The 57,671-nt window shown below is 74.9% G+C and carries 29 protein-coding genes (2 of these 29 cut by a window edge); 5 read left to right on the top strand and 24 right to left on the bottom strand.

All coding sequences use genetic code 11. The features are described 5' to 3' along the window. From O7633_RS02200 to O7633_RS02175, 6 genes are all read right to left on the bottom strand, one after another. Positions 1 to 360, bottom strand: partial view of an ABC transporter permease gene (locus O7633_RS02200; protein WP_282325692.1) — the start only. Its footprint begins 834 nt before the window's first position; the window shows 360 of its 1,194 coding nt (coding positions 1-360); it begins with the start codon at positions 358 to 360; the stop codon falls past the left edge of the window. After that, positions 357 to 1,097: an ABC transporter ATP-binding protein gene (locus O7633_RS02195; RefSeq protein ID WP_043963511.1), complete on the bottom strand. Its 741-nt coding sequence runs from the start codon at positions 1,095 to 1,097 to the stop codon at positions 357 to 359. The genes O7633_RS02200 and O7633_RS02195 overlap by 4 nt, the downstream gene beginning before the upstream one ends. Then, a complete protein-coding gene (locus O7633_RS02190; RefSeq protein WP_282325688.1) occupies positions 1,097 to 2,329 on the bottom strand; it encodes an efflux RND transporter periplasmic adaptor subunit in 1,233 nt (410 codons plus the stop codon). Before O7633_RS02190 ends, O7633_RS02195 begins: the two co-directional genes overlap by 1 nt. Positions 2,330 to 2,375: 46 nt before the next feature. Next, complete coding sequence (locus O7633_RS02185; protein ID WP_282325686.1) at positions 2,376 to 3,995, bottom strand: HAMP domain-containing sensor histidine kinase; 1,620 nt, start codon at positions 3,993 to 3,995, stop codon at positions 2,376 to 2,378. Beyond that, a complete protein-coding gene (locus O7633_RS02180) occupies positions 3,992 to 4,756 on the bottom strand; it encodes a response regulator transcription factor (protein ID WP_282328449.1) in 765 nt (254 codons plus the stop codon). Before O7633_RS02180 ends, O7633_RS02185 begins: the two co-directional genes overlap by 4 nt. Positions 4,757 to 4,826: 70 nt before the next feature. Further along, positions 4,827 to 6,098 carry an efflux RND transporter periplasmic adaptor subunit gene (locus O7633_RS02175; protein WP_282325685.1) on the bottom strand — a complete coding sequence of 424 codons (1,272 nt, stop codon included), beginning with the start codon at positions 6,096 to 6,098 and terminating at the stop codon, positions 4,827 to 4,829. A 205-nt stretch (positions 6,099 to 6,303) separates the two neighbouring features. Here O7633_RS02175 and O7633_RS02170 point away from each other — a divergent pair, with 205 nt between their 5' ends. After that, on the top strand, positions 6,304 to 6,888 hold the full coding sequence (locus tag O7633_RS02170; RefSeq protein ID WP_278135035.1) for a hypothetical protein: 585 nt from the start codon (positions 6,304 to 6,306) through the stop codon (positions 6,886 to 6,888). A 49-nt stretch (positions 6,889 to 6,937) separates the two neighbouring features. Here O7633_RS02170 and O7633_RS02165 read toward each other — a convergent pair whose 3' ends face one another. The 6 genes from O7633_RS02165 to O7633_RS02140 form a co-directional block, all read right to left on the bottom strand. Then, positions 6,938 to 7,738, bottom strand: a complete 801-nt coding sequence (locus O7633_RS02165; protein ID WP_282325683.1) for a hypothetical protein — start codon at positions 7,736 to 7,738, stop codon at positions 6,938 to 6,940. 102 nt (positions 7,739 to 7,840) lie between these two features. Beyond that, positions 7,841 to 9,157: a PHB depolymerase family esterase gene (locus tag O7633_RS02160; RefSeq protein ID WP_282325682.1), complete on the bottom strand. Its 1,317-nt coding sequence runs from the start codon at positions 9,155 to 9,157 to the stop codon at positions 7,841 to 7,843. A gap of 159 nt (positions 9,158 to 9,316) precedes the next feature. Further along, positions 9,317 to 10,474 carry a serine hydrolase domain-containing protein gene (locus tag O7633_RS02155; RefSeq protein WP_282325681.1) on the bottom strand — a complete coding sequence of 386 codons (1,158 nt, stop codon included), beginning with the start codon at positions 10,472 to 10,474 and terminating at the stop codon, positions 9,317 to 9,319. 3 nt (positions 10,475 to 10,477) lie between these two features. Then, positions 10,478 to 11,305 carry a carbohydrate ABC transporter permease gene (locus O7633_RS02150; RefSeq protein WP_074476062.1) on the bottom strand — a complete coding sequence of 276 codons (828 nt, stop codon included), beginning with the start codon at positions 11,303 to 11,305 and terminating at the stop codon, positions 10,478 to 10,480. After that, positions 11,302 to 12,258, bottom strand: a complete 957-nt coding sequence (locus O7633_RS02145; RefSeq protein WP_282325677.1) for a sugar ABC transporter permease — start codon at positions 12,256 to 12,258, stop codon at positions 11,302 to 11,304. Before O7633_RS02145 ends, O7633_RS02150 begins: the two co-directional genes overlap by 4 nt. Then, positions 12,255 to 13,616 carry an extracellular solute-binding protein gene (locus O7633_RS02140; protein ID WP_278135023.1) on the bottom strand — a complete coding sequence of 454 codons (1,362 nt, stop codon included), beginning with the start codon at positions 13,614 to 13,616 and terminating at the stop codon, positions 12,255 to 12,257. Before O7633_RS02140 ends, O7633_RS02145 begins: the two co-directional genes overlap by 4 nt. A gap of 360 nt (positions 13,617 to 13,976) precedes the next feature. Here O7633_RS02140 and O7633_RS02135 point away from each other — a divergent pair, with 360 nt between their 5' ends. Together O7633_RS02135 and O7633_RS02130 are read left to right on the top strand one after the other, a co-directional pair. Further along, the gene (locus tag O7633_RS02135) at positions 13,977 to 15,032 is read left to right on the top strand and encodes a LacI family DNA-binding transcriptional regulator (RefSeq protein ID WP_278135021.1); all 1,056 of its coding nucleotides are present in this window, start codon (positions 13,977 to 13,979) and stop codon (positions 15,030 to 15,032) included. 66 nt (positions 15,033 to 15,098) lie between these two features. Next, on the top strand, positions 15,099 to 16,046 hold the full coding sequence (locus O7633_RS02130) for a glycoside hydrolase family 68 protein (RefSeq protein ID WP_282325676.1): 948 nt from the start codon (positions 15,099 to 15,101) through the stop codon (positions 16,044 to 16,046). A 40-nt stretch (positions 16,047 to 16,086) separates the two neighbouring features. Here the strand turns inward: O7633_RS02130 and O7633_RS02125 are convergent, their stop codons facing one another. The 11 genes from O7633_RS02125 to O7633_RS02075 form a co-directional block, all read right to left on the bottom strand. Then, positions 16,087 to 17,517, bottom strand: a complete 1,431-nt coding sequence (locus O7633_RS02125) for an MFS transporter (protein WP_278136425.1) — start codon at positions 17,515 to 17,517, stop codon at positions 16,087 to 16,089. Beyond that, a complete protein-coding gene (locus tag O7633_RS02120; protein WP_282325675.1) occupies positions 17,405 to 18,427 on the bottom strand; it encodes a thioesterase domain-containing protein in 1,023 nt (340 codons plus the stop codon). The genes O7633_RS02125 and O7633_RS02120 overlap by 113 nt, the downstream gene beginning before the upstream one ends. A gap of 8 nt (positions 18,428 to 18,435) precedes the next feature. After that, positions 18,436 to 19,533, bottom strand: a complete 1,098-nt coding sequence (locus O7633_RS02115; protein ID WP_282325674.1) for a class II histone deacetylase — start codon at positions 19,531 to 19,533, stop codon at positions 18,436 to 18,438. A gap of 100 nt (positions 19,534 to 19,633) precedes the next feature. Next, complete coding sequence (locus tag O7633_RS02110) at positions 19,634 to 19,939, bottom strand: hypothetical protein (protein ID WP_278135013.1); 306 nt, start codon at positions 19,937 to 19,939, stop codon at positions 19,634 to 19,636. Between the two features lie 97 nt (positions 19,940 to 20,036). Further along, positions 20,037 to 24,029: a bifunctional SDR family oxidoreductase/pyridoxal phosphate-dependent aminotransferase family protein gene (locus O7633_RS02105; RefSeq protein ID WP_282325672.1), complete on the bottom strand. Its 3,993-nt coding sequence runs from the start codon at positions 24,027 to 24,029 to the stop codon at positions 20,037 to 20,039. Then, the gene (locus tag O7633_RS02100; protein ID WP_282325670.1) at positions 24,026 to 25,147 is read right to left on the bottom strand and encodes a DNA alkylation repair protein; all 1,122 of its coding nucleotides are present in this window, start codon (positions 25,145 to 25,147) and stop codon (positions 24,026 to 24,028) included. The genes O7633_RS02105 and O7633_RS02100 overlap by 4 nt, the downstream gene beginning before the upstream one ends. Continuing rightward, a complete protein-coding gene (locus tag O7633_RS02095; protein WP_282325668.1) occupies positions 25,144 to 31,521 on the bottom strand; it encodes a type I polyketide synthase in 6,378 nt (2,125 codons plus the stop codon). Before O7633_RS02095 ends, O7633_RS02100 begins: the two co-directional genes overlap by 4 nt. Before the next feature lie 37 nt (positions 31,522 to 31,558). Next, positions 31,559 to 40,756, bottom strand: coding sequence for an SDR family NAD(P)-dependent oxidoreductase (locus tag O7633_RS02090; protein WP_282325666.1), 9,198 nt, complete (start codon positions 40,754 to 40,756; stop codon positions 31,559 to 31,561). A 10-nt stretch (positions 40,757 to 40,766) separates the two neighbouring features. Continuing rightward, positions 40,767 to 50,294, bottom strand: a complete 9,528-nt coding sequence (locus O7633_RS02085; protein ID WP_282325664.1) for a polyketide synthase — start codon at positions 50,292 to 50,294, stop codon at positions 40,767 to 40,769. Further along, entirely contained in the window at positions 50,291 to 51,451 is a 1,161-nt protein-coding gene (locus O7633_RS02080) for an aromatic ring-hydroxylating dioxygenase subunit alpha (protein ID WP_218107376.1), read from the bottom strand. Before O7633_RS02080 ends, O7633_RS02085 begins: the two co-directional genes overlap by 4 nt. A gap of 98 nt (positions 51,452 to 51,549) precedes the next feature. After that, complete coding sequence (locus tag O7633_RS02075; protein WP_282325660.1) at positions 51,550 to 52,785, bottom strand: NAD(P)/FAD-dependent oxidoreductase; 1,236 nt, start codon at positions 52,783 to 52,785, stop codon at positions 51,550 to 51,552. 1,779 nt (positions 52,786 to 54,564) lie between these two features. Here O7633_RS02075 and O7633_RS02070 point away from each other — a divergent pair. Beyond that, positions 54,565 to 55,800 (top strand): S8 family peptidase, encoded by a 1,236-nt coding sequence (locus tag O7633_RS02070; protein WP_282325659.1) that lies wholly within the window; start codon positions 54,565 to 54,567, stop codon positions 55,798 to 55,800. A 68-nt stretch (positions 55,801 to 55,868) separates the two neighbouring features. Beyond that, positions 55,869 to 57,083, top strand: coding sequence for a S8 family peptidase (locus O7633_RS02065; protein ID WP_278134999.1), 1,215 nt, complete (start codon positions 55,869 to 55,871; stop codon positions 57,081 to 57,083). Positions 57,084 to 57,146: 63 nt separating this feature from the next. Here O7633_RS02065 and O7633_RS02060 read toward each other — a convergent pair whose 3' ends face one another. Further along, positions 57,147 to 57,671, bottom strand: partial view of a hypothetical protein gene (locus O7633_RS02060; protein ID WP_278134998.1) — the 3' portion only. Its footprint extends 432 nt past the window's final position; the window shows 525 of its 957 coding nt (coding positions 433-957); the start codon falls outside the window, past its right edge; it ends in the stop codon at positions 57,147 to 57,149.

Below are 57,671 nucleotides of genomic sequence, written 5' to 3'. Positions count from 1 at the left end.
GGTGCCCACGAACTGGGCGACCTCGTGGTCGGCGCCCTCGTAGGTCACCGTCGTGGAGGTGGTCGCCAGCGGGGACACCGAACGGACGCCGGGGGCGAGCACCGGGTCGGCGAGCGCGTCGGCGACCTCGACGGTCAGGCCGCCCGGTCCCGAGCCGCGGTTGGTGCCGGTCACGGTGAGGGTGTTGGTGCCCAGCGCCTCGATCCGGCTGGTCACGGCCTGCGCCGACCCGTTGCCGACGGCCACCAGCAGGATCACCGCGGCGACGCCGATGAGGATGCCCAGCATGGTCAGCGCCGAGCGCAGCTTGTTGGCGGCCACGCCGCGCAGGGCGAACCGGATCGTCTCGGTGACGGTCATCGGCCGGCCACCGCCGCGTGCCGGCCCGTGCGGTCCTGGCGCTCGTCGGAACGGACCCGACCGTCGAGGAGCCGGATCAGCCGCCGGGCGCGGTCGCCGACCTCCGGCTCGTGGGTGATCAGCACGATCGTCCTGCCGGCGGCGTTGAGCTGGTCGAACACCGCCAGGATGTCCTCGGTGGAGCGGCTGTCCAGGTTGCCGGTGGGCTCGTCGGCGAGCACCAGCGCGGGCTCGGTGACCAGCGCGCGGGCCACCGCGACGCGTTGCTGCTGCCCGCCGGAGAGCTGATTGGGGTGGTGGTCGGCGCGGTCGGCCAGCCCCACCGCGTCCAGCGCGGCGAGCGCCCGTCGCCGCCGCTGCCCCGCCCGCACGCCCGCGTACGCCAGCGGCAGCTCGACGTTGGCCACCGCGCTGGTGCGGGGAATGAGGTTGAACGCCTGGAAGACGAACCCGATGAGCCGGTTGCGCACGAGGGCGAGCTGGCGGTCCGCCAGGCGACCGACGTCGACGCCGTCGAGCAGGTAGCTGCCGCCGGAGGGCGCGTCGAGGCAGCCGATGATGTTCATCAGGGTGGACTTGCCGGACCCGGAGGAGCCCATGATCGCCACGTAGTCGCCGGCGTCCACCGTCAGCGACACCCCGCGCAGCGCGTGGACGGCTGCGGGGCCCTCGCCGTACACCTTGGTCAGCGCGCGGACGTCCAGGACCGGACGGCGCGGCGTGGTCCGGGGCTCCATCAGCGGGTCCCGGTGCCGGCCCGGGGGCCGCCCTGTCCCCCGGCGGGGAAACCGCCGCCGGGGAAGCCTCCGCCGCCGGGGAAGCGGCCCCCGCCGCCGGTCAGACCGCCGCTGGTGCCGGAGGTGCCGGTCTCGGGCAGCACGACCCGCTCCCCCTCGGTGAGCCCGGAGGTGATCTCGTAGGCCCGGTCGCCGGCCAGGCCGACCTGCACCCGCCGGGTCTCCTGGCCGGTGTCGGTGAGGACGGTGACGCTCCGCCGGTCGCCGCTGCCGCTCACCGCGGCCGAGTTGACCTGCAGCACATTCTCGGCCGTGCCGGTCACGACGGCCACCCGCACGGTCTGCCCGGGCCTGGCCCCGGTGGGCAGGTCGGCGACGCCGAGGGTGACCCCGTAGGTGACCACGCCGTTGGCGGTGGTGGCCTGCGGGTCGATCGCCCGCACCTCGCCGGTGGCGGTGGCCCCGTCCAGGGCGTTCCAGGTGACGGTGGCCGGCTGGCCGGCCTTGAGCCGGGTGGCGTCGGCCTCGGCGACCGCGGCGGTGACCTGGAGCTTCGACAGGTCGGCGAGGTCGACGAAGCCGGACGAGGCGCCGGACGACCCGCCGGAGGCGGCCCCGGACGAGCCGGAGCCCGACGAGCCCGGTGACCCGGAAGCCGAGGAGCCGGAACCCGACGAGCCGCCGGACGGGCCGCCGACGGTGCCGTTGACGGCGACGACGGTGCCGGCCATCGGCGCGGTGAGCCGGGTGCCCTCCACCGCGGCCTCGGCCTCGTCGACGGCCAACTCGGCCTGGGTCACCTCGTTCTCCGCCGTGGCGGTGTCGGAGCCGGCGTCCCGCGCCCGCTCCAGCGCGTCCTCCGCCGCGTCCAGGTTCGCCTGCGCCACCTTCAGGTCGCGCCGGGCGTCGGCCGGGTCGACCTCGGCGAGCAGCTGGCCCTTGCGTACCTTCTGCCCGACGGTCACCGCGACCGAGGTGACAGTCCCGGCCGTGGCGAAGGTGGCGGTGGCGGTGGCGGCGCTCTCCAGCGAACCGTCCGCCGTGACCGTCGCGGTCACCGTGCCCCGGGAGACCTGGACCGTCCGGGTGCCGCCGGTCGTCCCGGCCCGCGCCGACGCGTCGCCGCGCACGGACAGCCAGGCCCAGGTGCCGCCGCCGACCAGCAACAGGGTCAGGACGGCGTTGACCGCCACGGTGGGCCGGCGCAGGACCGCCGGCAGGCGTGCACGCATGGAGGGGATCCTGGCGGCCCCGCCTCGGAGGATCTTCGACGTCACCTCATAGCTGGCTCGGAGTCGGCGGCGGCGCGTCGGGGACCGGCCGCGCCGGCCGGCCGCCCTCAGCCGGGGAGCCGGCGGCGGGCAGCAGTACGCGGAAGGCGGTGCCCGCCCCCGGGCCGCTGTGCAGCTCGATCCAGCCGCCGTGGGCGTGCACGATCGACGCCGCGATGGACAGGCCGAGCCCGGAGCCGCCGCCGTCGCCCCGGCCCCGGCTCGCATCGGCCCGGTAGAGCCGCTCGAAGACCCGGGTGGCGTGCTCGGCGGGGATGCCCGGACCGTCGTCGTGCACCTCCAGCACGGCCAGCCCGCCGGCGGGCGGTGCGGGCGGCGGCCCGGACCGGACCACCACGGCGCCCCGGTCCGGCGCGGGCGGCGGGCCGGCCACGGCGGCGGGCAGCCGGCCGATGCGGACGGTCACCCGCGCCCCCGGCCCGGTGTGCTGCATGGCGTTGCCGACCAGGTTCGCCGCGACCTGGCGCAGCCGGTGCTCGTCGCCGAGCACGGTCGGCGGCTCGAACGTCTCGTCGTCCTCGGTGAGCGTGGTCAGCCGGACCCGCCGCCCCGGGGCGCGGGCGTGCGCGTCGCGGATGGTGTCGGCGGCGACCTCCAACACGTCGACCGGGCGCAGCACCGGGGCGCGGTGCCGGTCCAGCCGGGCGAGCAGCAGCAGGTCCTCGACGAGCACCCCCATCCGGGCGGCCTCGGCCTCGATCCGGCCCATCGCCTCGTCCAGGGCCGGTCCGGGCGGGGCGCCGCCGCGGCGGTACAGCTCGGCGAAGCCCCGGATCGAGGTCAGCGGGGTGCGCAGCTCGTGCGAGGCGTCGGCGACGAACTGGCGCAGCCGGCGGTCGGCCGCGGCGCGGGCGGTCATCTCCGTGCCGATCCGGTCCAGCATGAGGTTCACCGCCGCGCCGAGGCGACCGGGCTCGGTGTGCGGGTCGGTGTCGTGCAGCCGGCGGGCCAGGTCGCCGCCGGTGATGCCCGCGACGACGCGTTCCATCCTGGTCAGGGGGCTCAGCCCGAGGCGGACCACGAAGGCGGCGAGCAGGCCCAGCACGATCAGGACGCTGCCGGTCACCGCGACGTCGATCAGCACGAGCCGGTCGACGGTACGCTCCGCCTCGGCCAGGGACGCGCCGAGCACCACGACCTCCCCGCCGTCGCCCACCGGGACCGCCAGCAGCCGCCACGCGTCCCCGTCGCCGGCCACGGTGTACGGGCGGCCGGTCCGGGCCCGCGCCGCCACCTCGGCCAGCGGGCCGGGATCGGGCGCGGCGGCCGACGGCGTGCTGCTGCGCTCGGGGTCCCGGGTGCCGTCGGCCCGGTAGTGGACGACCAGTTGGTCCGGCCCGAGGCGCGCGAACCGGCCGGGGTTGCGCGGCCCGCCGGTGGTCGCGCCCCCGGCCGGGAGCCCGGAGGCGGCGCGCGGGGCGTCGGTGAAGGGGCGGGCCAGCCCGGTGAGCTGCTGGTCGACCCGCTGCACCAGGTAGCCGCGCAGCAGCACCAGCCCGGCGGCGTTGGCTCCCAGCAGGGCCAGGGTGGCGAGGATTCCGACGAGGAGGACCAGCCGGGACCGCAGGGTCCAGTGCGCCCAGGGGCGGATCGGCCGCCGGCTCACTCGTCGCCGCGCGGCAGCCGCAGCGTGTACCCCACGCCGCGCACGGTGTGGATCAGCGGCGGCCCGAGCTTGTCGATCTTGCGACGCAGGTAGTAGACGTAGGACTCGACGATTCGCCCGTCCCCGCCGAAGTCGTAGTTCCAGACCCGGTCGAGGATCTGCGCCTTGCTGACCACCCGGCCGGCGTTGGTGAGCAGGTAGCGCAGCAGCCGGAACTCCGTCGGCGACAGGTCGACCGGACGACCGGCCCGGCGCACCTCGTGCGCGTCGTCGTCGAGTTCCAGGTCGGCGTAGCGCAGGACGGCCGGCGGCGGGGGCGCGGGCGGCGCGGCCGTCGGCTGCTCCGGGTGGCTGCGCCGCAGGATGGCCCGGATGCGCAGCACCACCTCCTCGAGGCTGAACGGCTTGGCCACGTAGTCGTCCGCGCCGACGACCAGCCCGGTCACCCGGTCCTCCACGGTGTCCCGCGCGGTGAGGAAGAGCACCGGCACCGGCCGGCCGGCCGCGCGCAGCCGGCGGGCGACCTCGAAACCGTCCACGTCGGGCAGCATCACGTCGAGGACCACCAGGTGCGGGTCGAACTCCTCGACCAGGGCCAGCGCCGCCCGGCCGCTGGCGGCCACCCGGGTCTCGTACGAGACGAGGCCCAGGGTGACCGCGAGCAGCGTGGAGATGTTCGGTTCGTCGTCGACCACGAGGACCCGCGCGGCGCAGGCGCCGTCGACGGCCGTGGCGGCCCGTCCGGTGGGTGGCCGGAGAATGTCGGTTCGCACCACCACTGCCTACCGGAGGCTGCTCCACGCGCCCTGTGCGGAAGCTGTGTCCCCGCTGTCACCAGGAGCGGAGCACCAGCTCACCGGCGGTGAGACCGGAGGTCACCTCGGTGAACCGGCCGCCCCGCAGCCCGACGGCGACCGTGCGCGGCGTGCCCTCGACGCCGACGCGGACGGTGCCGGTCCCGCCGGCGACGTCGTGGACGGCCGTGGACGGCACCCGCACCGCGTCCGCCACCGCCGCGGTCTCGACGGTCACCGCGGCGCTCTGCCCGACGAGCAGGTCCTGCGGCGCCTCGGTGAAGGAGAGCACGACGCCGTAGCGGACCAGGCTGCCGTCGCTGACGCCGACCGGGTCGACCTGGACGACGGTCGCCGCGAACGTGCGGTCGGGCCGGTCGGGGAGGGTGAGCGTCGCCTGCTGCCCGACCGCCAGGGCCACGGCGTCGGCCTCGGGGAACCTGGCCTCGACCTGCATCGCGAACGTGTCGGCGAGGGTGATGAAGGTGCTGCCCCGGCCGACCTCGCTGCCCACCTTGCCGGCGACGGACAGGACCGTGCCGGCGATCGGCGCGGTGATCATGGTGCCGGCCAGCGTCTCCCGCGCCTCGGCGAGGCTCGCCTCGGCCTGGTTGACCCGGCGCTGGGCCTGCAGGATCGGGTCGGCGGCGCCGGCCGCGCCGCCGCCGGCGCAGGTGCCGCCCGGCGCGGGCGCGGTCGGGCCGGACGCGGACGGGCGGGCCGACCGGCCGCCGGTGGCCGTCGGTGCGGGCGTCGACCTGGTGGCCGTCGGCCTCGGGGAGGCGGTGGCGGAGCTGGCGGAGGCACCGGGAGTCGGCGCGGTCGCGGTGGCGGTGGCGGTGGCCGAGCGCAGGACGACCGGTCGTACGCCGGCACCGGTCGGGCAGTCCGCCGCCCCGTCGGCCGTGTCCTCGCGGGCCCGGGCGAGCGCGTCCCGCGCCTCGGTCAGGTCGTCCTCGGCCTCGTCCACCGCCTCGGCGGCCGCGGCGGCGTCGTCGTCGGCGACGGCGGCCAACCGCTGTCCCGCCCGCACCACGTCGCCGGGCCGCACCGAGATGGTCTGCACCGTGCCGACGACGGAGAAGCCCAGGGCTCGGGTGGTCGCCGGCGCCACGGTGCCCGAGGTGGCCACTTCGACGGCGACGGGGCCCCGGTCGGCGGCCACGGTCGACGGGCGGGCGGGCGTCGGATCGGCGTTCGTGGCCAGCAGCCACCCGCCGCCGGCCACGATCAGGAGCAGGGCGGCGCCGCCCGCCACGACCCGACGCGCACGCCGGGTGCGCCACCGTCGGTTCTGGCCGTCTCCCATGGGCGGCCAGTCTGCCCACCACGGCTCGGCACCGGCTCGGCCTCAGCTCGGAGTTGCCTGGGAACGCCCCCGGCGGGTCGCCGCGCCGACGGGCCGTCGCCGTGGTGCGGCGCGGACTCCGAGGCAACTCCGAGCCGGGACCGAGCGGCCGGTGAGGTGGGCCCGGTTACCTGGACGGGCCCCGGAGAAGGTTGAGGAGTTTCGCATGTCGTTGTCTGGAAGAGGCCGCCTGCTCGCGACCGCGCTGACCGTCGCCGCGTTGGCGCTGTCGACCGCCTGCGCCGGCACCGACGACGCGGCGGCTCCGGCCGGCGACAACGGGCAGGGCGGCCAGAACGCCTTCGCCGCCTACCGGGACTGCCTCCAGGACAACGGCGTCACCCTGCCCTCGGGCGACGCGCGGCCGTCCGGCTTCCCGACGGCGCGACCGTCCGGCTTCCCGACGGCCCGGCCATCCGGCCTGCGCAGCGCGCGTCCCTCGGCCCGGCCGGACGCCTCGGCGGGCGCGGGACGCGGTGGACCGGGCCTGGGACGCCCCGACGGCGTCGACGAGGCCACGTGGGAGAAGGCGCAGCAGGCGTGCGCCTCGGTGCGGCCCAGTGGCGGCCCGGGCGCCCGGCCGGGGGGCTCCGGCGCGCCGGGGGGCGGGCAGGACGACGGTCGCCGCGCCGCTTACCGCACCTGCCTGAGCAACCGGGGCGTCGACCCCGCCGACATCGACTCCGGCGACCCGAAGACGACCGAGGCGCTGGCCGCGTGCGCGGCGGTCAGCCCGTCGCCGGCGTCCTGAGCCGCCGCCGCCCGCCCTCCTGGCCGCCCGGCGCGCACCCGCCGGGCGGTCAGGAGAAGCGTTCGACGGTGACGGGCAGCAGCCCCCGCATCCGCAGCGTCGTGGTCAGCTCCCGCAGCATCGGCCGGATGGTGTCGTCCCGATCGCCGGCCAGGTCGACGGTCAGGTCCAGGCACCACGGCCCGCCCGCGCCGATGCGGCGCAGGTGCCAGGTGAACGCGTCGTCACCGACCCGCCGCCGGGCGACGCCGAGCACCCGGGCCCCGGGGTCGGCCGCGTCGCCCGCGACGGTCATCCGCCACGTGGCGCGCAGGTGCGCCAGGCCGTCCGGCCCCAGGGCGTCGGCGAACAGCACCCGGTAGACCCGGGTCTCGCCGGGCCCGGCCGCAGGGTGTCCGGGCGTCAGCCGCAGCGGTGCCGTGGCCAGCGGCGCGGGGTCGTGGAAGTGGCCGCGCAGCGTCCCCTCGTCGGGCAGGTCGCCGCCGCCGAGCTCGTGGTAGGCGGCTGCGGCGTCCGGTCGGGCGACGGCCACCACCCGGCGGCGCAGGGCAGCGTCGAGGCGCATGGTCCGGCTGAAGTCCGCCGAGCTCCACCAGCCGCCGTCCTGCGGGGTCCACGCGGCGCTGTGCAGGCGCGCCGCCGAGTGGTCAGCCGCGTGCTCGAACTCCTCGACGACCAGACCCTCCGGCCGCCCGCGCGGCTCACCGCCGGCCGGGCCCGGATGGACCAGGTAGTAGTCCAGGGTGGCCGACGCGGTGACCGCATCGCGAACCGGGGCGGCCGGCGCGTGCCACCCGGCCGCCCCGCCACCGGGCCAACGGCCGGTCGCCCCGCCCTCCCCCACGCTCATCGCGCCATTGTGGACCGCACGGTCGCCCCGTCCGGGCCGACCCGCCGCCCGGCACCCGACGGGATCGGGTGCGGGCCGACGGATCGGGCCGGACGGCGTCCGCTACCTGCGCTGGGCGAGCAGCCAGCGCAGGATGCCCTGGTCGGCGTAGGTCGGCCCGAAGGCGGCGTGGTAGTCCGGCTGGGTGAAGGCGTCATTGCCGTACTCGGTGTAGCGCAGCAGGGCGTCGATCTGCTGGGGGGTCTTGCCGTCGGCCGCGTAGGCCGCCTGGAGGGCGGCGCGGGAGTTGCGGGCGAGGGAGACGTTGAGCAGGTGGTCGTTGACGCCGTGGGTGATCCAGACCGGGATCTCGGCGGCGGCGATGGCCTCCGCCTGGTCGACGCCGACCTGGAAGCCGCCGGTGATCAGGCCGGCGGCGAAGAGGTCCGGGCGCTTGGCGAACGCCTGCCAGGCCAGTTGCGAGCCGTAGGAGACGGTGGTCGCGTAGACCCGGTCGGCGTCGACGGGGTGGTCGGCGACGAACCGCTCGACCAGCTTGACGAGCAGGTCGGCCTCGGCGGCGGCCCCCACGCGCTGGTGCTGGGGGGCCAGCACGATGACGTCCTCGTCGGTGCCGGTCCATTCGCGTTGCAGCCACGCCGTCGCCGGGATGTCCGCGGCGAGCTGCACGCCGGTGTTGTCGCCGTCCCAGCCCATGCCGTGACCGGGCAGCACCACCATCAGCGGGTACCTGCGGCCCGGCTGGTAGTTCTTCGGCAGGTGGTAGTGGTAGGGCAGGACCATCCCGCCGCTGAGGTACGAGCCGTAGGTGAAGTCGTCGACCAGGAGGTCGACGGGCTCCTCGGTCATCGGGTGCGACCGGTGCGGCGCCCCCTTGGCCAGCACCGGTCCCTTGCCCCGGCCGCGACCCGGCACGCCGCGCACGTCTTCGCGCTGCACCACCCGCGTGGGCAGGTCCGGGTTCACCTTGACGGTGCACAGGAACGTGGGGCACTTCGAGACGATCACCGTCGAGCCCTTGCCGTCGGCGGGGTCGAGTTCGACGATCACGTAGCGGCCGGTGACGGCCCGGTGGTCGCCCCGGGTGGCGGGGCGGCTGTTGGTGTAGACGTGGGTGATGCTCCGGTCCGCCAGTTTCGGCAGGTCCTCGATGGGGTTGAAGCGGAAGTTGTAGACGGTGTCGGCGACGGAGAACGTGCCCGTGTCGAGGGTCCGGGGATCGACGGTCGCGCCGTACTCGACGGCGACGGCCGAGACCTGCTGGCCGTACGGGTGGACCTGGGTGATGGGGGTGATGCTCCGGATGCCCGTGGCGGTGTCGCCGCCGTGGCCGGTGCGGTCCGCGCCGTACGCCGCGCCGGCCGATGTCGACAGGATGGCGGCGGTCAGCAGCGCGACGGTCCTCAGGCGAGGGGTCATGCGGTTTCGTCCCTCCCGCGGTCTCCGGTGGCGGCGGGCGCGGCCCGCCCGCCGCCATCCATCGACGCTAAAATGATTTAGCTGGAGCTAACGCGCCCCGCCGCGCCCCTGTCAAGACACAATGGAAATCCGGTGGAAACAATCGTGGCCGTCGACGGGTCAGCTCTCCAGGCACCGACGCACGGCGGCGACCAGCCGGTCGCCCCGCTCGTCGCCCACCCCGCCCATCTGGTTGACCACGTACGCGAAGCCGACCTGGTGGGCGTCGTCGCCGAAGGCCACGTGACCGCCCGCGCCGTCGTGGCCGAAGCTGCGCGCGCCCAGCAGCGGCCGGGCCGGCGGGGAGTCCAGCAGGAAGCCGGTCCCCCAGCGCTGCCCCTCGTCCGGCGGCCCGTAGCGCTGCCGGCCCCAGACGCGGGGCGTGGTCGCGTCGTCGACCGACGCCACGGTGAGCAGCCGCCCGACGCCGTCGACGTCGGAGACGGCCGCGGCGTAGAGCCGGGCGAGGCCCTCGGCGGTGCTGACCGCGCCGGCGCCGGGGATCCCGGCGGCCTGGATGACCGGGTCGTTGAAGCTGACCAGGCCGTCGTCGTCGGCCGGGAAGGCGTAGGCCCCGTTCATGGTCAGTCCCCGCTCGGCGACCGGGTCGAGGGCGGGCAGCGCGCCGGCCGGCGGCGCCAGCATCCAGGCCACCGCCGGGCGCTCGGCCTCGGGAAGGCCGATCCAGGTATGCAGGCCGAGCGGCTCGGCGAGCGCCGCGCGGAAGAACGCGCCGGGCAGTTGCCCGGTGACCCGGCGGATCACCTCGCCGACCAGCCAGCCGTAGGTCATCGCGTGATAGCTGTGCGCGGTGCCCGGGGGCCAGAGCGGCGGCTGCGCCTCGATCGCCTCGATCACCGGCGTCCAGGCGACCACGTCCGCGCGGGTCAGCGGCCGGTCCAGGGCCGGCAGGCCGGCCTGGTGGGTGAGCAGCCAGCGCACCGGGATCCCGTCCTTGCCGTGCTGGCCGAACTCGGGCCAGTACCGGGTGACGGGGGCGTCCAGGTCGAGGCGGCCCTGTTGGACCAGCAGGTACGCGCAGACCGCCAGGATCCCCTTGGTGCAGGAGAAGACGACCGCCGGGGTGTCGGCGACCCACCGACGGCCGGAACGCGGGTCGGCGAGCCCTCCGTGCAGGTCGACGACCTTGCGGCCCCGCACGTAGAGGGCGACCGCGGCGCCCACGTCGCCGCGCGCGGTGAAGTTGTCCCGGAAGACGTCGACGACCGGGCCGAAGCCCTCGTCGGCGTCGCCGTGGACCGGTGCAGGCGTCGTCACGCGCTATCCCTTCAGCGATCCCTGGATGAGGGCCTTGATGAACTGGCGTTGGAAGATCAGGAACACGATGAGGGTGGGGGTGAGGATGAGCAGGGAGCCGGCGCACAGCAGCACCAGGTCCGTCCCCCACTGCCCCTGGAACGCCCCGAGCGCGCCGGCCATGGTGCGTTTCGTGGCGTCGTCGACGAGCACGATGGCGAGCAGGAACTGGTTCCAGGTCCACAGGAACAGCAGGATGGTCAGCGACGCGATGGCCGGCCGGGCCAGCGGCACCTGGACGCGCCAGAACAGCTGCCAGGTGTTGCTGCCGTCGACCCGCGCCGCCTCGGAGAGCTCCTTGGGCACGGTGGCGAAGTGCGCCCGCATCCAGAACACCGAGAACGGCATGTACAGGCCGATCAGCGGCAGGATGATCGCCCACCGGGTGTTGAGCAGGCCCAGGTCGCGCATCTGGTAGTACAGCGGGGTGACCACGGCCTCGAACGGCAGGGTCAGGCCGAGCAGGAGCAGGCCGAAGGCGATCCGGCCGCCGGGCACCCGCAGGTGGCCCAGCCCGAAGCCGGCCATCGTGGCGATGACCACGCCGATCGGCACGACCCCGACCACGATCAGCAGGCTGGAGCGCAGCAGCGCCCCCATGTTGGCGGCGGTGAACGCGTCGGCGAAGTTGCCCCACTGCGGGTCCGTCGGCCAGGCCAGCCCGGTGGGGACGGTGCCGCGCGGCTGCAACGCCGCCGACAGCATGCTCAGGAACGGCAGCAGGGTGACGACGACCAGCGCGATCAGGAAGATCCGGCCGGTCAGTCGCTCGCTGCGGCTGGTGAGGTTCATGCCTTGTCCTCCCGGGTCAGCCGCTGGATCGGCAGCACGCAGGCCAGCACCAGCACCATGAGCACCACCGACAGCGCCGAGGCCAGCCCGACCTGCCGCTGGGAGAAGGCGAGCCGGTAGATCTCCAGCCCGGGCACGGTGGTCTGGATGCCGGGGCCGCCGCTGGTGGAGATGTAGACGATGTCGAAGCTGGCGAGGGCGGCGATGATGGTCACGGTCAGGCAGACGCCGATCTCCTGGCGCAGGCTCGGCAGGGTGACGGCGAAGAACTCCCGTACCGGCCCGGCGCCGTCGATGCGGGCCGCCTCGTAGAGCGCCGGGTCGATCTTGCTCATGCCGGTGACGAGCAGGATCGTGCACAGGCCGAGCATGACCCAGGTGCCGATCACGCCCACCGACGGCAGCGCGGTGTCGAACTCGCCGAGCCAGGCCCGGGTGACCCCGCCCAGGCCGACCGCCCGCAGCACCTGGTTGACCAGGCCGTCGGTGGACAGCAGCCAGCTCCACGCGATGCCGGCCGCGACCAGGGGGATCACCTGCGGCAGGAACAGCACGGTACGCACGACGGTGCCGAACGCGCCGCCGCTCATCCGGCGCACGAGGCTGGCGACCAGCAGACCGAGGGCGACCGGGACGAAGCTGAAGAAGATGATCAGGACGAACGCGTTTCCGATGATCTTCAGCAGGTCGCTGTCGGTGAACACGGTCAGGTAGTTGGTCAGCCCGACCCACTCGGCCTGGCCGATGCCGTTCCAGCGGTACAGCGAGTACTGCATCGTGAGCAGCAGCGGGCGCAGCACGAAGATCGCGTACATGAGCAGGGCCGGCAGGACCCACAGCCAGCCGAGCCACCCGGCCGTGCGGCCCCACCGCCTCCGGTGGGGCCGCACGGGTGACTGCTGGTGTGCGCCGCCGGCCGGGGCACCGGCGGTGCCGCCGACGGCAGCGGTCATCGGGACAGTTCCTTCTCGTACTCGGCCTGGACCGCCTTCACGTACCCCTCGGGGGTCTGCTGCCCGGCGATCAGCTTCTGCAGCTCCGGGGTGATCGCCGCGGCGAAGATGCCGCCGGTGGCGTTCGCGGTGAAGTCGACCGCGCCGTTCTCCGCGCCGAGCTGCTGCGACGCCTTGAGCGTCTCGGCCAGCACGGTGCCCTCGGCGACGGGCGGCAGGGGCAGCTCGGCGGGGCCGCCGGGGCTGGAGCCGCCGACCTTCACGGAGATCTCCCGGGCCTTCGCGTCGGTGTGCGCCCAGTTGAGGAAGTACGCGGCGGCGTCCGGGTTCTTGGCCCGGGCACCGACGCCGAAGGTGTTCGGCGCGGACATCGCCACGTGCTTGCCGCCGGCGGCCTCGGTCGGGAACAGGAAGAAGCCCGCGTTGCCGGCCATGTTCTTGTCCAGGTTGCCCGACTCCCAGTCGCCGTTGAACATGAACAGGCCGCCGCCCTTGGCGAAGTCGCCGACCATGGTGGCGTAGTCCAGGGCGTTGGCGTCCTTGGTGAAGTAGCCCGCCTTGGCCCACCGCTGGATGGTCTCGGTGGCCTTCAGCGCGGCGGGGGTGTCGAAGGTGGCGCCGGGCTTCTGGAAGATCCAGTCCGCGATCTGGGCGGGGTCGCCGAACTGGTTCTGCAACGCCTGGTGCGGGAAGTTGATGCCCGCGGTGTTCTTGTTGAACTGCACGATCGGCTGCACGCCGGCGGCCTTGGCCTTGGCCAGCAGCTCCTCGAACTCGGCGACGGTGGCCGGCGGCTCGGTCATGCCGACCTGCTGCGCCAGCTTCTTGTTGTAGAACACCCCGGTCACGCTGTAGCCGAGGCCCAGCCCGTACAGCGAGCCCGAGCCGCGCACCTTGCCCCCGTCGGCCAGCCGGAGCTGGACGAGCTGCGAGGCGGGGAACTTGTCCCAGCCGTAGGCCGTGACGTAGGGGTCGAGGTTCTTCAGCAGGTCGTCCTTGACCAGGTCGACCATGGTGGGCAGGCGGATGATGTCGGGCGCGTTGTCCGAGGCGAGCACCCGGGGCGCGTTCTCCGTGATCACCGTGAACTGGTCCTCACGGATGTTGAACTTCACGTTCGGGTGCTGCTTGGTGAACTCGTCGGCCAGCGCCTTGACCAGCGGGAAGCCGGTCTCCGCGTACAGCTCCAGGGTGATCGGCCCGGTGCCGAGCTCGGTGCTGACGGGTGCGTCGGACCCGGTCGACGACGGCTGGTCCGATCCTGGCGCGCTACACGCGCTCATCACCAGGCCCGCGGCCAGGGCCGGCACCAGCAGTGCCAGGCCGCGCCGCGAGAACCTGGTCGAGAAATCCGGCACGTCAACCACTCCTTGATTTCACGCCGCGTCACGCCGCCCGGCGGGCCGGCGCGTACCGGCCCGACCGTGTCGTGTCCGGCCCGCGCGGCCCGACTCTGCGGGTCGCGACCGAGCCGGTCGACATGATCACGGGGAGGGTCGAGGTGCCCTTCCGCACGGCCAAACGGCGTAGCTAAAATGATTTAGCAGAGCATGCGCGCGGCGCTCCGGACCTGTCAAGGACGAGTTCGCAACGACTCGGAAACGACCGGTTCACACGTCCCGCGGCCCGTCACCCACCCGCCGGGGGTGGCCCTCGTGACTCGCGCATGATGATGTGACGGGGCGACGCGGGACGCGTCACGGTGATTCGGAGGAGTCATGGGCCGCAACAGAGCAACCCTGGCCGATGTCGCGCGGCTGGCCGGACTGTCGAAGACGGCCGCCTCGATGGTGCTCAACGGGCGGGAGGGGACCCGGCTGTCCGCGGAGGCCCACCAACGCGTCTTCGCCGCCGCCGAGGAGCTCGGCTACCGGCCCAACATGGCCGCGCGCAGCCTGCGCACCCGCAAGACCGCCACCATCGCGTTCGTCTCCGACATCGTCGCCACCACGCGGTTCGCGGGCGACCTGATCCGGGGCGCGCTGGACGCCGCCCGGGAACGGGACCACGTGCTGCTGATCACCGAGACCCAGGGCGACGCCGCGTTCGAGCGGTACGCCATCGAGGCGATGCTCGACCGCCAGGTCGACGGCGTCGTCTACGCGGCGATGGCCACCCGCCGGCTCACGGTGCCCCCCGCCATCCTCGGCGGCCCGGTGGTGCTGCTCAACGCCGTCAGCCCGGGGGAGCTGCCCTGCGTGCTGCCCGACGACGAGCAGGCGGCCGTCGCCCTCGTCGAGGCCCTGCTCGCGCACGGCCACCGCGACCGCATCGCGCTGATCGGCCGCAACCGCCTCAAGGAGGGTGACCCGGAGGTCTCCATCGCCGCGCCGGCCCGCCTGCGCGGGGTCCGCGCCGCCCTCGCCGCGGCCGACGTCGGCCTGCTCGCCGAGTGCTTCTGCACGGAGTGGCTGCCGGAGCACGGGTACGCCGCCATGCGCGCCCTGCTGTCCCGGTCGCCCCGGCCGACGGCCGTCGTCTGCATGAACGACCGGCTGGCGTTCGGGGCGTACCAGGCGCTCGGCGAGGCCGGCCTGGCCATCCCCGACGACATCTCCGTCGTCTCGTTCGACGACGACCCCATCGCCGCCTGGCTGCGCCCCGGCCTGACCACCGCCGCCCTGCCGCACGAGCGGATGGGCCGCCGCGCCGTGGAGCTCGTGCTCGACGGGGGCGACGCCGGGCCGTCGTACGTCCCCATGCCGCTGCGTCGCCGCCGGTCCGTCGCCGCGCCGGCAGTCGGCGTCCCGGCGCCGAGGCGGGCGCCGGCGTAGGCCGGTGAGCGCCGCCACCGCCGGCCGAGGTGGTTGCTAAACCGATTCACTGGTAGGTTGCCGGCCATGCTGCGATTGCCGGACCACTGGGTGTGGGACAGCTGGTACGTCCAGGACGACGACGGCCGGTGGCACGTGTTCTTCCTGCGCGCCTCCCGGGCCCTGCACGACCCCGACCGCCGCCACCACCGGGCGTCGATCGGCCACGCCGTCTCCACCGACCTGCGCTCCTGGACCCTGCTCCCCGACGCGCTCGTGCCCGCCGACGGGCCCGCCTGGGACGACCTGGCCACCTGGACCGGCTGCACCGTCCGCGGACCCGACGGGCGGTGGCGCCTGTTCTACACCGGGGTCGCTCGCGCCGAGGACGGCCTCGTCCAGCGCATCGGCCTGGCCGTCTCCGACGACCTGACCACGTGGCACCGGCACGGCGACGGCCCCCTCGTCGAGGCCGACCCGACGTGGTACGAGCTGCTCGACCGGGATGCGTGGTACGAGCAGGCCTGGCGCGACCCCTGGGTCTTCGCCGACCCCGACGGCGACGGCTGGCACATGCTCGTCACCGCCCGCGCCAACCGGGGCCCGGCGGGCGACCGGGGCGTCATCGGGCACGCCACCTCGCCCGACCTGGTCACCTGGACCGTCCGGCCGCCGCTGTCCGCGCCCGCCGGCTTCGGTCACCTCGAGGTGCCGCAGGTCGCCGTCGTCGACGGCCGGCCCCTCCTGCTGTTCTGCACCAACGCCGTCGCGGACCCGCGCCTGCCCGACCACCGGATCTGGGTGGCGGACGCGCCGGGCGTGCGCGGCCCCTGGGACGTCGCCGCCGCGCGGCCGGTCCCGCACCCCCACCTGTACGCGCCCCGCCTGGTGCCCGACGGCGACCGGGGATGGGCGCTCATCGGCTTCCTCGACCGGGTCGACGGCGTGTTCGTCGGCGAGCTCACCGACCCCGTGCCGTTCCGCCTCCCGGAGGCCGACCCGTCGCCCGCCGGGACGGCCGCCGGCGGGCGGTAGCCGTCCCGGCGGGCGGTTGACCCGCCGGGACGGCCGGGCCTCAGGAGGCCGCCCGCGCCGGCACGGCGTCGTCCGCGCCGGCCTCGGCGTCGCCGGCCGGGCGGTCGCGGACCATGGTCAGCACCGCCACCGCGAGCAGGACGGTGATCACGGTGCTGATCGCCCCGACGATGTTGAGCCCGCCGGTGAAGGCGTCCCGGGCGGCGGCCAGCAGCGCCGCGCCCGCGTCGCCGGGCAGCTCCTGCGCCGCGGCGACGGCCGCGGCGAGGGTGTCGCCCGCGCCCGAGCCCTCGGGCGCGGTGAACTGGCTGCGGTAGACGATCGCGCCGACGCTGCCCAGGATGGCGACGCCGAGCGCCATGCCCAGCTCGGTGCTGGTCTCCGACACGGCGGAGGCGGAGCCCGCCTGCTCGGGGGGCGCCGACCCGACGACGATGTCGGTGCCCAGCGCGATGAGCGGGCCGCCGCCGGCGTAGACGAGCAGGAAGCCGACGACCAGCTGGGTGAGGCCACCCTGGCTGTCGAGCAGGGCGAGCATCAGGTGCCCGACCGCCGAGACCGCCAGCCCGACGGCCACCACCCGGGCCGGCGCGATCCGCGCGGCCAGCACGGGCGACAGCATGGACGTGACGATCAACGCGAGCGCCGCCGGCAGCAGCCAGAGCCCGGCCCGCAGCGGGGAGAGCCCGACGACGAGTTGCAGGTACTGCGTCACGAACAGGTAGGTGCCGCCGGCGATGAGCATGCTGAACAGCATCGCCACCAGTGCCGTGGCCAGCGGGCGGTTGCGGAACAGCCGCAGGTCGATCAGCGGGCTGGCCAGGGCGCGCTGCCGGCGGACGAAGAACACGCCGACGACCAGGCCGGCGACGACGGCGAGCAGCGGCAGCGGGCCCGCGTCGTCCTTGGCCAGCTCCTTCAGCCCGAAGATGATCGGCAGGATCGCGGCGAGGGACAGCGCCACGCTGGCCAGGTCGAGCCGGCCGGCGTCGGCGTCCCGGTATTCCGGCAGCAGCCGCGGCCCCGCCACCAGCAGCACGGCCATGATCGGCACGTTGAGCAGGAACACCGAGCCCCACCAGAAGAACTCCAGCAGCGCGCCGCCGACGACGGGGCCGAGCGCGACGCCGACCGAGAACATGGTGACCCAGACGGCGATGGCGACGCCCCGCTGCCGCGCGTCCTGGAACATGTTGCTGATCAGCGCGAGGGTGGAGGGCATCAGGGTGGCCCCGGCGACGCCCAGCGCGGCCCGCGAGGCGATCAGCATGGCCGGCGTGTCGGCGTACGCGGCGACCACGGAGGCGACGCCGAACGCGGCGGCGCCGATCAGCAGCAGCCGCCGCCGGCCGATCCGGTCACCGAGGGTTCCCATGGTGACCAGGAACCCGGCGATCATGAAGCCGTAGATGTCGATGATCCACAGCATCTGCGGGGCGCTGGGCAGCAGGCTCTCGCTGATGTGCGGCACCGCGAGGTGCAGGACGCTCATGTCGATGGAGAGCAGGAGCGTCGGCAGCGCCAGCACTGCCAGGCCGAGCCATTCCCGGGGGCCCGCCCGGTGCTGCGGTTCGATCGTGGTGGGCAATGTGGATCCTTTCTGGATGTGCCGCCGGGCGGGGGAGGCAGTGGGTCGTCAGCTGCGTGACCACCGCCTCGGCGACGTGCGACTCGTACAGGTAGAAGTGGCCGCCGGTGAACATCCGGCGGGCGAACGGCCCCGTCGTCTCCAGCGACCACAGGTGCAGCCGGTCGGCGACGACGATCGGGTCGTCCGCCGCGCCCAACGACAGAATCGGCACGCCGGTGCCGGTGGCCGGCCGCTCGTAGGTCTCCATGGCCTCCAGGTCGGCGCGGATCGCGGCCAGCGCCGGTCGCACCAGGTCCGCCCGGTGCAGCAGGTCGGGGGCGATGCCGCCGATGTCCACCAGGTGTTCCAGCAGCTCGGCGTCGGTGCGCCGGTGCCCGTACGGCGGCTCGCTGGGGAAGCAGGGCGGCTGCCGGGCCGACACGACGAGGTGCCGCGGCGGCAGTCCCGCCCGCTCCATCGCCCGGGTCAGCTCGTAGCCGAGCACGCTGCCGAAGCTGTGCCCGACGATCACGTACGGCAGGGGCGCCCGCTCGGCGAGGGCCCCGGCGAGGCCTTCGACGAGCGGCCCGACCCGCCGCAGCGGCGGTTCGGCGGCGCGCAGGCCCCGGCCGGGCAACTGGGCGACCAGGAACTCGACCCCGGCGGGGACGACCCGCGTCCAGGACCGGAACGCCGAGGGCCAGCCGCCGGCGTGCGGCAGCGCCACCAGCCGCGCCCACGGGGCGTCCGGCCTGGCTGCGGCGGCGGCCGGTCGCGCGCCGCCGCCCACCTTCAGCAACCAGGGGTTCATCGTCGTCCTCACGCCAGCAACGGATGGTGGGCTTCGAGGTGGGCCAGCACCCGGTTCTGGTGCGGTCGCAGGCGCTGCCCCGGCAGGTGCTCCAGCGAGTGCAGGAAGGGATCCGGCGGCTCGGGCAGGCCCGCGAGCGCCGACGCGACGGCCAGCACCAGCGTCGGCTGGTACCACGCCGAGTAGCCGCCCTCGTGGGCCAGGACGATCCGCCCGCCGGTCAGCTCGTCGGCGAGGGCGCACATCCGGGCCGTCATGGCGTGGAAGGTCCGGCTGGTGCACATCATCCGGCCCATCGGGTCGTGGCCGCCCGCGTCGAGGCCCGCCGCGACGAGGATCAGCGCCGGGCCGAAGGCGCGGGCCGCCGGCTCGACCAGCCGGGTCAGCGCCGCCAGGTACGCCTCGTGCCCCGAGCCGGCCGGCAGCGGCACGTTGAGGGTGCGGCCCGCCCCGGCGCCCTCCCCAGTCTCGGTGACCAGGCCCGAGGCGGGCGGGAAGAGCCCCTCCTGGTGGATCGAGACGTAGAGGACGTCCGGGTCGGTGTAGAAGGCGCGCTGGATGCCGTTGCCGTGGTGCACGTCCCAGTCGAGCACCAGCACCCGGCGTGCGCCGTGCCGCTGGGCCGCCCGCGCGGCGATCGCCACGTTGTTGTAGAGGCAGAGGGCCATCGCCCGGTCGGGCTCGGCGTGGTGCCCGGGCGGCCGGACGAGGCAGTACGCCCGGTCGTGCCGCCCGTCGAGCACGGCGGTGGCGGCCTGCACGCAGGCGCCCACGGCCACCCGGGCGGCGTGGGCGCTGTGGTGGTTGACGTGCGCGTACACCCCGGCGTCGCCCGCGCCGAGCGCGGAGGCCGCCTCGACGCGGTCGACGTGCTCCCGGGTGTGCACGAGCAGCAGGTCGTCGTCGCCGGCCGGGTCGGGGGTGACCTGGGTGAAGTGGTCCAGCACCCCGGCCATCCGCACCAGCCCCTCGGCGCGGCGCAGGTCGGGGTCCACGGCGAACTGGCGCAGGGGCTCGATGCCCGGGCCGACCGGCAGGTAGCCCGACCCCTGGCCGGGGTCGTGCCAGAAGCAGACCTCGTGGCTGTACCAGGCGAGATTCGGCATGTGCGACGTCCTTGGCGCTCGGGTCGGAGGGGGCGGGTGGTCGCCGGCCGCGACGCCGACGGGGGGTGTCGACGCCGCGGCCCGCTCGGGGGGCGACCGGTTACGCGGCGACGGCCGCCCGGTCCCGGGCCTGCCCGGTCACCTCGGCGACGCGGCGCAGGTAGTGCTCCCGCTCCTCGGCCGGGGTGTGCTTGGTCCGGAACGTGGAGTCGAGCCAGGCGAGGACCTGGTCCACCTCGGCGGGGCCGAGCGGCCGGTCGCCCAGCTCCTTCTCGAACTCGCGGATGCGGGCCGTGGGCGCGAGCACGCCCTCGGCGTAGCCGGACTCGTCCGGGTTGTGGTTGCGGGTGCAGGCGATGGCCTTCAGGACGGCACCGAAGAAGGCCCTGCTGTCGATGTCGCTCACTGTGGTCTCCTCTCGACGGGGTTTCTTCCGCCGGCGCGCCCGCTGCGGGCGGCCGGCTACACGGGTGGTGTCGCGACCGGAACGCTCCCGGCTGCCCTCAGGCGATGAGCCCGACCCGCCGGCCGGCGTCGGCGAAGACGGCGACGGCGTGGTCGAGGTCGTCGACGGAGTGGCTGAGGTTGACGATGGTCCGCAGGCGCGGCAGCGCCTTGGGCACAGTGGGATAGACGATGGGCTGGACGAAGACGCCCGCGCGCTGGCAGAGCCGGGCCATCTCCTGGGCCTGGCCGGCGCTGGCGCAGATGATCGGCACCACCGGCGTCACGCTGCCGAGGGTGTCGAAGCCGAGGCCGCGCAGCTGCGCGCGGTACCGGTCGGTGCGCTCCCGCAGCTCGCCGGTGAGGTGCGGGGCCGCCTCCATGACCTCGACGGCCGCCCGCGCGGCGGCCACCTGCATCGGGGTGCCGGCGGCGGAGAACATCCAGCCCCGGGCGTTGTTCTTCAGGGCGAAGATCAGGTCGCTGGAGCCCGCCACGTAGCCGCCGGTGCTCGGCACCGTCTTGGACAGCGTGCCCATCTTCACCGCGATCCGGGCCGGGTCGATGCCGAAGTGCTCGGTGATGCCCCGGCCGGTGGCGCCCAGCACGCCGAGGCTGTGCGCCTCGTCGACCATCAGCGGCGCGTCGTGGCGCTCGCAGAGCTCCAGGATGCCGGGCAGGTCGGCGACGTCGCCGTCCATGCTGAACACCGCGTCGGTGACGACCAGCTTGCCGGCGTCGCCCGCCCGGCGCAGGGCCCGTTCCAGGTCGGCCAGGTCGTTGTGGGCGTACGTGATGACGGTCGCGCCGGACAGCCGGTAGCCGTCGAGGATGCTCGCGTGGTTGTAGACGTCGCCGATGACCACGTCGCCCGGCCCGACCAGCGCGCCGACCGTCGCCACGTTGGCCATGTAGCCGCTGGTGTAGACGATGGCGTCCTCGGCGCCGACGAACCGCGCGATGGCCAGCTCCAGCTCGCGGTGCAGGTGCAGGGTGCCGGCGAGCAGCCGGACGCCGTGCGCGCCGGTGCCGTGCCGCTCCAGGGCGCGCTGCGCCTGGTGGTTGATGTAGTCGTGGCCGATGAGCCCCAGGTAGCTGTAGGAGGCGAAGTTGAGGAACCACCGCCCGTCGAACTTGATCCAGGCGCCCTTGGACTCCTCGATGACCGGCTCGTAGAAGTAGTCGTCCCGCGCGATGACGAGCCGGTCGTCCACCGACAGCGCGTCGATCCGCCGGTCGAGGAACGTGCCGTCGGGGCGGTCGGCGAGCCGGCCGGGCAGGGTGCGGCGGGGAACCGACCCGCCGGGGGTTGCGGCGACACCGGGCGGGCCGGCGGGCCGGGGCGCGGCCGGCGGCGGCCCGGCCGGCGCCGGGCGGTGGCCGGCGGCGAGGGCGGGCGCGGGCCGCCCGTTCGCCGCCGCCGGTGGGTGCGCGGCGGCGGGCCGCCCGTTCGCCGCCGGGGGTCGTCCGTCGAGCGCCGCCGGCTCGGCGGCGCGCCCGGCCGGGCGGCGCACGACGGCGTCGGCGTCGGCGTCACGGAACCGGTCCCAGTCCGGGACGAACGCGTGTGCCGCCGGCCCGCCCGACCCGACGGCCGCGGGCGACGCGGCCACCACCGGGGGTACGGCGACCGGCGCGGACGGCGCGGTGGGGCCGGTCTCCGCAGGCGCGGCGGGCACGGCCGGGGCGGGCACGGGCGCGACGGGAACGGGCGACGCGGCGGGACGCGGGAGCCCCTCCAGGTGGCGCAGCAGCGCGCCGACGCCGGGGTGGTCGAAGAAGGTGGCCGGGTCGATCTCGACGCCCGCGCCGGCCAGCGCGGCGGAGACCTCGACCGCCATCATCGAGTCCAGCCCCAGGTCCAGCAGGTTGTCCTCCGGCGACACCTGGGCGACGTGCAGGGTCCGCTTCAGGATCGCCGACAGCTCCGGCCACAGCCGGCTGTCGGGATAGGTCACAGGGGTCGTCATCTCGTCGTCCTCCGGGGTGTCGACTGCGGACAGGACGTAGTTGCCGGGCGGCAGCCCGAGGGTTTGCCGCAGGAGCGCGACGCCGTCGTCGGCGGCGAGCGCCGGGATGCCACGCGCCGCCGCCGCGTCGGCGACCCGCTCCCCCATGCCGACGGCCCACAGGCCCCAGCCGAGGCTGTACCAGGCCTCCCCCTCGGCCCGGCGGCGCGCGGCGTAGCCGTCGAGATAGGCGTTGGCGCAGGCGTAGGAGCTCTGGCCGAGGTTGCCGTGCGTGGCCGAGATCGAGGAGAACAGCACCACGTAACCGGGGCGCGCCCGCGCGCCGAACGCCGCGTCGAGCGCGTGCACCCCGCCGATCTTCGGGGCGAACACCTCGTCGACGCGCTCGGGCGACAGGCTGCGCGCCAGCCCGTCGCGCAGGACGCCGGCGGCGTGGAAGACCCCGTCGAAGGGCTCCGCGTCGGCCAGCGCCTCGGGCAGGTCGCGCACGTCGGCGGCGAGGAGCCGCAGGTCGCAGGCGGCGGCGAGCTTGTCCAGCCGGTCCCGCGCCGGCCCCTGCGTCGGCACCGTCCGGCCCACCAGCGTGAGGTGGGCGCAGCCCGCGCCGGCCAGGGACTCCGCCACGTGCAGGCCGATGCCGCCCAGGCCGCCGGTGACCAGGAACCGGCCGCCGACCGCCCGGCCCGCCGGCTCGCCGGGGGCGGCGTCCACCGCCGGGTGCGCCGGGGCGTACCAGGTGCCGTCGCGCCAGGCCAGCTCCGCCTCGCCGTGGCGCACCTCGTCGAGCGTCGGCGGGGGCGCGGCACCGCCGAGGCCGAGGTCGACCAGGCGTACGCGGACCTGCGGGTGCTCGATGCGCAGGGTGCGCGCCAGCCCCCACAGCGCGGTCTGCACGGGCTCGACCGGCTCGCCGCCGGTGACCTGGTGGGCGGCGTTGGTGACGATCGTGAGCGCCGGCATCGGCGGCTGCGCGGCGAGCCGCCGGACCAGGGTGAACACGCCCTGGAGGACGGCGGCGGCCTCGTCGGCGTCGCGCACCCCGCGCGGCGCGACGTAGACCACCTCGGCCGGCGGGGTCTGCGCGCGCGCCCGGTCGACGTGCTCGTCGTGCAGGTCCGTCGGGTCGAGCAGCACGGGCCCGTCGTCGGGCGACCCGCCGGACAGCTCGCGCGACACCAGCCAGGTGTGGCCGCCCGTCGGCTCCGGCTCCGGGGTCGGGGTGACCGGCTGCCAGGTGACGGCGGTGACCGACCCGGCGGGGACCGGCCGGTGCCGGGCCGGTGCCCCCGCCGGGCGGTCGGATCCGCCGGCCCGCCCCGGCGCCTTCAGGACGATCCGGTCCAGTTCGAGCAGCACCTCGCCCTGCTGGTTGCAGACGGTGGCCCGCCCGCGCACCGACCCGCCGGACGCGCCCGGCGGGTCGGTGCGCTCGACCAGCGCCAGGACCGTGCCGGTGACCCGCCGCCGCACGCTGACCCGCCCCACGTACCAGGGCAGGCAGGGGCCGGCGGCGCCGTCGTCGAGCATCCCGAGGCACTGGAAGACGCTGTCCAGCAGCGCCGGCGGGACGAGGTGCGGGTCGGTCAGCCCGCCGGACGCGCGGAGCAGCGCCAGCATCCGGCCCGGCCCCCGGTGGGCGGCGCGGATGGCGTGGAAGGTCGGGCCGTACTCGATGCCGCTGCCCCGCCGCCAGTCGGCGACGGCGGCCAGCGGCACCTCGTCGACGCAGCCGGCGCGCAGCTCGGCCACGTCCAGGTAGTGCGGGGGCGGCAGCGCGGAGCGGGTGGCCCGGGCCCGGCTGTGCGGCGTCGGGCTGGACGCGCCCGGCGCCCACGAGCCGAGCGCGCACTCCCCGTCGTCGGTCAGCGTCGTCTCGACCCCGACGGTCGTGCCGGGCGGCACCCGCAGCGGCGCGAGGAACGCGACCTGTTCCAGGCTCCAGCTCCCGCCGGGCCGCGCCGCGTCGCAGGCGGTGAGCATGGCGTCGACCTGCGCCGCCGCGGCCAGCACGGGCGTCCCGCCGATCCGGTGGTCGCGCAGCACCGGGTCGTCGGCGGCCAGCAGGGTCCGGTGGGCGCTCACAGCCGCAGGTCGAAACTGTCGGTGGCCAGGACCTGGCCGTTGACCTGGATGTCGACGAGGTGCTCGCCGGGGTAGTAGCGCCGGGTGGAGACCTCCCGCACCGGGTGCGACTTCTCCACCGTCCGGCGCTCGCCGGGGGCCAGTTCGAGGGTGGTGAGCTTGAAGACCTTCGGGATGCTCTGGCCGTTCTTGCGCACGTGGTGCACGACGTAGTCGACGGCGACGGTGTGCCGGCGGCTGTCGGTGTTCTCGACGTCGAGGCGGATCAGGGTCGACTCGCCGAGGGTCAGCGACCGGGGCGACAGCCCCATCGACGGCACCCGGATGTGCTCGCCGCCGGTGACGCCGACGATCGCGAGGGCCTCCTGGTTGCCCTTCTTGACCAGGGTGCGCAGCGCGTGCCGGACGATCCAGGCGGTCTCCGGCGTCGGGCTCTCCTGCCGCCAGCGCAGCGCCGTGGCCAACGCGACGTCGGGGGCGTCCTTGGAGATGTCGTTGAGGTTGTTCGCCACGGACTTGCGGACGTACTCCGAGGGGTCGCTGCGCAGCGGTTCGAGGATCTCCAGGACGGGCTGCGGGTCCCTGACGAACATGGTCAGCGTCCGCGCCCAGGGCAGCCGGGGGCGGGTGCCCTCGCTGGCCATCCGGCGCACGTTGTGGCTGGGGTCGCGCGCCCAGTCGGCCATCCGCTTCATCGTCAGGTCGTAGTGCTGCTCGATGTACGGGCGGATGGCGTACTCGGCGGTGTGCCGCTTGGTGATCTCGACGAGGGCGTCGAGGGACACCTCCGGGTGGTCCAGGCCGTACTCCTCGACGAACCGGGCCACCGGCATGAGGTACCAGCTGACGTTGAACATCCCCTCCCCCTCGGCGAGCTCGTCGCCGAGGATCGACACGAGGATGCGCACGCTCTCGGGGTAGTCCTGCGGGAGCCGGCTGCGCAGCCCCTCCGCCAGGACGAGGACGCGGTCCTTCAGCTCCTTTCCGGGGATCCGCCGTTCGACCTCGACGGCGTAGTCCTCGACATCGAACTCCGGGTGGACCTCGCGGATCTTTCCACCGATGAGGCGGGCGGCGTCACCGTTGAAGTGGCGCTTGAGTCCGTATTCGCCAGTCATTGCATCCGGTCCTTCACGACAGAGATTCCCTCAGCGGGCGGGTAGAGGTGGATCTTAGGTTTGCATGTTTCCTCCCTCAAGGAAGGGGGACGGCTCGTCGCGACGATTCTCGACTCGTCCCGTCCATTGGGGACCCAGTACGTCCGGCGTTCGAACGGGTAGGTGGGAATGGTGGTCGTGCGATGCCCCTTACCGGCGTGCACCCCCGCCCAGTCCACTTCTCCGAGGCCCCGGCTGTAGAACTCCGCCACCGCCGCATGCAACTGCGCCTGATCCGAACGCTCCCGCCGCAACGTCGGCAACCACACCAACCCGGCGTCGGGCAACACCTGCTTCCCCAGACCCGCCAACACCGGATGCGCACCGATCTCCCAGAACACCCCACCACCAGCCGCACCCACCAACCCCAACGCCTCACCGAACAACACCGGCCGACGAATCCCCCCACCCCACAACCCGGCATCCGCCACCGACCCCGCGTCATGCCACCCACCCGTAATCGACGACGCGAACCCAACCCGCGGCGCCGACACCACCACCCGCGACACCACCTCCGCAAACGGCTCCACCGCACCCGCCATCGCCACCGAATGAAACGCATGACTCACCACCAACCGCTGACACCGCAACCCAGAGTTCACACAGAACGCATCCACCACATCCACCGGACCCGACACCGTCACACTCCGCGGCCCATTCCACGCCGCCACCTCCAACCCCGGAAAAGAACCCACCACCGACCCCACCACCTCGGCATCAGCGAACACCGCAGCCATCGCCCCACCCGACGGCTGCTGCTGCATCAACGCACCCCGCGCCACCGCCAACCCCAACACATCCCCCAACCCGAACACCCCCGCCGCCCACCCAGCCGACAACTCACCCACCGAATGACCGACCACAAGCCCCGGCCGAACCCCCCACGACTCCAACAACCGCACCAACCCCACCTGCACCGCCACAATCCCCACCTGCGCAAACCGCGTCTCCACCAACTCCCCACCCCGACCACCAAACAACAAATCCAACAACGGCACACCCAACGGCGACACCAACTCCGCACACTCGTCCAACGCCGACCGGAACACCGGCTCCACCCCATACAAACCCCGAGCCATCCCCGCATACTGCGAACCCTGACCCGAAAACATGAACACCGACACCGGCGTCGCATTCACCAACCGACCCACCGAACGAGACCCATCCGCCACCCCCGACAAACCCTCCACCACACCCCCGACGTCCACACCCGACACCGCCACCCGGAACCGATGCGACGCCCGACCCACATTCGCCGTAAACCCGAAATCCCCCAACCCACCCACATCCGACACCGACGACAACGCCCGCGCATAATCAGCCGCCAACCGCCGCACACCCTCCTCACCCGACGCCGACACCCGCACCACAAAAGACTCCTGCGACATCGCCTCACGCGGGGCGGCGACGGGCGGCTCCTCCAGGATCACGTGGGCGTTCACCCCGCCCATCCCGAACGCCGACACCGCACCCCGCCGCGGCACACCCACCACCCGAGGCCACGGGAGGGCCTGATCCGCCACGAAGAACGGCGACTCCTCAAACCGGATGTGATCATTCGGCCGGGTGACGTGCAACGTCGGCGGAATCAGCTCCCGCTCGAACGCCAACAACACCTTCACCACACCAGCCAAACCCGCAGCCGGCTCCAGATGACCAATGTTCGACTTCACCGAACCAATCGCACAGAACTGCGTCCGCGACGTGAACTCCCGCCACGCCCGCGTCAAACCCTCCACCTCAATCGGATCACCCAAAGACGTACCCGTCCCATGCGCCTCCACCATGCCGATCCCCTCCGGACCCACCCCCGCATCCCGCAACGCCGCCAGAATCACGTCCCGCTGTCCGGCAGGGCTCGGGGCGGAGTAGCGGGTGGTCCGGCCGCCGTGGTTGACCGCCGCGCCCTTGATCAGGCCCCGGATCCGGTCGGCGTCCCGCTCGGCGTCGGCGCGGCGGCGCAGCACGACCGCGACCGCGCCCTCCCCGGGCACGAAGCCGTCGGCGTCGACGTCGAACGCGCGGCACCGGAAGGTGGGCGAGAGCGCTCGCAGGTCCTGCATGGACCGGAAGTACTCGGGGCTGATCGCGGCGTGCACGCCACCGATGACCGCCGTGTCGATGTCGCCGGCACGCAGGTGCTGGAGTGCCGTGTGCAGGGCCACCAGCGACGACGAGCACAGCGTGTTGACCACGACGCTCGGTCCGTGCCAGTCCATCAGGTACGACAGCCGGTTCGGGATCATCGCCTCCAGGCCGAGGCCACGCCCGTCGGGCACCCCGTGCCGGGACCGCTCCTCGTGGTAGTGGTCGTGGCTGTAGGCGATCCACAGGCCGATCCGGTTCTCCCGGTCGCCCCGCCCCATCCGGCCGGCGTCCTCCAGGGCCGCCCAGATGGTCTCGTACACGATGCGGGCCTGTGGGTCGATCAGCGGCGCCTCCCGGGCGGAGATCCGGAACGGCACGGGGTCGAACTCGTCGACCCGGTCCAGGAAGGACGCCTGCGGGACCGGGCCCTCCTCGGCGCGCTGCCAGCGGCCCTCGGGCAGGGCGCGGACGGTGTCGCGCCCCTCGGCCAGCAGGGACCAGTACCCGTCGAGGTCGTCGGCGGTGGGCACCCGGATCGCGGCACCGACGACGGCGATGTCGCGCCCGGTGTCCGTACGCTCGGCGGCCCCCGGCGTACGCCCGGCGGCTGGCGCGTTGTCGACGGCCTCGGGCGCGGTGGTGACCGGCGGCGGACCGGCGGGCGGCGTCGCCGCGACCGGCTCGGGGACCTCGACCGGCCGGGTGGCCTCGGCCGGCTCGCGGACCTCGGTCGGCCCGGGGGGCGGGGCGGTGGCGGCGGCCGGGGCGACGGGTGGCTCCGGGGTCGGATCGGGGGCGCTCGCCGGACCCGCCGGGCCCGCCGGCGGTGCCGCCAGCGAGGCGACGAAGTCGGGGGCCTCGTCGACGAGGTGCTGGGCGAAGCTGCGGGGCGTCGGATACTCGAAGAAGACGGTCGGATAGAGCGACAGGCCGTGCTCCCGGGACAGCCGGTCGCTCAGCCCGACCAGGCCGACCGAGTCGAAGCCGGCCGAGAGGAACTCGGTGTCGGCGTGCTCGGCGTCCGTGCCGGACAGGGCCAGGAACCAGGCGAGCGCCCGCGCGACGGGCGACACCGACGCGACACCGCCGGGAAGCGCCGCCGGCTGCGGCACCGGGGGCGGCGCAGGGGTGACGGCCGGAGCGACCGGGGCCGCGGTGGGCTGTGCGGACTCGGTCGAGGTGGGCCGCCCGGCCGGGGCCGGGGGCACCGGAGGCCGGGCCGCCGCGACCGGGACCGGGGCGGGTGCGACGGCCGCCGGGGCCGGGCGGGGCGCGGCGGGGGCCGGCGGCTGGTCGCTGAAGGCGAGCAGGGGCACCCGCTTCGACGAGATGTCGCCGAAGGTCAGCAGGGGCACGCCCCGCGCGTCGAGGACGACCTGGGTGACCCGGCAGGCCTCCTCGTTCCAGAAGGAGACCTCCGTGCGGACGTAGGCGGCGTCGTCGAGCGGGCCGTGCACGCTCACCCGGTCCGCCGACAGCGGGATGAACGCGGACGCGTGCTCGGTGCCGAAGACGGGGTTGTCCGGGTCGATGGCGGCGATGGTGACGCTGTCCAGCAGGCCCGGGAAGAGCTGGACGTCCGGCGGGTTCAGCCCGCGCTGCCGGCCGCCCTCGATGCGGGCGAGCGTGCCCCCGCCCGCGAGGCCGGCCACCCAGGAGATGTTGCGGTAGTACCGGCCGTGGTGGTAGCCGATGCGGCGCAGCCACCGGTAGACCGTGGAGCCGGCGTGCAGCCGCGAGCAGGCGGCGAGCAGCTCCGGCAGCGGCTCGGTGGTCGGGGCCGGGTCGGGCTGCGGGGCGTACCGGCCGGTGACGAAGGGCGTGCCGTCGGCGTCGGCGACCGTGAACCGGCCCTGCCCGTCGACCCGGCACAGCACGCGGTGCGCGCCGGTGGGGATCAGCGGCCGGTGGAACAGCACGTCCCGCACCCCATGGAACGCGTCGCCGCGCAGCAGCGCGCCCTGGCGCAGGAAGTCGAACCAGGCGACGCCGGGGAGCATGATCCGGCGGTACACGGAGTGCTGGGCGATGGGCGTCTCGCCCGCCCCGAACACGCGGGAGAAGGCGTATCCGGCCGGTCCCTCGTCGGCGTCCAGGGTGGTCGGGCCGCCGGGCTCGGCGGAGCGCAGGGGTTCCCGCAGGTCCAGCGCGGGCCCGCGGGCCTGGGCGGCGGGCAACAGCCGCTTGCGCCACCCGGCCGACCCCTGGAACGCGACCCAGTCGACGTCCGCGCCGGCCTCGTGCAGCTCCGCCGCGACGGCGGCGAGCAGCGCGGCGACGTCGCGCTCGTCGGTGGCGTCGGCCAGGCGGGCGCACAGCTCCGGGCCGGCGTCGGGGTCGGCGGCCGGCTCGACGCCGGTCGCCGCCGGGCCGGTCAGGACCGCGCTCAGCGCCTGCTCCAGCGTGGTACGCCCGTGCGCGAAGTCGGCGATCGGCACCCAGCCGGGCGGCAGGTCCACCGCCTGTTCGGGGACGCCGGTGTCGCGCAGCGCCACGGCCAGCACGACCCCGGCGCAGATCCGCAGCAGCGGGCCGGCGAACGTCGTCACGGGGCTGCCGACAGCGGCCTCGAACCGGGCGACGATCTCCCGTACCGCCGGCACGGCCCCGGTGAGCGCGAGCAGCCAGGCCGGCGGGGCCGGCGCGGCGGCCGGGCGCACGGTGACGGCGGGCCGCCGCCGGGGGGTCTCGCCGAGCGGGGCGTCGGCGGCGAGCAGGCGGGCCCGCAGGGCGGCGGCGAGGCCGGCGGCGTCGGTGCCGGTGACGGCGCACCGCACAGCGCGGTGGGGCCGCCCGAGCCGGGCGGTGGCCAGCACGTCGGGCAGGTCGTCGGCGACCGTCGGGAGGAACTCCAGCCACTGCGCGGCCAGCTCGCGCAGGCCGTCCGGGCTGTCGGCGGACAGCAGCAGCACCTCGGCGGCGCGCCCGACGCCGGCCGGCGCGGCGGGCGGGCCGGCCGCCTCGGCGACGACGTGCGCGTTGGTGCCGCCGAAACCGAAGCCGCTCACCGCGGCCCGCCGGATCGACGCCGTCGGCCAGGGCGCGGCGCGCGGCGGCAGGTGGAAGGGGCTGGCGTCCAGCCGCAGGCGCGGGTTGACGGCGGGCACCGGCACACCGGGCACCGTCCCGTCCCGCAGGCAGAGGACGATCTTGGCGAGCCCGGCCAGGCCGGACGCCGAGTGCAGGTGCCCGATGCGCCGCTTCAGGGAGCCCAGCGCGACGCTGCCCCGGGCGACGCCGTGCCGACCGAAGACCTCGGTGAGCGCCCGCACCTCGATCGGGTCGCCGATGGCGGTGCCGGTGCCGTGGGTCTCGACGTACTGGACGGTCGCGGGGTCGACCCGGTCGTAGACGCGGGTGAGGAGCTCGACCTGGGCCTCCAGGTTGGGGGTGGTCACCCCCATGGTGCGGCCGTCGTTGTTGACGCCGGTGCCGGTGATCGCCCCGAGGATCACGTCGCCGTCGGCGACGGCCGCCGCCATCGGCTTGAGCACCAGGGCGACCGCGCCCTCCCCGGGGACGTACCCGTTGGCCTTCTCGTCGAAGGTCTGGCACAGCCCGTCCGGGGAGAGCGCGCCGGTGCGGGACAGCAGCACGAAGGTCAGCGGGTCGACCAGCAGGTCCACCGCGCCGACCACGGCGATCTCGCAGCTGCCGGCGGCGAGGCTCTGGCAGGCCAGCCAGACCGCCGTCAGCGACGACGAGCAGGCGGTGTCGACGACCAGGCTGGGGCCGGCGAGGTCGAGCCGGTCGGACAGCCAGGCCGCGACGAAGTTCTGCGAGCGCCCCCAGAGGGCCGCCGGGACCGGCGGGCCGGCGGCCGGGGCACCGGCCCGGCCGGCGGGGGCGACGCCGCGGCCGTGGTCGAAGCCGTAGGAGTTCATCCGCGCGCCGATGAAGACGCCCGCATCGAGCCGCCGCCGGGCGGCCAGGTATCCGGCGTCCTCCAGGGCGCGGGCCCCGACCTCCAGCATGACCCGCTGCTGCGGGTCGAGCAGGACGACGTCGGCGGCGGTGAGCCCGAACGCCTCGTGGTCGAAGGAGAACGGGTCCTGGAGGAAGGCCCCCCGGTGGTGGGTGCCCTGGTGGTCGCCGTCGCCGAGGTAGAGGTCGCGGGCCCAGCGGCTGGGCGGGACCTCGTCGACCTCGACCGAGTCGTGGGTCAGCATCCACCGCAGGTCGGTCACGTCCTCGGCGCCGGGAAGCCGTACGGCCATGCCGATCACCGCGATCCGATTGTCCGTCATGGTCGCGTCGCTCCTTCCGTCCCGCTCGGTGGGCATGTCAGTGGCCCTGCTGCTGACCGTGGACGAGCAGGGGCCGCAGCAGCGCGCCGAGGTCCGGGGCCGGCGCGGGGGCCGGTCCGTCCGCGTCGGGCGTCGGCGTGCCGGACCCGGCCGCCTCCTGCGGTGCGGCGGGCTGCGCGCCGGCTGCGCCGGGCAGCCGGGCCGCGAGGTCGGCCATGGTGCGGGCCCGCATCACCAGGGACGGGTCGACGGTGATCCCGCCGAGCCGTTCGATGGCGTTGGTGAGGTCGACGATGACCAGCGAGTCCAGGCCGAGGTCCGGCAGGGGGCAGTCGCCGGGGTCCTCGCCGAGCACGTCGACGAAGGCGTCGCGCACCAGCGTGTACGTGGGGCCGGGCGCGGCGGCCGTCGCCGGCGCGGGCTCGGCGGCGGGTCGCGCGGCCGACGCCGGGCCCGGTGCCGCCGGGCCCGGTGCTGTCGGAGCCGGTGCTGTCGGAGCCGGTGCTGTCGGGGCCGGCTGGGCGGATGCCGTCGGGGGCGCGGTCGGCGGCGCGCTGTCCGGCGCGGCGGCGCCGGGGAACACGACGCCCCCGCCCGTGCGCAGGTGCGCGGTGAATCCGGTCAGCGCCTGGTCGAGGGTGATCGAGTGCCCGGCGGCCACGGACTCGTCGGCCTCCATGCCGATGCCGACCCAGTTCGGCCAGGCGTGCGCGGTCACCGTCGTGCCGTCGTCGCCGGCGGCCTCGGCCAGCGCCAGCTGGTAGGCGTTGGCCAGGGCGTAGTCCACCAGTCCCCGGCCGGCGTGCGGCAGCGCGCCGGCGATCGAGGAGACCAGGGCGACGTAGCCCGCGCCCTGGGTGCGGGCGAGCCGCGTCACGTTGCGGGAGCCGGCGACCTTCGGCGCGGCCACCCGGGCCGCCTCCGACCAGGGCCGGCGACGCAGCGACCCGAACGGGTTGACCCCGCCGGAGCAGTGCACCACGCCGAGCAGCCGGCCCCACCGGCTGCCGAAGGACGCGGCGGCGTCGGCGAGCGCGGCGGCGTCGGCGACGTCGCACCGGAGGTAGTCGACCTCGGCGTGCGGCCGCAGCTGCGCCAGGAACGCCTCGGCGCCGGGGTCGGCCGGGGACCGGCCGACGATGCCGACGCGTCGCGCGCCGCCGTGCACCAGGTGCGCGACGAGCCGCCGGCCGATCGCGCCGAGACCGCCGGTGACGAGGTGGTACCCGTCGCCGTCCAGCGGGGTCGCCGGGCCGGGCCGGGCCGGGACCTGCTCCGGGGCGTACCGGATGCCCCGCCGGTAGGCGACGGCGGTGTTGACGCCGGGGCGCAGCGCGGCGAACTCGGCGGCGATCTGCCGGGCGCGGGTCTCGGCCGGGTCGCCGGCGTCGAGGTCGAGGGCCGCGACGGCGAACCGGTGCTCGGCGGCGGCGGCGCGGACGGTGAATGCCCGCGCAGCGGCCGCCGGGTCCAGCAGGGCCCGGTCGGCCTCGTCGACCGGGGCGGACCGGTGCTCGACCCAGACCACCCTCGCCTGCGCCGGGAGGGTCGCCGTGACCTCGCGGAGCTGCTCCCAGAAGCCGCTCAGGTCCGGTTCGGCGTCGGTGGGCGCGGCCGGGGCGGCGACCACGACGAGGGCGCGGGCGGGCGCGCCCGGGGCGGCGATGTCGGCGCCCTGGGCGGACAGCGCGGCGGAGACGACGCCCTCGGTGGCCCGGTCGGCGGCGACCACCCGGACGGTGACGCCGTAGGCCGACCCGCCGGTGCGGGGCGTGGTGGCCCGCCACCGCGTGCACAGCGCCTCGGGCGCGGTCGCTGCGGGAGCCCCGGCCGACGCCGACGCGGCGGGCTGCGGCGCGGTGGACGACGGTGCGGCCGCCGCCGTCGTCGCCACGGTCGCCGGGGCGCTGCGGGTGTGCCAGTAGTGGCCCCGGGCGAACGGGTAGGTGGGCAGCGCGACGATCCGGGAGCCCGGCGCGGACAGCGCCGCCCAGTCGATGCCGGGGTGGCCGCGCCGGGCCAGGTCGGCCAGCGCCTCGTGCCAGACGTCCGGCGGCCCGTCGGGGGTGGCCGGCGGCGCGGCGGCGGCCAGGGCGGCGTCGACGCGGGCCACCGGGAGGTGGCCGTCGGCGACGGCCCGGAGCTGCTCGGCGAGGGCCGCGCCGGTGGGGCCGGTGACCGCGCTCTGGTAGCCGAGGGGGGAGCGGCCGACGTTCGCGGTGTGGCAGAGGTCGGCGGTCCGCCGGTCGTCGTCGGAGGCGGCGAACACCTCGGCGTACGCGGCGGCGAGCCGGCGGACCGCCTCCTCGCTGGCGGCGGAGACCCGGACCAGGTGCGATCGCGGCGGCACCGGCTCGCGCGGGGCGGCGACCGGCGGCTCCTCCAGGATCACGTGGGCGTTCACCCCGCCCATCCCGAACGCCGACACCGCACCCCGCCGCGGCGAACCCGCCGTCCGGGGCCACGGGAGGGCCTGATCCGCCACGAAGAACGGCGACTCCTCAAACCGGATGTGATCATTCGGCCGGGTGACGTGCAACGTCGGCGGAATCAGCTCCCGCTCGAACGCCAACAACACCTTCACCACACCGGCCAAACCCGCAGCCGGCTCCAGATGACCGATGTTCGACTTCACCGAACCAATCGCACAGAACTGCGTCCGCGACGTGAACTCCCGCCACGCCCGCGTCAAACCCTCCACCTCAATCGGATCACCCAAACTCGTACCCGTCCCATGCGCCTCCACCATGCCGATCCCCTCCGGACCCACCCCCGCATCCCGCAACGCCGCCAGGATCACGTCCCGCTGCGCCGAACTGCTCGGCACCGTCAACCCACTCGTCCGGCCACCGTGGTTCACCGCCGTCCCCCGGATCACCCCACGGATCCGGTCCCCGTCACGCACCGCATCCGCCAGAGGCTTGACCACCACCGTCACCACACCCTCCCCCGGCACGAACCCGTCCGCCGCCGCGTCGAACGCCCGCGACGCACCCGTCGGGGACAGCGCGCGCAGGTTCCGCATCGCGGTGTAGTGCAGGGGCGACATGGCGAGGCGTACGCCGGCGACGATGGCCTGGTCGCACTCGCCGCTGCGGATGCTGCGCACCGCCGTGTGCAACGCCACCAAAGACGACGAACACAACGTGTCGATCGTCATGCTCGGACCCGACAGATCCAGGAAGTAACTCACCCGGTTCGCCAGGAAGGCGTTGTGGTTGCCGAGGCCGGCGGCGGCGTCCAGCTCCGGCGGGATGTTGTAGTCCTTGTAGTGCTGGTAGCTGGCGCCGACGAAGACGCCGGTCGAGGCGGGCGTGGACAGTGGCGCGGTCCCGGCGGACTCCAGCGCCTCCCACGCGGTGCGCAGCAGCCAGCGGACCTGCGGGTCGAGCACCTCCGCCTGCTTGGCGAAGAAGTCGAAGAACCGGGCGTCGAACTCGTCGATCTGCGCGAGGAAGCCGCCCACCGGTGTGCCGTCGGGGTCGCCGTCGGCGGGCCAGCGGAACGCGGGCGCCGGGCCGACGCCGCTGCCCCCGCCCGCCAGCAGGGACCAGAACCCCTCGGGCTCCGTCGCGCCGGGCAGCGCGCAGGCGACGCCGACGATCGCCATGTCGCGGGCGTCCCCGCCCGTCGCCGCGGCCGACCCGGTGGGGGCGGCGTCGGGGGTGGGCGGCGTGTCGGGGGCGGCGGGCTCGGCGGGCACGAGGGACGCCACCACGGCGGTGAGGGCCCGGCAGTCGCGTGCCTGGAGCACGTCGACCGGGCTGAGCGTCGCCCCGAGCCGGTCCTGCACCTCGGCGGCGACCATGGTGGCCAGCATGGAGTCGATGCCGGCGGCGGCAAGCGGGCTCGTCGCGCTGACCTGCGGGTCCCGCAGCACCGCCCGGACCAGGTCGACGACCGTCTCCTCCGTCACCCGGGGGCGGGACGGGGCCGGGACGGCACCGGCCGGCGGCTGGTCGACGGCGGGGTCGGTGGCCGGCGGGACCCGGTCGGGCGTGGGGGCGACGGCGGGCGGGGTGCCCCGGCCCGGGTCGGGCGCGCCCGCCGCGACGGGCCGGTACACGACGTCGTCGAGGAGCACCAGGGCCCGGCCGGCGGCGTCCAGGAGGGTGGCGGCGGCCCGCCGGCTGCCGTCGGCGTCCTGCCCGGCGAGGCGCAGGTGGACGTGGCGGGTGCCGGCCGGGTCGCCCCAACGCACCGCCCGGCCGATCGAGACCGGCAGGTAGGTCAGCGTGGACGCGGCCGGGTCGGCCAGGGTCAGCACCGCCATGGTCTGCAACGCCGCGTCGAGGGCGGCCACCGCCCGCACGCCCGGGTCCGCGTCGGCGAGGTCGACCTGGGTGAGTACGCCGGTGGCGCCGTACGCGACGTGCCCGATGACGCGCAGCGGGGCCCCGAAGTCGACGTGCTTGGCGGCGAACCACGCGTACAGGCCGGCGGGGTCGAGCGTGCGGGGGTAGCCGGCGCGCAGCGCGTCCAGCGCCACCGGCTCGGGGGCGGGGTCGGCGGGTTCGGCCGCGCCGACGGTGAGGTGGCCGACGGGCCGCCCGCCGTAGGAGAAGGTGGTCGTGTCGCCGGAGGCGTGGCTGGTGAGCCGGTGCCGGCCGGTGCCCCGCGCGGTGAACGCGAGCCGGCGCAGGACGGCGGCGCGGGCGAAGCCGCTGGCGACGAGGAACGCGGCCGGCAGCGTCTCCTCGCCGAAGACCCGGTGCGCGCCCAGCAGCCGGTCCAGGACGCGGTCGTCGGGCGCGGCGGGGCTGGCCGGGCGGGACGGGCCGGCGGGGCCGGCGAGGTCGCGGAAGGGGTAGGGCGGCAGCGGCACCCGGCGCTGCCCGCTGCCCGCGTGGAACCGCCGCCAGTCGACGTCGCGCCCGGCGACGTACAGGTGGGCCAGCGCGGCGAGCAGCGTGCCGTCGGGCGTGCGCAGCTCGGCGGCGATCCGCTCGGCGGTCAGCGGCACGTACCCGGCGAGCCGGCCGGCGAGGTCGGGGCCGCAGGGGACCGGGTCGCCCGCCAGGACGGTCGCGCCGCGCAGCACCGTCGCCGACGGGTCCGGCCCGAGACGCAGGGCCTGGCGCAGGCCCGCGCCCAGCTCGTCGGCGGTCGCGCCGAGCACGGCGATCCGGTGCGGCAGGTGGGCGCGCCCGACCGACGCGGAGAAGCACAGCGCCCCGGCGTCGACCGACCGGTCCCGCCCGATCAGCCGCTCCACGTCGGCGATCCGCCGGACGAGCAGCTGCGGGGTGTGCGCCGAGAGGACGAGCAGGTGTTCGCGGGCGGGCTCGTCGGGGCGGGCGGCGACGCCGGTGGGGTCCGGGACGTACTCCTCGACGACGACGTGGGCGTTGGTGCCGCCCATGCCGAAGGCGCTGATGCCGGCCCGGCGGGGGCCGGCGGAGCGCCACGGCCGGGGCTCGGTGGGGATGGCCAGCCGGCCGGCGGGCAGCGCGATGTGCGCGCCGAGCGTCTCGAACCCGGCCAGCGGCGGGATCTCGCCGTGCCGCAGGCAGAGCAGGACCTTCACCAGGCCGGCCAGGCCGCTGGCCGGCTCCAGGTGGCCGATGTTCGCCTTGACCGAGCCGACGTGCACCGGCTCGGTCCGGTCGCCGGCGAAGACCTCGGCCAGGGCGGCGATCTCGATCGGGTCGCCCAGCCGGGTCGCGGTGCCGTGGGTCTCGACCAGGGAGATGTCGGCCGGGGCGAGGCCGGCGTCGGCCAGCGCGGCCCGGATCACCGCCACCTGCGCCTCGCTGCGCGGCACCGGCAGGGCGCTGCCCCGGCCGCCGTGGTTGACCGCCGCGCCCCGGATCACCGCGTGGATCCGGTCGCCGTCGCGTTCGGCATCGTCGAGCCGCTTGAGCATGACCGCGACCGCGCCCTCGCCGGGCACGAACCCGTCGGCCCGGTCGTCGAACGGCCGGGGGCGGGTGGGCGACAGCGCGCCGAGCTGGCTGAGGCTGCGGTAGTACCAGGGGGTCAGTCCGACGTGGCAGGCGGCGACGATGGCCGCCCCGCACTGCCCGGTGCGCAGGCTCACCACCGCCTGGTGCAGGGCGACCAGGGACGACGAGCAGAGGGTGTCGACGGTCTGCGAGGGGCCGGTCAGGTCCAGCGCGTAGGAGATGCGGTTGGCCAGGACGGCGTTCATCGAGCCGAGGGCGGTGTGCGGCCCGACGGCGTCGAGGCCGGTGGCGTCGCGGTGGTGGGTGTAGGTGGCGCCGACGAAGACGCCGACGTCCCGCCGCCCGGCGCAGCCGCTGTCGTCGACGACGGACCAGGCGTGCTCCAGCAGCAGCTTCTGCTGCGGGTCCATCTCCTGTGCCTCGCGCACGGCGATGCCGAAGAACTTCGGGTCGAGGCGGTCGATCGCGGTCACGAACGCGCCGGTGCGGCAGTAGGTGCCGGTCATCTCGGGGCCGCGCCGCTGGAAGTGCTCGTCGATGTTCCACCGGTGGGCCGGGATCTCGGTGAAGGCGTCCGCGCCGGAGCGAAGCATCGGCCACAGGTCGGTCAGGTCGCGGGCGCCCGGCAGGTCGCCGGACACGGCCACCACCGCGATGTCGCCGCCGCGCGCAGCGGGCCGGGCGGCCGGCTCGGGGGCGGGCATGGACACCGGCTCGGGTGTGGACACCGGCGCGGGCGCGGGCTCCGGCTCGGGGGTGGCCGGCGTGGCGGCGGCCGGCGCGGGCGTGGCGGTGGCCGGGACGGTGGCCGGCGGCTCGGGGGCGGCGGGAGGTCCGGCCGCGTAGCGGGTGGCGAGGGCGGCGGCGAGCTCGGCGAAGTCGCCGTACTCGAGGAAGAGGGTCGCCGGGAGGGTGACCCGCCAGCGGCGGGACAGCTCCTCGGCCAGCTCGACGCTCATGATCGAGTTGATGCCGTAGTCGGTGAGCGGCGCGGTCCGGTCGAAGCCGTCGACGCCGAGCAGCTCGGCGAGGAACTCGGCGAGCCCGTCCTCGGTGCGCCCGGCGTCGACGTCACCGGCCGGGGCCGGGCCGGTCGCCGTGGCGGGCGCGGGGACCGGGGCCGCCGGTGTCGGCGGCGTGGCCGACGCCGGGCCGGTCGCCGCCTCGGCCCGGGTGCCGGCCGGGGCGTCGGGGTGGGCGATGACGACCTGCCGGACGTCGTCGCGCAGCACGGTCATCAGGGCGTCGAGCGCCTCGACGGTGCCCAGCGGCCGGACGCCACGACGGCGGAGCTGCTCGGCGACGCCGGTGCCCATGCCCACCTCGCCCCACAGTCCCCAGTCGACGCTGGTCCAGGGGGCGCCCCGCGCGTGCGCGTACGCGTCGAGGTAGGCGTTGGCGGCGGCGTACCCGCCCTGGCCGAGGTTGCCGAACGTCCCGGAGACCGAGGCGAACAGCACCGCGAAGTCCAGGTCGGTGCCGGCGACGGCGGCGGTCAGCTCGTGCAGCCCGTCGACCTTGGGGCGCAGCACCTGCGCCACGTCCTCGGCGGTGGTGCCGCGCAGCAGGCCGTCGCGGAGGGCGCCGGCGGCGTGCACCACGCCGTGCAGGTCGCCGAAGCGCTGCCGGATCTCCGCCACCACCGCCGTCAGCGCGCCGGGCGCGGCGACGTCGGCGGCGAACGAGGCGGTGCGGCAGCCGTACGACTCGATCCCGGCGAGGGCGTCGGCGTCGGCTCCGGTCCCGCCGGAGCGGCTGACCAGGGCGACGAGGCCGGCCCCGTCGCCGGCGAGGCGGTGGGCGACGGCGAGGCCCAGCCCGCCGTGCCCACCGAGGATCAGGTACCGGCCGTCGCGCCGCACGGGCGGCCGGCCGCCGTCGGACGCGCGCAGCGGGGCGCGGACCGGCACGTGCCGCCGGCCGGCGCGGTAGCCGACCTCGACCGGCCCGTCGCCGCCCAGCTCGGCCGCGAGCGCCTCGGCGGAGGCGGGGTCCAGGTCGAGGTCGACCAGGCGGGGCCGCAGCCCCGGGTACTCGATGGCGGCGGTGCGGACCAGGCCCCACAGGGCGGCGCGCGCGGGCTCGGGGGCGTCCCCGGCGGCGACCGGCTGGGCCCGTTCGGTGACGACGAGGAAGCGGCCCGTGCGCTGCCGCTGGCCGAGGGTCTTCAGGGCGGCGAGGCAGGCGTAGAGGCCGCCGCCCAGCTCGGCCTGCTCCGGTCGGGTCGGGCCGGTGTTCCACAGGTGCACGACGCCCTCGACGGGCGTGGCGAGCTCCTCCCAGAGCTGCCGGAACGCGGCCTCGTCGGGCCGGGGCACGACCCGCAGGTCGGCCCCGGCCGCCGGGGCGGGCCCCTCGGGCAGCACCTCGACGACCCGGGCGCCGTCGGCGCGCAGGGCCCGCACCGTGGCCGCGCCCACGGCGTCGGCGCCGCCGTGGTGCAGGACCACCCAGGTGCCGGTCGCCGGGCGGCGGGGCGCGGGGGCGTCGGCGGCGGTCCATTCGATGCGGGTGAGCAGCCCGGGAGCCGCGGCGGACCGGTGCGCCGGCAGCCGGCGCATGCGTACCCCGGTCAGTTCGGCGACGACCTGGCCGGCGGGGTCCAGCAGCACGGCGTCCGCGACGGACCAGGCGTCCTGCACGGCGGTGCGGCGCACCCGGACGGTCACCCCGGTGGTGAGCGCGGACAGGTTCGCGTACAGGGTGAACCGCGCGACGCCGATGGGCAGCATCGGGCCGGGCGCGTCGCCGTCGGCGAGATCCTGGAGGGCGCAGCTGACCACCTGGAAGACGCCGTCAAGGAGCAGGGGGTGGGAGTACCAGGGCACCGGCTGGGCCACCGTGGCGAGGCTCGCCTCGGCGGTGCCGTCGCCGACGGAGAGTCGGCGTACGGTGTGGAAGTCCGGCCCGTAGGTCAGGCCGGCCTCGGCCCAGCCGCGGTAGATCCGCTCGGGCGGTACCGGCACCGGGCAGGTCACCTCCCACGCGGCCGGCGGCCGGGCGTCGGCCGGCAGCGGCCCGCCGGTGCCGGTCGAGACGGCCTTGCGGCCGTCGGGGGTGACCGCGCTCAGCTCGAAGCGGGTCCGCTCGGCGAAGGTCACGTCGAGTCGGCCGGTGACCCGCTCGCCGTCGGCGACGGTGAACGGCCGGACGAAGGCGACGTCGACGAGTTCGAGCGGGGCGAAGGCCCGGCGCTGTGCGACCCCGAGCAGGGCCATCTCCAGTTGTACGGACGCGGGCAGGATGCCGAAGCCGGAGGAACGGTGCTGGGCGATGAACGGCTCGTGCCCCGCGAAGGTCTTCTCGTAGGTCTCAACCCGGTACGTCACGTTCCCTCGCTCAGTGCTCGTAGTGACGGTCGAACAGCGGATGGCCGGCGGCCTCGTCACCTGCGGTGGGTACGGAAACCTGTGCTTCGGGGCGGCGACGGTGCGCGGCGGCGGTCTCGTGGACGCGGGGCGCGCTCAGCTCGCGGCGTTCGAACGGGTAGGTGGGAATGGTGGTCGTGCGATGCCCCTTACCGGCGTGCACCCCCGCCCAGTCCACTTCTCCGAGGCCTCGGCTGTAGAACTCCGCCACCGCCGCATGCAACTGCGCCTGATCCGAACGCTCCCGCCGCAACGTCGGCAACCACACCAACCCGGCGTCGGGCAACACCTGCTTCCCCAGACCCGCCAACACCGGATGCGCACCGATCTCCCAGAACACCCCACCACCAGCCGCACCCACCAACCCCAACGCCTCACCGAACAACACCGGCCGACGAATCCCCCCACCCCACAACCCGGCATCCGCCACCGACCCCGCGTCATGCCACTGGCCGGTGATCGACGACGCGAACCCGATCCGCGGCGCCGACACCACCACCCGCGACACCACCTCCGCAAACGGCTCCACCGCACCCGCCATCGCCACCGAATGAAACGCATGACTCACCACCAACCGCTGACACCGCAACCCGGAATCCGCGCAGAACGCATCCACCACATCCGCCGGACCCGACACCGTCACACTCCGCGGCCCATTCCACGCCGCCACCTCCAATCCTGGATAGGAACCCACCGCCGACCCCACCACCTCGGCGTCAGCGAACACCGCAGCCATCGCCCCACCCGACGGCTGCTGCTGCATCAACGAGCCCCGCGCCACCGCCAACCCCAACACGTCTGCCAGCCCGAACACCCCCGCCGCCCACCCAGCCGACAACTCACCCACCGAATGACCGACCACAAGCCCCGGCCGAACCCCCCACGACTCCAACAACCGCACCAACCCCACCTGCACCGCCACAATCCCCACCTGCGCAAACCGCGTCTCCACCAACTCCCCACCCCGACCACCAAACAACAAATCCAACAACGGCACACCCAACGGCGACACCAACTCCGCACACTCGTCCAACGCCGACCGGAACACCGGCTCCACCCCATACAAACCCCGAGCCATCCCCGCATACTGCGAACCCTGACCCGAAAACATGAACACCGACACCGGCGCCGCATTCACCAACCGACCCACCGAACGAGACCCATCCGCCACCCCCGACAAACCCTCCACCACACCCCCGACGTCCACACCCGACACCGCCACCCGGAACCGATGCGACGCCCGACCCACATTCGCCGTAAACCCGAAATCCCCCAACCCACCCACATCCGACACCGACGACAACGCCCGCGCATAATCAGCCGCCAACCGCCGCACACCCTCCTCACCCGACGCCGACACCCGCACCACAAAAGACTCCTGCGACATCGGCTCACGCGGGGCGGCGACGGGCGGCTCCTCCAGGATCACGTGGGCGTTCACCCCGCCCATCCCGAACGCCGACACCGCACCCCGCCGCGGCGAACCCGCCGTCCGGGGCCACGGGAGGGCCTGATCCGCCACGAAGAACGGCGACTCCTCAAACCGGATGTGATCATTCGGCCGGGTGACGTGCAACGTCGGCGGAATCAGCTCCCGCTCGAACGCCAACAACACCTTCACCACACCGGCCAAACCCGCAGCCGGCTCCAGATGACCGATGTTCGACTTCACCGAACCAATCGCACAGAACTGCGTCCGCGACGTGAACTCCCGCCACGCCCGCGTCAAACCCTCCACCTCAATCGGATCACCCAAACTCGTACCCGTCCCATGCGCCTCCACCATGCCGATCCCCTCCGGACCCACCCCCGCATCCCGCAACGCCGCCAGGATCACGTCCCGCTGCGCCGAACTGCTCGGCACCGTCAACCCGCTCGTCCGGCCACCGTGGTTCACCGCCGTCCCCCGGATCACCCCACGGATCCGGTCCCCGTCACGCACCGCATCCGCCAGAGGCTTGACCACCACCGTCACCACACCCTCCCCCGGCACGAACCCGTCCGCCGCCGCGTCGAACGCCCGCGACGCACCCGTCGGGGAGAACGACCGCAGCCGGGAGCCGAGTTGGAAGTACTGCGGGGACATCGCGAGGTGCACGCCGGCGACGATGGCCTGGTCGCACTCGCCGCTGCGGATGCTGCGCACCGCCGTGTGCAACGCCACCAACGACGACGAACACAACGTGTCGATCGTCATGCTCGGACCCGACAGATCCAGGAAATAACTCACCCGGTTCGCCAGGATCGCGTTGTGGTTGCCGAGGCCGGCGGCGGTCTGCACCACGTCGCCGACGACCATGTCGCGGTAGTGCTGGTAGCTGGCGCCGACGAACACGCCCGTCGACCGGTCGGCGGCGCGGCCGGAGAGCCCGGCGTCCTCCAGGGCCCGCCAGGCGGACTGGATGAGGTGGCGCTGCTGGGGGTCGATCCACTGTGCCTCGGCGGGCGAGATCCGGAAGAACGCCGCGTCGAAGCCGGTCAGCTCGTCGACGAAGCCCGCGCGGCGCAGGTAGACGGTGCCGGGCTCGGCGTCCTCGGAGTAGTAGTCGTCGATGTCCCAGCGGGACTTGGGCACCTCGCGCAGGCAGTCCTCGCCCCTGGTGACGACCTCCCACAGCTCGTCCGGGCTGCCGGCGTTCGGGAAGACCCCGTCGACGCCGACGATCGCCATGTCGTGCCGGTCGGTCGCCTGCCGCGCCGCCGGGGCCACGGGGGCGGCGGGGGCGGCGGGGGCGGCCGCGACGGCGGGCGGCGGCGCGGCCGCCGGGGTGGGCGCGGGCGTCGGTGACCCGCCGGCCGGCGCTTCGGCCGGAGGCGCGGCGGTCGCCACGTCGGCCGGGGGCGCGACGGTCGGCGGCGCGGCCGGGGCGGCCTCGGCCCCGGGCACGGCGGTGACCCCGTACGTGTCGCGCAGCTCGGTGACGAGGTTCTCCACCGTCCCCACCTCGAGCAGCAGCGTCACCGGGATGTCGACGCCGAGCCGGGCGCGGATGTCCTGGGCCAGGGACACGGCGAGCATCGAGTCGAGGCCCTGGGCCTCCAGCGGGCGGTCCAGTTCGAGGGACTCGACGTCGGTCTCCAGCCCCTCGGCGATCCACCGGGCCAGCGCCGGACCGAGGGAGGCGGAGGCGGCGGAGCCGTTGGCGCGGTGGTGGCCGCTCGGCACGGCGGGGTGCGCGGGCGCGGCCGGGGCGCGGCCGTTGCCGGCGGCGGTCGTCGCGGTGGCCGCGCCGTCGTGCCGGGCCCGGTCCTGCGCGCCGGCGGAGCCGGGCTGGCCGGGCGGCGGGGCCGGGGAGATCCGTCGCCAGGTGATGCCCTCGGCCGTGAGCACGGGCCGGTCGCCGTCGAGGACGACGAGGCTGGCGGTGAGCAGGCCCGCGTCGGGCGCGCTGCCGCGGTCGCGGCGGGCGTAGACGCGCACGGCGGCGGGGAGCGGGGCGTGCACGGTCAGCCGCGCGATGGTGAACGGCACGTACAGGCCCTGGGCCCCGCAGGCGGCGAGGGCCACCTGGAAGGCGCCGTCGAGCAGCCGGGCGTCGACCGCGCCGGTGGGGTCGCCGTCGGCGCGCAGGGCGCCGAGCGCCTGGCCGTACGCCGTGGACAGCGACCGCACGCAGCGGAAGCCGGGGCCGTAGCGCAGGCCGTTGCGGTCGAAGTCGCGGTACATCTCGTCGAGGCCGACCGGGGTGAAGCCGACCGCGCTGGCCGGGGGCGTAAGCGCCGGGTCGGCGGGCGTCGGCTCGGTCAGCTCCAGGTCGGCCACGACGCCGGAGGTGTCGTCGCGGAAGGTGATCCGGTCGCCGGTGCGCTCGGCGGTGAGCGTGGCCGGGGGCTGCACGGTCGCCCGGAAGGTGAGGTCCCGCAGGGCGTACGCGGCGCGGCCGACGACCTCGGCGACCTTGCCGGGGTAGCCGGAGCCGGGCAGCGTGGGGTTGCCCAGGACGACGTGCTCGCCGGCCTCGGGGTGCTCGCTCCACGTCCAGCCACGCGGGCGTGGTGGGGCCGCCGTGAGCTGCGCGGGGGCGGGTTCGAGCCAGAGGTGCTTCTCCTCGTGGGGCGCGGTGGGGAAGCGCACGGGGGCGCGTTCGGTGGCCGGGAGGGTGTCGCCGGCGACGAAGCGGCGGGCCGCCGCGTCGAGGGCGTCGCGGTCGACGCCCGGCGGCGCGACGGTGCCGCCGGTCGCCGCCGGGTCGACGACGCCGACGTGCAGGTTGCGGGTGCCCTCGGCGCGGGCGAGGAACAGCATGAGCTTGTCGTCGAGCTGCTCGACGGTGTCGACGACGCAGGCGAGCCGGTGGGTCGCCGCGGGCCGCTGGCGGCTGGCCACGCAGAGCCAGGCCAGCGGCGGGCAGTACGGCGAGCGCAGCAGCAGGACCAGCCGGCCGGCGAGGGTCCGCAGCCCGTCGGCGGAGTCCGCCGACAGGGTGAGCAGGCCGGGGCCGGCGGCGGCGGGGGCCGGGGCGGGTTGCGGCGCCGCCGCGAGCACGGCGTGGGCGTTGACGCCGCCGAAGCCGAAGCTGCTGACCCCGGCGACCCGGGGTCCCGTCCAGGGCACGAGCCGGTCGGGGACGAACAGCGGCGAGTCCTCGAAGCGGAAGCCGCGGTTGGGGAAGGTGAGGTTGGCCGAGGGCGGGATGCGCTCGGCCTGCAACGCCAGGATCGTCTTGATCAGCCCGGCGATGCCGGCCGCCGGTTCGAGGTGGCCGATGTTCGTCTTCACCGACCCGACCGCCACGGTGGCGCGGCCGGACCCGCCGAGGGCGGCGCGCAGCGCCTCCAGCTCGATGAGGTCGCCGAGCTGGGTGCCGGTGCCGTGCGCCTCGACGTAGCCGACGCCGTCGGCGTCGACGCCGGCCCGCCGCATCGCGGTGCGGATGACCGCCTCCTGGGCGGTGCTGCTGGGCGCGGTGAGGAACCCGGCGGCGCCGGTGTGGTTGACCGCGGCGCCCCGCACGACGGCGAGGACCGGGTCGCCGTCGCGCTGGGCGTCGGCGAGCCGCTTGAGGACGAGCACCCCGGCGCCCTCGCCGCGGACGTAGCCGTCGGCGTCGTCGTCGAAGGTGCGGCAGACCCCGTTGGGCGAGAGCATGCCGTTGCGCAGGAAGGACCGGGTCTTGGTCGGGGTGAGGACCAGGTTGGCCGCGCCGACGACGGCGGCGTCGATCTCGCCGGTACGCAGGTACATGGCGGCCTGGTGCAGGGCGACCAGTGACGACGAGCAGGCCGTGTCGACGGCGAAGCTCGGCCCGGTCCAGTTGAACGCGTGCGACAGCCGGTTGGCGACCATGGACACGGCGGTGCCGGTGGCCACGTGCGGGTCGCCGGGGCCGATACTGCCGGCCACCAGCTCGGGGAAGTCGCTGGCGATGGTGCCGACGAAGACGCCGGTGGCGGTGCCGAGGGAGGCGGCGTCGTGACCGCAGCTCTCCAGCGCCTCGTCGGTGACGCTGAGCAGGATGCGCTGCAACGGGTCCAGCCGCCGGGCTTCCCGGTCGGTGAGGTGGAAGCGGGCCGCGTCGAAGTACTCGACGCGGTCGACCCAGCCGGTCGGCACCTCGTCGGCGTCGGTCCACAGGTGCGCCCAGCCCCGGTGGCCAGCCGGCGCGTCGCCGACGCTGGTGACGCCGCCGGCGAGGTTGGCCCAGAACTCGTCGGGGGTGGCCGCGCCGGGGAAGCGGCAGGCCATGCCGATGACGGCGAGGGCGTCGCCGTGGTCGGCGGGGGCATCGGCGGGAACGGCGGGGGCGTCGCCGTGACCGGCGCGGGCCGTGTCGTGGCCGGCGGGGGCCCGGCCCTGGCCGGTGCGGGTGTCGCCCGTGGCCGGGGCGGCCGGGGGCGCGGCCGGCGGCCGGGGGCGGGCCGGTTCCGGACGGTCGGCGGCCGGGGCGCCGGTCGCGGGCTGCTCCGCCGGGTCGGTCGCGGCCCCCGCCTCGGCGGCGACGACCGCCTCCGCGGCGGCGACGACCGCCTGCTCGGGGGTCTTGCCGGCGCCGCTGCGCACCGTGCCGGTCCCGGTGCGGGGCCGGTCGGCCGGGGCCGCCCCGGGCCGGAGCAGTTCGGCGAGCCGCTGCGGGGTGCCGGTGGCGAAGACGGCCGGCGGGGTCACCTCGACGCCGAACTCCTCGGTGAGGGCCGCCGCCGCGATCGTGACGTTGGCCGAGTCGCCGCCGAGGTCGAAGAAGTTGTCCGTGGCCAGGAAGACGTCGTGGCCGAGGACGGTGGCGAAGATCCGGGCGATACGCTGCGCCGGCGGCTCGGTCGACTCGGCCCTCGGCTGCTCGACGGCGGCGACGGAGGGCACGCCGGTGCGGATGATCGTGTCCCGGGACGGCTGGGGCAGCCGCGACCGGGCGATCTTGCCGTTGTCGGTCAGCGGCATGGCGTCGAGGCGCACGTAGGCGTCGGGCACCATGTACTCCGGCAGGCGCTGCCCGACGAACTCGTCGAGGTCGGCCTTGACGAGGGTGCGGTCGGCGACCAGGTACGCGGTGAGCCGCGGCTCGCCGCGGCCCTCGAACGGGACGGCGACCACGGCGGCGGCGGTGACGCCGTCGTAGCCGCCGAGGACGCGTTCGATCTCGGCCGGCTCGATCCGGTTGCCCCGGACCTTGACCTGGGAGTCGGCGCGGCCCAGCCACTCGATCGTGCCGTCGGTGTGCAGCCGCACGGTGTCGCCGGTGCGGTAGAGGCGCAGGCCGGTGGCCGGGTGGGTGAGGAAGACCTCGGCGGTGCGGTCGGGGCGGTTGGCGTAGCCCCGGGCCAGGCCGACGCCGGAGAGGTGGAGTTCGCCGGTGCCGCCGGGGGCGACCGGGTTCAGCTCGGCGTCGAGGACGTGCAGGTCGAGGTTGGGCAGCGGCTCGCCGAGCGGCAGGTACGACCCGACGGCGTCGACCCGGTGGGCGGACGCCCAGATCGTCGCCTCGGTGGGGCCGTACAGGTTCCACAGGGCGCGGGAGGTGGCGTGCAGCCGCTCGGCGACGGCCGGCGCGAGGGCCTCGCCGCCGGAGAGGACGGTGAGCCCCGGGCCGGGGGCCCAGCCGGTCTCCAGCAGCAGCCGCCACATGCTGGGGGTCGCCTGGGCGACGGTGACCTCGCCGATGAGGTCGGCCAGGCGGTGCGGGTCGCGGGCCACGGCCCGGGACGCGAGCGCGACCGTGCCGCCGACGGTCAGCGGCAGCAGCAGCTCCAGCAGGGAGATGTCGAAGGCGACGGTGGTGTGCGCGAGCATCACGTCGGCGGCGGAGGAGCCGAGCCGCCCGCCGATGCCGGTGAGGAAGTTCGCCAGCGCGGTGTGCCCGATCTCCACGCCCTTCGGCTCGCCGGTGGAGCCGCTGGTGAACAGCACGTAGGCGAGGTCCGCGCCGGTGACGGTGGGCGGCACGGCCAGCGCGGAGGCGTCCGGGCCGGGGATGGGCAGGACGGTCCCGACGGTCTCGCCGAAGGCGCGGCTGGGCGCGTCGGCCAGGATCAGGTCGCACTGGGCGACCTCCACGTAGCGGCGCAGCCGCTCCACCGGGTAGTTGGGGTCCAGCGGCAGGAACGCGGCCCCGGCGCGCAGGATGCCCAGCATCGCGGGGACGAGGTCGGGGCCGCGCTCGGTGAGCAGGCCGACGACGCTGCCGGCCTCGACGCCCTGGTCGTACAGGTGGGCGGCGACGGCGTCGGCCCAGGCGTCCAGGGTGGCGTAGTCGATGCTGCGGTCGCCGGCGCGCACGGCGACGGCGTGCGGCCGGGCGGCCACGATGGCCGCGACCAGGTCAAGCACGGTGGGGCCGGTCGACGTCGGCGCCGCCCCGGCGGCGTCGGACGCCACGTTGTCGACCGCGGTGCTGTCGGACTCGGCGGCCGGCGCGGGGGTCGGTCCGGCGACCGGTTCGGGGGCCGGCGACACCGGCGCGGCGGCGCGCGGCGCGGCCGGACCGGCCGCGCCGGGGAGCATCGCGCCGAGGGCGATGTCCTCGACCCGCTCGGCGAAGTCGAGGGCGTCGTCGGCGGTCATCGCGGTCTCGCGGACGAACACGATCGGCGGCCCGTCGTGCAGGCAGAGCAGGGCGATCTCGGTGTCCGGGTCGGTGGCGGCCTCCTCGTCGGGGTCGCGCTCCAGCACCATGACGCGGGTGAAGGTCGGCCCGTCGGAGCCGGGCGGGCGGTACGCCAGCCCGAGGCGGACCTCCAGGTCGGTGGCGTACCCGTGGCGGGCGGCGGCCTCGTCGAGCCGGTCGGCGAGGGCCTCGGCGTCGGCGGCGTCGAACCGGACCGGCACGCGCGCGGCGGCGAGCCCGCAGGTCGCCTCGGCCAGCGCGCGCGCCGACGACGGCGACCAGGCGAAGTCGAAGGTGGGGGCCTCCATGCGCTCGGCGAGCACGGCGAGGAACGCGCGGACGACGCTGACGGTCTCGGCCCGGGTCCGGGGCAGGTAGGCCAGCTCGTAGCGGCCGTAGTGCGCGGCGGCGGCGGAGAAGTCGGCGGCGGGCAGCGGCGCGGGACGCAGGTCGGCCAGGCGCGCCTTCCACCAGGGCTCGTGCCGGCGCAGCGGGGCCTGCGCCCCGGCGATCGCGGCGAGCCGCTCGGGCGGCGCGGCGGGCAGCGGCCGACCCGGGGCGATGCCGAGGCGCTGGGCGGCGGCCCGCGCGGACAGCGCGCTGCCGTCGACGGCCACGAAGTCGCTCAGCAGCAGGTCGGCGTCGGGGGCGGACAGCGTCAGGGCCGAGTCGGTGACGGCCGTGGCGACGGTCTCGGGCAGCGGGTCCTCGCGGGGGATGCGGCGGACCTGGCGGGTGAAGACCGCGCCCTGGGCGGTGACGAGGGTCGGCACGCCGAGCGGGTTGGGGAAGGTGCCGTAGTCGAGGGCCTTGGAGATGCGTTCGGCCTCGGCGGCCGTGGTGCCGGCGTGGATGAGGCCACCGGCGGCGATGCGGTCGGACTGGAGGTAGAAGCGGCGCTCCCGGCCGCTGGTGTCGACGGGTTCGGGCAGCGTCCCCGCCGCGACGTGCGGGACGAGGTCGGCGAAGAGGGCGATGCCGACCTCGGCCGTCTCGTAGGTCAGCGACAGGGCGGTGGAGTGGGTCCGGATCGGGAACCACCGTTCGAGCAGGACGGCGCCCGCGTCGACGCGTTCGGTCATCCGGTGCCAGGTCGCGGCGTGCCGGGAGGCGCCCTCGTAGAGCGCCCAGGCGGCGACGTTGCTGCCGCCGTAGCGGGGCAGCGGGCCGTCGTGGAAGTTGACGGCGGCCACCCGGGGCAGCTCCAGCACGGTGCCGGGCAGGATGCGGAAGTTGACGATGCTGAACAGGTAGTCGACGGGGGTGTCGGTCAGGGCGGCGACGAGGTCGGCGCGCGGGTCGAGCACGGGCACGCCGTGCTCGGCCGCCCAGGCGGTGGCGGCCGGGTCGTCGGTGAAGACGCCCTCGACGCGTACGCCGGCCGCGACGAGCTGGTCGGCGCAGCGGGCGAGGACCCGGGTGCCGCCGATGAGGAAGCAGTTGACCACGGCAGTCATCCCTCGTTCTCGACGGGGTCAGCGGTCTCCCGGGCCACCCAGGCGTCGATCTGGGAGACGACCTCCTCGTCGAGGGAGAGCTGGCCGGGCGACCACAGCGGGTTGGACAGGCCGCGGTGGGTGCGCTCGCACAGCTCCCAGTCCTCGTAGTTGGCCTTGTCCCAGAGGGCGAAGACGGCCTCGTGCGAGAAGTCGCTCTTGGCCGTCTCGGCGGGGTGGAACAGCCAGAAGTGCCGGACGATGCAGGTGCTGGGGCTCTCGGGCCAGACCCACTGCATCATCACGTAGTCGGCGGTGAAGCCGAAGAGCAGGTTCGGCAGGATCGTGATCCAGTTGATCTTCTTGAGGTCGGCCTCGGGGACCAGCGGCATGGGGGCGCGCTGGCTGCGCCCGGTCATGGAGACCGAGTTGTAGCTGTCCCGGATGACCTGCCACGCGCCGACGATGTCACCCTTGAGCTCGTAGGTGCCCGCGTCGTCGAAGTCGGTGATCCGGTGCAGGTCCTTGTGGGCCGTCGGGAAGTGCAGGCTCTCGTTGACGTTGTGCGCCACGAGCTTCCAGTTGGAGGCGACCGGGTAGTCCTTGGCCTGCACGCACTTGAGGTCGGCCAGCTCGTAGACGCGGGCGAACTCGCCGAACTCGCCGAGGGAGGCGTCGAGGTCGGGGGCGTCGTCGGAGAAGGTGATGAAGACGACGCCGTACCGGACCTCGGTGCGCACCGGCAGCAGGCCGTTCTTCTCCTTGTCGAAGAAGTGGTCGAAGTAGGTGCCGTTGAGGCTCTTCAGCTTGCCGTTGCGGTCGTAGACCCAGCAGTGGTAGATGCAGACGAGGCTCTGCCGCTTGCCGGCGGCCTCCTCCACGAGCCGGTAGCCGCGGTGCCGGCAGTAGTTGTGGTACGCCTGGATGCCGTCGTCGCCGTTGATGATCAGCACCGAGCCGGTGCCGATGGTCAGGGTGACGTAGGACCCCTTCTCGGGGAACCGGGAGACGTGGTCCACCGGCAGCCACCGGCGGCCGTAGATGCGTTCCATCTCCCGGCGGTACTGCTCCTCGCCGGTGTAGAACGCGTGGGACCGGCCACGGCCGCCGGTGTCGTAGTAGGCCCGCTGGTCGTCCTGTTGGCCGATGAGGTCGAACATGCTGGACGCGCGCGTCATCTGCTTGACTCCTTGAGGATGAAGTGCACCGAACGAGGGGCGGAGGGCCGCGGCCCTCCCCCGTCGTGCCGCGCTCGCCCGGCGCGGCCTCACTCAGGTCAGGACGGTTCGTAGATGCGCTTGTGCTGGGGCACGCCGGCGTCGTCGTAGAGCCGGTCCAGGTTGTCCGGCGCGAAGATCTCGTAACCCTCCACCCCGCCGGCGATGATGCCGAGCATCTTGGTGGTCCACTCCTGGCTGGTGCTGATCGCGCCCAGCACCGTCTCCAGGTAGGGCGTCAGGGTGAGTTCGGCGACGCTCGTCGTGTAGTCGTAGACGGGGGCGGTCTCCTCGTCGCGCACCTTGACGTAGTCGGCGAGGGCGTCGTCCATGGTCCGCGCCCCCGACAGTCCCTCGTGGATGCGGTCGGCGAGCAGCTCGCCGTGCAGGAAGGCGTCGGTCATGCCCCAGCCGGTGATCGGGTCCTTGTGGTAGCCGGCGTCGCCGACGAGCGCCCAGCCCGGCCCGTGCGACTGGCGGTAGTAGTTGTCGGGGTAGCGCATCGGCCGCAGCGGCTCCTCGCGCCGGCCCTGGTCGCGCAGCTGCTGGGCCATCTCCGGCTCGACGTCGTCGAGGACCGCCAGGAAGCGGGCCTCGGGGTCCTGGCGGAACTCCTTGAGCTGCCGCCGGGTGCAGATGACGGCGACCATGTTCAGGTCGTCGTTGGTCGGCCAGGTGCCGTACCACTGCTCGTGGAAGCCGGTCTTGTGGTGCAGGCCCCAGTCCAGCCCGCTGTAGTAGGAGTAGTAGGTGAACCCGGCGGCGGGCCGCACGTTGTAGAGCTCCGCGCCGACCTTCCTGGCCACCGTGGAGTGGAACCCGTCGGCGCCAACGACGACGCTGGCCCGGAACTCCCGGTCCGGCCCGTCGCCCTCGCGCCCGCGGATGCCGACGACCCGGCCGTCGGCGAAGACCAGGTCGGACACGGTGAACTGCTCGAGGACCTCGACACCGGCGCAGCGGGCGGCGTTGACCAGGATCTCGTCGAGCACGATGCGCCGGGGGCAGTAGACCGCGTCGATCCCGTCGATGGGATCGGCGAAGCCCACCAGGGGGATGCCGTGGTTGGCGTAGTTCATCTTGCGGATGGCCGGGGTCTTCGCGTCGATCACCTCGTCGAGCAGGCCCCATGCCTGGAGGCGGGCGAGCCCGGACTGGTGGATGTAGTGGGTCGACACCGCGTCGCTCGGAAAGGAGGAGCGGTCGACCATCAGGACCCGGTGGCCGCGCCTGGCCAATAGCATTGCGACTGGCGAACCAGCGCAGCGCGCACCGACAACGATTACATCGAACATGGGCTTGCTCCGATCAGTCGTCAGCCCGAGATAAAGCAGCCGTCCAATGCGGGTGCGGGATGGCCAAGAGGCTAGTAACGGGGTTCCTTTCGGTCAATGGATAGGCATCGCACCCGGTTGCCGCGGGCACCTATCAGAACGGCCATCCAAGCGCCGATCCCCTGCACGTTGACCATGAACCCCGACAAATACCCGACCGAGATGTGACGCGCATCATACTCCTAAAATTTCCTGAAAGAATGCTGAGAACCCGCCTGACCAGCGGAAATTACCTACAGTAATAAGTAACGGTGCCGGAAATCGCGGCGCCGAACCAGGCGACACCTTGCCCGATCCCGACAGAAGCGGTCCTTGCCGGGCGAAATCCCGCAGGCGGCGCGGATGCGCCCCATAAGGCGACCAACGGCCCGAGAAGGTGCCAGTAACGCCGTACACACCGAACGCTACATTCCCACCATGACCAGCCTGAGCTGGGAAAACAGGACCGCCATGGTTGACGGGGGGCAATTAACCGATGCGCCGCCGGCCCGCCCCGTCGGTTGCCCGTAGCAATTTCTGCATCGGCAGATGGTTGCCTCGCCGAACATTTGCCCTGGATAACGACGGGGGCGGCGGGACGGCATCTGACGCGCCGACCGGCCGGCCCCGGCCGCGTCCCGGCACGCCGGCCAGCCCGGCCGATCCGTCGAGTGGTCGGGCAACGCGGGTCGACACCGGAACGATATTTCCGTCCATTATCGGGGGCGAGAAAGGCAGCGGCGGTAAGTTGCTTCGGTGAATCCTGCCCTCGCCCCCCGAACGCGAATGACGCGAGAATCGTCCGCCCCCGCGCACGACAGCGCGGAGACGATGGGAAGAGCCGTGTCGACCGAATCCGGGACGGGCCCGCCCGACGAGACCGACCACCGGAGTCCGCCTTTCGGGAGACCATTCCGCACGTTCTCCGGAACGCATGCCGAAAGCTGGCGCACGAAAGGCGCGGTCGACGGGCCCGAGCGAACCGGAACGGCCCGCCGTCGCACGGCGCCCGCGGCGGCGCGCGCCGCCGCGGGCCGCGCCGCGCAGCCGCCGGGGGCGGGCCCCGGAGACCCGGTGAACCGGCACCTCAGCAGGGCCGGGACGTGTCACTCGGGAGTGACACGTCCCGGCCGCCGGCCCCCGCCAGCCGGGAGGGGCTGGAGCCGTGCCCGTGACACCCCCTCCGCGGCGCAATTCCCACCGATGACAATTCCGCGAGGTGGCCTCCCGGCACCCGGCACGGCTCCCGGCCACAGTCCGGGCCGCCCCCTTCCCCGGCCTCCCCCGTCGCGCCACCGGCGAAGGCCGCCGACTACGTTCCACAGCTCACGCACAGGATTGGCAACGAACCCGAAACACATCGAGGCATGACAATAGAATCCGGCCGCGTTCCACCTGGCGGACACCGCGCGGGGTGCCCACAATCAGATCCGCCCGGTATGCAGCGCACGATCGGCGGCCGTCGGGTAGGGCGGCCGCCCGCATCCGTTTGTCGTGGCCACCCCGGCGGATCACGCGATCGCGGTGCCCCGGCCCCGGTCGCCCGCCGGGCCGACCGGCCGCCCGCCGCCGCACGGCCGGCGGCGCGTTCGCCGCCCACCGGGGCCCGGGCCCGCCCCGGCACGCCATAGGGCAACGCTATGAACCGTTCGGTATATATAGATGTTCGCGGATTGACCTTAGGCTCCCCACAACCGCTCGGACCGGCCCTACGGGCTCACGACGGAGCCCGGGCCGGCCAGAACAAGGGAGGACCGGGAGATGACACTCCCCCGCACGAGCCCCCGCCGGTTGGCCGCCTTCGGCGTCCTCACCACCGCCGCGTTGGCCGCCGCCACGGTCGGTGCGCCGGCCAGCGCGGCGCCCGCCACCGGCGAGATCCTGTCCGCCGGCAGCGCCACGGCGGTCAAGGACAGCTACATCGTGGTGCTGAAGGACAGCGCCGTCGGTGGCCGGGCCGGCACCCGGACCGCCGCCGTCGCGAGCTCGGCCGGCACCCTCGCCGGCCGGTACGGCGCCACCGTCGGCCACGTGTACGGCGAGGCGCTCAACGGCTTCGAGGCCCGGCTGTCGGAGCGGGCCGCCAAGCGGCTGGCCGCCGACCCGGCCGTGGCGTACGTCGAGCAGAACCAGACCGTGACGGCCACCACGACCCAGACCAACCCGCCGTGGGGCCTGGACCGGATCGACCAGGCCGCCCTCCCGCTGTCGGGCACCTACAGCTACGTCAGCACCGGCTCGGGGGTCACCGCGTACATCATCGACACCGGCATCCGGACCACCCACAGCCAGTTCGGCGGGCGGGCCGTCGACGGCTACGACGCGGTCGACAACGCCCTGCCGGCCGCCGACTGCAACGGTCACGGCACGCACGTCGCCGGCACCGTCGGCGGGTCGACGTACGGCGTGGCCAAGAGCGTCCGGCTGGTGGCCGTGCGGGTGCTCAACTGCTCCGGCAGCGGCACCACCGCGGGCGTCATCGCCGGCATCAACTGGGTGACCTCCAACCACCAGGCCGGCCAGCCGGCGGTGGCGAACATGAGCCTCGGCGGCGGCCTCAACACCTCCCTGAACACCGCCGTGGCCAACTCGATCGCCGACGGCGTCACCTACGCGGTGGCCGCCGGCAACTCCAACGCCAACGCCTGCAACACCTCCCCGGCGGCGGTGCCCACGGCGCTCACCGTCGGCGCGACCCAGAGCGACGGCGCCCGCGCGTCGTACTCGAACTACGGCTCCTGCCTGGACATCTTCGCGCCGGGCTCGGCCGTGCTGTCCGCCTGGTACACCAGCGACACGGCCACCAACACCATCAGCGGCACGTCGATGGCCTCGCCGCACGTGGCCGGCGGCGCCGCCCGCGTGCTGCAGAACAACCCGTCGTGGACCCCGGCGCAGGTGGCGTCGTACCTGACCTCCACCGCCAGCACCGGCACGGTGGGCAGCCCCGGCAGCGGCTCGCCGAACCGCCTGCTCTACCTCGCCCCCACCAGCTGACCTGACGACCAGCCGCCGGCCCCGGGGTGACCACCCCGGGGCCGGCGCGTCGGAGGAAAGGACCGGACATGATCGTTCCTGGCACCCGACGCCGGCGGTCGCTGGCGGCCACCCTCGGTGTCGCCCTCGCGCTCGGCGCGGGCCCGGCCGCCGCGTCGCCGGCCGCCGCGGCCACCGGACCCATCCGGCACGCCGGCGGCCCCACCGCCGTGCCCGACAGCTACCTCGTGCTGCTGGACGACCGGGCCGCCGCCGGGTCGGCCGCCGCGGTCGCCGCCACCGCCGACCGCCTCGCCGGCAGGTTCGGCGGCGTACGCGGCCACGTCTACCACGCCGCCGTACGCGGCTTCGAGATCCGCCTGCCCGAGCGGGCCGCCCGCCGCCTCGCCGCCGACCCGGCCGTGGCGTACGTCGAGCAGAACCACGTGACGACGCTCGCGGCCGGCGTCCAGCTCAACCCGCCGTCGTGGGGACTGGACCGCATCGACCAGCGCGCGCTGCCGCTCGACGGCCGGTACGCCTACCCGAACACCGCGCCGAACGTGCGCGCCTACGTCCTGGACACCGGCATCCGCGCCAGCCACGTCGACTTCGGCGGCTCGGTGACCGGCGGATACGACGCGGTCGACGGGGCGCTGCCGGCCGACGACTGCAACGGCCACGGCACCCACCTCGCCGGCACGGTCGGCGGCCAGCTGCACGGGGTGGCCAAGGACGTCCGGCTGGTGCCGGTGCGGGTGCTCAACTGCACCGGCAGCGGCACCTGGGCCCAGGTCATCGCCGGCATCGACTGGGTCACCCGCAACGCGGTGAAACCCGCCGTGGCCACCATGGGCCTCGGCGGCAGCGCCAGCAGCACCGTGGACGCCGCGCTGACCGCCTCCATCGCCTCCGGCGTCACGTACACGGTGCCCTCGGGCAGCTCGTCCAGCGACGCCTGCAACTTCTCGCCCGCGCGGGTGCCCACGGCGCTGACGGTCTCCGGCACTCTCCCCACCGACGTGAAGATGAGCTCGGCCAACTACGGCGTCTGCGTGGACATCTTCGCCCCCGGCGGCAGCATCACCTCGACCTGGAACACCAGCGACACGGCCACCAACACGGTCAGCGGCAGCCCGATGGCCGCCGCGCACGTCGCCGGCTGCGCCGCCCTCGTGCTCTCCGACCATCCCACCTGGACCCCGGCGCAGGTGGCGGCGCACCTCGCTGCGACCGCGACCGTCGGTGTCGTCGGCAGCGCGGGCGCCGGCTCGCCGAACCGGATGCTCTACTGCGGCCCCTGACGCCCCGGTGACCGTCCCGCCCGCGGGCCGCGCGGGCGGGACGGGCCACGGCGGGCGGCCCGGTCAGCGCCGCAGCACGGTGACCGCCTCGGCCCCGCCGACCAGGTCCAGGTCGAGGCGGTCGGTGGCGGTCTCCCAGCCCGGGGTGGCGATGACCGCGCCGCCGGCCACGCCGACGCGCCGCTCGGCGTGCACGGTGACCGAGCCGGCCCCCCGGACGGCCCGCACCCGCACCGGCCGCAGGTCCGGCACGGTCACCGTGAGCTGGTTGGCCCCGGCCGTCAGCCGCACGGCAAGGCTGCCCGCCGCGGCCGGCAGCCGCAGCTCCGTGCGGTCGGTGCCCCCGGCGAGATCCACGCCGGTCAGCCGGCCGGCGCGCAGGTCGAGCAGCTGGGTGCTCGCGCCGCCGCCCATCACCAGCCGCCAGGCCACCCGCGAGGTGAGCCGGATCTGCACCGCCCCGGGGCCGGCGCGGCCGGTGGGCGTCAGGTGCAGCGCGACGCCCTCGGCGGTGCGCACCGGCCGCGGGACGCTGTCGCCGTCGACCGGGGTGCTGATCCGGTAGAGGTCCGCGCCGAGGTCGGCGAG

Source organism: Micromonospora sp. WMMD712, from assembly GCF_029581295.1.
Lineage (GTDB): Bacteria > Actinomycetota > Actinomycetes > Mycobacteriales > Micromonosporaceae > Micromonospora > Micromonospora carbonacea.
This window is presented reverse-complemented; position numbering and strand designations above follow the sequence as displayed.

Bases quoted from the DNA above. Each gene is read 5' to 3' on its own strand.
- O7633_RS02135 (WP_278135021.1), top strand. From the start codon at position 13,977: ATGGGCCGCAACAGAGCAACCCTGGCCGATGTCGCGCGGCTGGCCGGA.
- O7633_RS02195 (WP_043963511.1), bottom strand. From the start codon at position 1,097: ATGGAGCCCCGGACCACGCCGCGCCGTCCGGTCCTGGACGTCCGCGCG.
- O7633_RS02175 (WP_282325685.1), bottom strand. From the start codon at position 6,098: ATGGGAGACGGCCAGAACCGACGGTGGCGCACCCGGCGTGCGCGTCGG.
- O7633_RS02080 (WP_218107376.1), bottom strand. From the start codon at position 51,451: ATGACGCGCGCGTCCAGCATGTTCGACCTCATCGGCCAACAGGACGAC.
- O7633_RS02085 (WP_282325664.1), bottom strand. From the start codon at position 50,294: ATGACTGCCGTGGTCAACTGCTTCCTCATCGGCGGCACCCGGGTCCTC.
- O7633_RS02165 (WP_282325683.1), bottom strand. From the start codon at position 7,738: ATGAGCGTGGGGGAGGGCGGGGCGACCGGCCGTTGGCCCGGTGGCGGG.
- O7633_RS02115 (WP_282325674.1), bottom strand. From the start codon at position 19,533: ATGCCGAATCTCGCCTGGTACAGCCACGAGGTCTGCTTCTGGCACGAC.
- O7633_RS02145 (WP_282325677.1), bottom strand. From the start codon at position 12,258: ATGACCGCTGCCGTCGGCGGCACCGCCGGTGCCCCGGCCGGCGGCGCA.
- O7633_RS02130 (WP_282325676.1), top strand. From the start codon at position 15,099: ATGCTGCGATTGCCGGACCACTGGGTGTGGGACAGCTGGTACGTCCAG.
- O7633_RS02190 (WP_282325688.1), bottom strand. From the start codon at position 2,329: ATGCGTGCACGCCTGCCGGCGGTCCTGCGCCGGCCCACCGTGGCGGTC.
- O7633_RS02070 (WP_282325659.1), top strand. From the start codon at position 54,565: ATGACACTCCCCCGCACGAGCCCCCGCCGGTTGGCCGCCTTCGGCGTC.
- O7633_RS02075 (WP_282325660.1), bottom strand. From the start codon at position 52,785: ATGTTCGATGTAATCGTTGTCGGTGCGCGCTGCGCTGGTTCGCCAGTC.
- O7633_RS02160 (WP_282325682.1), bottom strand. From the start codon at position 9,157: ATGACCCCTCGCCTGAGGACCGTCGCGCTGCTGACCGCCGCCATCCTG.
- O7633_RS02065 (WP_278134999.1), top strand. From the start codon at position 55,869: ATGATCGTTCCTGGCACCCGACGCCGGCGGTCGCTGGCGGCCACCCTC.
- O7633_RS02150 (WP_074476062.1), bottom strand. From the start codon at position 11,305: ATGAACCTCACCAGCCGCAGCGAGCGACTGACCGGCCGGATCTTCCTG.
- O7633_RS02120 (WP_282325675.1), bottom strand. From the start codon at position 18,427: ATGAACCCCTGGTTGCTGAAGGTGGGCGGCGGCGCGCGACCGGCCGCC.
- O7633_RS02170 (WP_278135035.1), top strand. From the start codon at position 6,304: ATGTCGTTGTCTGGAAGAGGCCGCCTGCTCGCGACCGCGCTGACCGTC.
- O7633_RS02100 (WP_282325670.1), bottom strand. From the start codon at position 25,147: ATGACTGGCGAATACGGACTCAAGCGCCACTTCAACGGTGACGCCGCC.
- O7633_RS02095 (WP_282325668.1), bottom strand. From the start codon at position 31,521: ATGACGGACAATCGGATCGCGGTGATCGGCATGGCCGTACGGCTTCCC.